Here is a 56,709-nt window from a genome sequence, read left to right on the forward strand (position 1 = left end):
GCTTCATGATCGGCACCGCCGTGGTCGAAGCGGTGGATGACGCCGAGGTCCGTGCGGCGTTGGCCGAGGGACTGCGTACCTACGACGAGGCCTTCGAGAAACGCTTCAAGCTAGCGCAGGCCACTGGCGAACTGGCGGCCGATGCGCAAGCGCCTCTCCTCGCGAGGATCGCGTCGGCGATTTTGCACAGCCTCGCGTTGCGCGCCCGTGCGGGCGATTCGCGTGCGTCGTTGCGGGCGACAGCGGTCGCCGGGGTGGCATTGATATGCGGCAGTGCGGGCGCGTCACCTGGACCGGCAACGGGCAAAGCCACAGCGAAAGGACGTGGACGCTAGCCAGGCGGAAGGTATGTCCATCATGCTCACGCTCTCCTGAGCGTTGTAGCGCCCCTTTGCAGGGCTTGCGAGGCAAGCAACGCGCGCCAGGCGTTGACCTAAAAAGACGGGATATACTGTATGTATATACAGGTTCGACCTGAAGGTCGCTATCGCAACTGTCTTGCCGATAGTAACTGGACAAGACCTGCTGTTCTGCCAGCAGTAGCCTACTCGATCGTGCGTCGCTGGTAACAGCGGGGTGCGACGCATCGAGGACACCAACTGGGGCCGAAAGGCCAGGCCCGAGCCGCGAGGCAAAGGCGACACCTGCGAGCATCACGCGGGAGCCGGAAGGGCTCGGGTGGCATGGTTAACGGAAGTGAATTCTCGCAAGCGTCGTGAATACAGTCCAGCCAAAGATGCTGTCAGGCTGAGGGCAAAAGCTACGCGACCGGGTGCGGACAGTCTGTTATGGACGCACGCAGAACATCGTGTCGCCGGCGTAAAGAGGGAACCGTCGCCATCTTGTTGCAATAGCGGAACAGGGTAAGCCCATCCCGCCGCCCATCTGGGCAGGCCGACCGTGAGGAACGCTGTCGGCGGAGTGGGTAAAGGGGGTTGGAGAAAGCGAATGCCGGGCTGTAATGGTGCGGATACGGGTTGCGACATCACCCGACACGAAAGTGGGCAGACTTCCAACTGGTCTCTCATCACGAGATAACCAGCATGAACTTTGAAGGCGGGAAAGCAAATGAACGGGCAGTCGACGTGTGCACTGGCCGACTATGCACAGTCGTGGCACAGCATTGACTGGGGCACGGTATGCAGCGTGGTCAAAAGAATGCAGGCGCGTATCGTGAAGGCGACGAAGGAAGGCCGCTGGAACAAGGTGAAAGCCTTGCAAAAGCTGCTGACCTGCTCGTTTCATGGCAAAGCTTTAGCCGTGAAACGCGTGACGGAAAATCAGGGCAAACGTACCCCGGGCGTAGACGGTGTGCTGTGGTCTACTCCGGATGCCAAATACAAGGCAATAGGCTCGCTACAGCGACGTGGCTATAAGCCGCTGCCGCTCAAACGGATCTACATTCCGAAAAGTAACGGGAAGCTGCGCCCACTGAGTATCCCGACGATGCAGGATCGGGCGATGCAGGCGCTTTACCTGCTCGCGCTCGATCCTGTGTCGGAAACGATCTCCGACGCGCAGTCCTACGGATTCCGCAAAGAGCGATCTACGCACGATGCAATAGCACAGTGCTTTCTGAATGCCCGATACCACGGCAACCCAAAAGATCGGGGCGCACGAGTATCAGCTCAGTGGATACTCGAAGCGGACATCCGCGGCTGTTTCGACAATATTGACCACACGTGGCTTTTACAGAACGTGCCAATGGACAAGGCTGTGTTGAAGAAATGGCTGAAGGCTGGTTACCTGAAGGACGGCACCTTCGCACCGACCAACGATGGAACCCCGCAGGGCGGCATCATCAGCCCCGTCCTGGCAAACCTGGCTTTAAACGGATTGGACAAGGCGTTATCGTCCGCCTTCAGGAATGCGTCACAGCGGGCTATCAACAAAGTCAACATGGTGCGATACGCCGACGACTTCGTCATCACTGGGGCAAGTCGGGAGGTGCTGGAGGAGAAGATTACTCCAGTCGTCACGGCCTTCCTTGCATCACGAGGGTTGGAGCTTGCGCCGGAGAAGACGAAGATCACCCACTTGACTGAAGGCTACGACTTCCTCGGCCAGCACGTCCGGCGATATGGCAGCAAACTGCTCATCAAACCGGCGCGCAAGAACGTTCACGCGTTCCTGCAAAAGGTCAGGAGTCTGATTCGCCAACTGATGGGCGCTCCGCAAAGGCAACTCATCGATACTCTCAACCCGGTCATCACTGGTTGGGCGATGTACCACCAGCACATCGTAGCGAAGAAAACCTTCAGTTATGTGGATAGCCAGATCTGGTACGCGTTATGGCAATGGGCGCGACGACGCCATCCGAAGAAACTGGGACACTGGGTATACCGGCGTTACTTCCACCAGTTCGGGCTGCGGCACTGGGTGTTCGCCGCACGCACGGACGAACTGGATGACACTGGCTCCCCGATCTACCGGGAGCTTCGAAAAGCGTCGGCCACGCCGATCGAGCGGCACCCGAAGGTCCAATCGGACGCCAATCCTTACGACACCGAGTGGTTCACGTACTTCGCGCAGCGCGCTGCGATCCGAAGCCGCAAGTCCCGCTCCCGCAGAACGTTACCTAAAGGCAACGCGCATGCGGTCGTCTGGCCCTAACGCCGGTACACATGCTGGTCAAACGTCGTTGACCGGGTTGGCATGAGCCAGCCTTATTGAGGCTTGAGCCGTATGCGGGGAAACTCGCACGTACGGTTCTTAGGGGAGGACGCGACGGCAACGTCGCGTCCTTACCCGACTATTTTTCGTCTGAGCAATGCGTCTTCCTCCCTTCGAACCTCCCACGCTTGCCGAACTGCGCGCCTGGTGGCGCACGCGCGACGAGCAGGCCATCCAGCGGCTCATTCTCGAGATCCAGCGGCAGCGGCTCACACTGCTGGAGCTGCGCGACCTGATCGACAGCGGCGTCCAGCAAGCGCGCGCCACCGACCGCACGCTGGTCGAACGCGGCGAACCCTTAATGACGTTACGCATACGGATCGCGCAGGAAGTGCTGCGTGTCGGCGACATCGACGATACGCGGCAGATGAGCCGGGCCGAACAGGAACGGCTCGCCGTGCGCACCGAGGGCCAGATGGAATACGCGCGCGAAGGCCGCCTGAGACGGCAGCGCCGGAATATCTAGCGCGAACGTGGCAACGTATTTCCGCGCGCCCGAACCCAAAAAAGCATGCGGCCGCCTCCGGACTCGTCAGCGCGTTTGCGTGGCGACGCGCAGGCCAAGCGAAATGAACAGCACGCCGATGAACTTGTTTTGCCAGCGGCTAAGCCAGGTCAGGCGCTTGACGAGTTTGCCCAGCGGACGAATGGTCAGCACGATGAGCGTCGTATAAAGCGCGCTCATGCCGACGAAGATGAGTCCCAGTGTCGTGAACTGCAGGAATGTGGAGCCGTGCTCAGGACTAACGAACTGCGGCAGGAACGCGAGGAAAAACAGCGCGGTCTTGGGATTCAACACTTCGACAGGGATCGCCTGAAAGAAGGCTTTAGAAGCGGATACCGGCGCCACCGCCGGCAAATGCGCGCTCGCCTGCTTCTCGCGCAAGGCGCGAACACCGAGATAGACGAGATAGGCGGCGCCGACGAATTTCACGGCATTGAAAGCTAGCGCCGATGTCATCAGCAGGGCGGACAGCCCGACCGCTGCACCCAAGGTGTGGATGAAATCGCCCACCGCGATACCGAGACCGGTGAGTATGCCCGCCTTGCGCCCACCGTGCACCGTACGCGTCAAAACCAGCAGCACGGCCGGACCGGGAATCAGAAAGAGCCCTAATACAACGGCAACGAACGTTCCTAGCGTGGAAAAATCAAGCATGTTGTCTCCTGGGGGGTGCGCCCGGTGCAGCCGGGCGGCGCGCGTTCAGCGGACGATTGTAGACGAATGCCGATTACCTATTGGCGATCCGTTACCATTGCGGGCACAGGGCCGCGTGAGACCCACGCATGAGATCCGCATGTGGCCATGCATGAGGCCCGCATCTTTTCATCCACTGAAGTCTTTGCCTTGCCCACTTACACCTTGCCCGCGCCGCTCTCCGCCGAACTGGAGATTCGTAAGAGCCGTTTCATCGCGCATGCGATTCCCGTCGCCGACCGCGACGCCGCGATGGTCGAGCTGCGGCGTCTGCGCGACGAGTATCCGGGCGCGACGCACGTGTGCTGGGCGCTACTGGCAGGCGGCCAGTCAGGCATGTCCGACGACGGCGAGCCGTCCGGAACCGCGGGCCGGCCCATTCTCGAAGTGCTGCGGCATCATGATCTGGACGGCGTGCTGGCGGCCGTCGTGCGGTATTACGGCGGCGTGAAGCTGGGCGCCGGCGGCCTGGTGCGCGCGTATACCGACGCGATTGCTGCGGCCCTATTGGACGCACCGCGGGTGGAAAGGATTGCCCAGGTTACGCTGATCGTCGAAGTGAGCTACGCCGATGAAGCGAAGGTGCGCAGATGGATCGAGGCCGAAGGTTACGGACTCGTGGAGAGCGTCTACGGCATGCTGGTAAGGATGACTGTCCGGCTGCCCGTCAACGCGGTGGACGATGCCCGGTTAGCCCTCGTGGATATGACTCAGGGGAAAGCCGGATTTTTTTGATCGTTATGATGAGCGTGGCTGTTTCGATCGTTCGAGCATTCCGGCCCCTTACTCAGTTAAGAGGAGGCACAGGATCGGCTCGCTGTTACCATGCTGCTCTGTACCGGGATGATCCAACCTGAAAGGCAACTCCTCTGACCTCGACTGCCGCTTTTTCCAGCACAGCGTCCGAGTCGCCGCAACAGAGCCAGTCTCTGCGGCAATCGCTCGGTCCCCCGCGTCCGGCCCTGAGATCCGCTGTGCTCAAGGGTTGCGGCGTCGTCGCACTACCGTTGATGCTGTCCGCCTGCTCCTGGTCGTGGTTCGGCCTGAATAGCCCACCGCGCGCAGCCACGCATTCAACCGGCTGGCTCAGCGTTGCCCCCGCCCGCGATTTCGCCTATATACCGGCTCGCAACGGCCAGGTGTCGCCGAACCGGATCGAAAATACGGCGATGACCGGCATCGTGTTAAAAAACGATATCAACGAAACCGTGCGCAACAGCATTGCCAGCAGCTTGCAGGTCGCTGGCTTTCATCTCACCGAGGGCAGGAAGGTTCTGAGCGGCAGCATCGAGAAGTTCACGGTAGACGATGAGCGCTCTCCAGCATTCTGGACACTGAAAATGCGTTACGTCGTGACCGACGCCACGACCCAGAAAGTTGTGTTCTCAACCATCAAGACGGTCCGCCAGAAGTCGCCTAAATTCACTAGCAACATCATCGCCATCGAAGACACCGTCAAGCTAAGCGTAGATGCGTTGATCAGCGACCCAGGCTTCGTCAAATCGGTGAATTGAGCGGGCGGACTGAATCGGTGCGTTCGCCGATTCGCTACAATTGGCACATCTCGGGGAAACGCGAAATCAGGACATCACCGGTGCTTGCCGCTTCGCCATTTCACGCGCCCGATTCGTTGCACTCACGTCCCCTTCTCCGTGCGAGCTGTCATGTCCATCACCGCCTGGCTGTTCTTCCTGCCCGCCTGCTTCGCGATCAACCTCGCGCCCGGCCCGAACAATCTTCTATCGATCAACGTCGCCGCGCGTCACGGCTTTATGACGGCGTTCGTCGGCGGCACCGGCCGCCTTGTCGCGTTCGCGTTGATGCTGGTGCTGGCCGCGACCGGACTCGCCGTCGTGCTGCACGCATCCGAGTGGTTCTTTCTGGCGATCAAACTGGCCGGCGCCGCCTATCTGATCTGGCTTGCGATCCAGTTGTGGCGCAGCGACGCTCCGGCCATCGATACGACCCGGCAGGACGACGCCTCGCTGTGGCGGATCGCGCGGCAGGAATGCCTCGTGGCGGCGGGCAATCCCAAGGCGATTCTGGTTTTCACCGCATTTTTGCCGCAGTTCGTCGATATCGCCAAACCAATGCTGCCGCAGTTCGCGGTGCTCGGCGCGAGCTTTCTGGTACTCGAATGGGTGGCGATCGCGCTTTATTCGTGGGCAGGCATGCATCTTGGCAAGTGGCTGGTTCGCACCAGGGTTCGCCGCTGGTTCAACCGCTGCTGCGGGGCGTTCCTGGCGGTGATCGGCGCGAGCTTTCTGCTGGTTCGGCGGACGTAGTCGTCGTTGCCGGAAATGCAATATTAAGCTTACCGAACCATCTCGCTGCTGACGCTCGGCCGAACAGGCTTGTCACTGACCATTTTGACCCGAGGCACGGTAACCGGGCGCGTCTGCACATATATAAACGATTGCTAATGAATTAGCGCAGAAACTTTAACTAGCAGTAATCGTCCTGCGCCCGTATGCTCAAAGAGTGACCCGCTACCGCGGCAAGGCTAATATGCGGCATCGGGCAAGCTACTTCTCATCGTCACAGGGGCGGCATCATGAAGATCTGTATCTTCGGAGCAGGAGCGATCGGCGGTTTAATGGGCGTGCAACTGGCGCGCGCCGGCGCGGACGTGAGTTTCATCGCGCGCGGCGCGCATCTCGCGGCGATGCGCGAACACGGCGCGCGGCTGATCATGGACGGTGAAACGTTCAGCGCGCCGGTACGCTGCACGTCCAACCCAGCCGAACTCGGTGTGCAGGATGTCGTGATCGTCACGCTCAAGGCGCACTCATTGCCCGGCGTGGTCGACGCCATGCAGCCGCTCCTCGGCAAGCACACGGCGATCGTCACCGGCGTCAATGGCATTCCCTATTGGTACTTTTACCAGCACGGCGGAAAATTCGCCGGCACGCGCCTCGCCAGCATCGATCCGGACGGCAGCCAATGGAACAAGCTCGGCCCCGAACGCGCGATCGGCTGTGTGCTGTATCCCGCCGCGGAGATTGTCGAACCGGGCGTCATCAAGCACGTGTACGGCAAGAAATTCCCGATCGGCGAGCCGAGCGGCGAACGCACGCCGCGCATTCAGCAATTGCACGAGATCATGCAGGCGGCCGGTTTCGATGCGCCGATCCGCGACAATATCCGCGACGAAATCTGGCTCAAGCTGTGGGGCAACCTGTGCTTCAATCCGATCAGCGCATTGACTCACGCCACGCTCGATGTCCTCACCAGCGACCCTGGCACACGTGCGGTATCGCGCACGATGATGCTCGAAGCCAAGCGCATTGCGGATCAGTTCGGCGTGCATTTTCGTGTCGATGTGGAAAAACGCATCGACGGCGCGGGCGCGGTCGGCGCACATAAGACCTCGACGCTGGTCGATCTTGAGAACCGACGTCCGATGGAGATCGATCCGCTACTGACGGTGGTGCAGGAAATGGGCCGCCTCGTTGCCGAGCCCACGCCGACTATCGACGTCGTGCTCGCGCTGATCAAACTGCGTGAACGGATGGCCTTGCAGGGCGATTGAACGCTCATTCACGCTGCGAGCAACACGTCATAAGCTTTCACAAAAGGATCGAACGCCACGCGCGTTCGATCCTTTCTTTTACACCGCTACTGGTCGATCGCCAGCCACACCGCCTTCGGTTCGGTGAAGTTTTCAATCGCCACGTCACCGTGCTCGCGGCCAAAACCGGAATCGCCGGAACCGCCCCAAGGCAAACGCACGTCGGTATAGCCGTAGGTATTGATCCATACGGTGCCGGCTTTCAGGTCACGCGCAACCCGATGCACGCGGCCAATATCCGCGCTCCATACCCCGGCCGCGAGGCTATACAACGTGCCATTGGCGATACGGATCGCATCGGCTTCGTCGTTGAAGCGAATCACGGTGGCTACCGGCCCGAAGATCTCCTCCTGCGAAATGCGCATTTCATGCTCGACGTTGGCGAATACCGTCGGCTCGACGAAAAAGCCACGCTCGCCCACGCGCGCGCCGCCGGTCACGAGCGACGCGCCTTCAGAACGCCCTGTCTCGACATAGCCGAGCACGGTCTTCATCTGTGCCGCGGAGATGAGCGGCCCCATCGACGTTTCGCTCGCCGCCGGATCGCCAACCTTGATCGCCTTCGCACGCGCCGCGAGACGCTCGACCACTTCGTCGTAAACGTCGCGATGAGCAAGAATGCGCGAGCCCGCCGAACACACCTGGCCGGTGTTGAAGAAAATCCCCGACGCCGCGGCGCGCACGGCATTGTCGAGATTTGCATCCGGGAAGATCAGGTTTGCCGACTTGCCGCCGAGCTCAAGCGTGACGCGCTTGAAGTTGCTGGCCGCGCCCTGCAGAATGCCGCGTCCCACGGCAGGCGAGCCTGTGAACGTCACTTTGTCGATGCCCGGATGCGCCACCAGCGCATCGCCGACCACTCGCCCCTTTCCGGTGACGATATTCAGTACTCCCGGTGGAATTCCCGCTTCGAGCGCGAGTTCGCCGATGCGCAACGCGGTTAGCGGCGTAATCTCCGCAGGCTTGACGATCAGTGTGCAACCGCAGGCCAGCGCAGGTGCGATTTTCCACATACCTATCATCAACGGGAAATTCCACGGCACGATCGCGGCGACCACGCCGACCGGTTCGCACAACGTGTACGTCAACGCATCGGGACGCACCGGCACCACTTGCCCGTTGATCTTGTCGCACCAGCCTGCGTAGTATTCGAGCGTATCGATCGCTGCCGGAATATCCTGGCGCATCACCGCCGAGATCGGCTTGCCAGCGTCAACGCTTTCGAGCGCCGCGAGCTCTTCCAGATTCGCGCGCATCAGACCGGCGAGACGCGCCAGGATGCGGCCCCGCTCGGCTGCCCGTATCGCGTTCCACACTTTCAATGCGGCACGCGCCGCGCGGACCGCGGTATCGACATCGGCAGCGCTGCCTTGTGCAACCAGCGCAATCGGCTCTTCGGTCGCAGGGTTGATGTCGACGGAATACTCGCCGGTGCCGGGCGGCAAACGCTTGCCGTCGATCAGCAGATCATGGCGTCTGAGGTCGGTTTCAGTTTCCATCATGAAGCTCCTTGTGCAATGCTGGATGAACCGACTGGCGGCGGATCAGCCGAGGCCAGTGGCTGGAGACGAGGCTTAGGGTTCGTGCAGGATCGCGCCACCCGGTGCCGCTGCCTGAGATGTGAACCCGTGCGAAGGGAACGATGCCGTACCGCCCGCAGAAGGCGCAGGCGCGCCGCCGAGCGAGGCGAGCTGCGCCCATGCCGCCGCGGCGTTGGGTCTGAGGGAGCGATTGCGGCGATGCACGAGCAGCGTCGTCAGATTCATTTCGGGAACCAGCGGTCGGCTCACGAGTGACGTGCCCAGTGTAAGCCAATGTGCGTCGACAGGTAAAACGCCGACGCCGAGCCCCAATTCGACCATGCGCAACACCGCCGCAACATGGCCGAGTTCCTGCACCGGCCGCCGTTTCAGGCCATGTGCGTTGAAGGCGAGTTCGAGCGCGGCGCGCATGCCGGTGTCGGCATTCAACGTGACGAGCGCCCATTCGTGCAACGCACGCCATTCAACGCCGGCTTGCCGCGCCAGCGGATGCGCGGGCGTCATCACGACATGCAGTGGCGTCGTGAAAACCACTTGCGCGTGCAACTGGTCTCCGCCAAGGGGCTCGGCCACCGAGACCACGCCGAAGTCCACCTCCCCCTGCTCGACACTCGCGAGCACTCCGCTTTGCGGTTGATCCTTGACGGACACGATCAGCTCGGGAAATGCCGACGCACAACGCGCAAGCCCGTGCGCCACCCAGCTCGACGAGAGCACTGGATTGCTTGCCAGCACAACTACACCGGTGTGTCCGTCATAAGCGGCGCGTTCTTCACGCAGCGTCAGCTCGATTTCATCGAGCAGGCGGCCGATTCTTCGCTCCAGACTCGCGCCCGCATTCGTCAGCTCTACCTGGCGCGTCGTGCGGTCGAACAGTTTCAATTCGACCGCATCTTCGAGTTCGCGCACACAGCGGCTCACTGCCGACTGCGTCAGATCGAACTCACGTGCCGCGCGCGTAAAGCTCCTTTCACGCGCGACGGCGACAAACACCTTAAGCTGCTGCAACGAAACATTCATAACGTTACTGCCGGGCGTGGACCTGTCACCCTATTCCCCTGTCTGCTCAGGCCAGTGACTACTCAGCCTCGAGGCCTTGCTGCCGGCAACCGCCAGCGCGCCCTGGGGCTCGTTGTGCAATTCGATCCAGCGTGAACGCATGGGCGCAAGAATGAACTTCGCCGAGATACCCGCGGCGATCGTGACGACGGCGGAGACGACAAAGACAAGATTCCAGCCGCCTGTGGCCGACAGCACCGACGCAATCGGCACGATCAGTGAGGCCGTGCCCTTCGCGGTATAAAGCGTACCCGCATTGGCCGCCGCATATTTACTGCCAAAGGTGTCGGCGCAAATCGCGGGGAAGATCGAGAAGATCTCACCCCAGAACAGGAAGATCAACGCGGCGAACGTCATGAACGCATACGGGTTGCTGCCGTACTGCATGAGGCCGAGCAAGGCGAGACCTTCGCCGATGAAGATCACGAACATCGTGTTTTCGCGGCCGAGTTTGTCGGAGATGAAACCGCACAGCGGACGAGTAAAACCGTTGCAGATGTTGTCGATGGAAAGCGTGGCGGTGAGCAGCGGCAAGGTCATGCCGAAGATCGTCATGGGGATGCGTGCGAGCCCCCAGTCTTTCGCGATCGGGCCAATTTGCGCGGTCGCCATCAAGCCGCCCGCGGCCACCGCGACGAACGACACATACATCACCCAGAACACCGGCGTCTTGATCATCTGGCCTGGCGTGCAATCGACCTTGGTCACCGCGAACTTCTTCTTGGGTGCCGCTTGCTGACGCAGGTTCGGCTTCTTCAACAGCAACGCGAGCAAAAGTATGGATACGCCTTGCAGAATGCCGAAGAAAAAGAAGGTGTGCTCGTAGCCCGAGCGCGTGATCATGTTGGCAATCGGAATGACGGTCACGGCCGCGCCGGCACCAAAACCCGCTGCGGTCAGACCGGCCGCAAGACCGCGGCGATCAGGAAACCACTTCAACGCATTACCCACACAGGTGCCGTACACGCCGCCCGCGCCGATCCCGGCAATGACCGCTGACACATACAACATCGGCAAGGTCGTTGCATATGAATTCATGACCCACGCGAGACCGGCGCATATCGCGCCGCCGGCGACCACCGGACGCGGGCCGAACTTGTCGACCAGCCAGCCCTCCACCGGCACGAGCCACGTTTCAGTGAGTATGAAAATCGCGAAGGCGAGTTGAATGGATGCTTCGCCCCAGTGATGCCGCGCATTCATCGGCGTGACGAACAACGTCCATGCGTATTGCAGATTGGCCACCAATGCCATGCACATCATGCCGATGACGAGCTGCCACCAACGATTCGCCCAGAATACGCGAGCCGTGGTCTGCTGATTGATATCGTCCATGCGCCTTGTCTCCGCTATTTATTCAGTACGGGCGGCTGTCGCGCCGTACTGCGTGCGTCTCATCTTATCGTTATGACCCGAACAGCCTTGCCATCCGGGAATATTTAATACTTGCGCCTTTCTTCAATTCGAATTATTTAAAAGCCATTTTACCTGAGTGACTGCTTTTACAAGTCAGTTCTTTATTCCGATCAATTAGGCAATGGCAGTGCATCAACTTTCGCTGCTACCCCCGCCACGCCTCAACCCAAGCGTTAACCCGAGTGTTGCGCCGACAATTCCGCTTCTTATACAGACTCATGCTAGGGTCATTGCTGAATTACTAATAATTAAAGTTTGTTATTATGTTGATTCACGTTTGTTTATACATCGGTCATGACGATGCGCAATGCGACTCTGCGGCAACTAAAGGTCTTTGAAACGGTAGCGCGCCACCTGAGCTTCTCGCGTGCCGCGGAAGAACTGCATCTGACGCAGCCCGCCGTCTCCACCCAGGTCCGGCAACTCGAGGAACACGCCGGGCTGCCGCTGTTCGAGCAGCTCGGCAAAAAAATCTATCTGACGCCGGCCGGCACCGAGATGCTGCACTACAGCCGCGCGATCATTCAGCAGTTCCACGAAGTCGACGAGGCGATGGGTCAGCTCAAGGGTGTCTCCGGCGGCAAGCTGAACGTAGCGGTGATCAGCGCTGGCGACTACTTCTTTCCGCGCGTGCTGGCTGAGTTCACGCGGCGCTACTCGGGCGTCGTGCTCAATCTCTCCGTCCACAATCGCGAGGAGCTGTTGCATCAGCTCGCCACCAATCAGACCGATCTCGCGGTGATGGTGCGCCCGCCGCACGAAACCGACGCCACCAACGAGCCGTTTGCGCCGCACCCTTATGTCATCGTGGCAGCGCCCGCGCATCCGCTCGCGCACAAACGCAACATCAAGATGAGCCAGTTGGCGAGCGAGGCCTTCATCGTGCGCGAGCGCGGCTCGGACACGTGGAATTCGATGGAAGAAGGCTTCGCCGGCCGTCTCTCCAATCTCAAGATCGCAATGGAGATCAAGAGCACCGAGACGATCAAGCAGGCCGTCATCGCCGGCATGGGCATTGCCTTCCTGTCCGCGCATACGATCAGTCTCGAGTTGCAGCTTGGCCATCTGGTCGTGCTCGACGTCGAGAGCTTTCCCGTCATGCTCAACTGGTACGTCGTGCATCGGAAGAACAAGCGCCTGCCGCCGGTTGCCGTCGCCTTCAAACGTTTCCTGATGGAGGAAGGCGCGAGTCTCATCGAGAAAATCACGCGCGTGAAGGAATTGAGCGTCTATAAGCAGTAGGCTATGCAAAGCCAATAAAACTTTAATTATTGCAAATTGATCCGCATCCCTATGCTGCAAGTGAGCTCTCGCTTGAGTTCTTCCACTTGTCAGCCCAGGAGGCCGATCATGAACCACGCTTCGGTTGAGTCTCATGCCAGCACGCATACAACCAGCGTGAGCCTGGATAGTCCCGATGACGCTCATCTGAGTGCGTTCAACGCGGCCTTCAGCGATCTTGGCCTGCGGTTCCGCTGGGACCAGGCCACACTCGACGTGTTGAAGGAATTCACCAGTGAAGCCGCGCGCATCACCGCCTACATCGAACGGTTTCACGCCCATCTTCACAGGGCGTACGACGCCGAGTTTCTTGCCCAGATGATCCTGAGCAAGAAGGCCCGGTATTACCGCGAATTCGCGGCGACCGGCGATTGAGCGTGTCGGCGGGACGACCCCGCCATGCGTTCCGTTTGCGGCTCGACGCGTTGGTGTATTCATCCTTGACGGTACATCGCACGGTGACTGGTGCGTTGACGGACAAACCCGCGCTTTTGCGCGCTTACGTTTCCAGTGTTATGCCAGCCGCGGCGATGCCGGTATGCTGCCGCGCGCACTCTTTTCGGCGTTATCTCGCGCAGTGCCCAAGCTTGCTCTTCGCCACCGTGCCATTCGACGCGCGCCAATAAACCATGCCGCTCGACCGTTAATCCCTGGCAATGTCCGGCGAACGCATGAATGCGTGAACCGCGATCTTTCGAGTACTCGCGGCTGATCATCAGATGCGTGCCCAGTGCGGCGGCCAGCACACTCATTGCAAGCAGCGCCGCAAGTCCGAACGGCTGCGCCTGTTCAGTGACGAAGCCATAGCCGAGCCATCCACACAGCAGCAGCGCTGACACGCTGACAATGCCATGGCCCGGATGCGCCGCCGCGCTGAGGTCCAACGTACCGCGCATCTTGCAGAATGCGATTGCGGACGTGGCGAAGACCAGCGCGCCGATGAAGACCGCGGCATAAAGCTCGATACGTTCGAGATTCGCCTGCGACGCCGCCAACAAATAGCGCGCAAATCCGCCCAACATGACAGCAAGCCCTGCGGCGCTGCTGAGCAACGCAACGAGCCTCGGCCGTCGTGTCATAGCGCGATCTCGCGCACAGCAGCCAGCGTATTGCTCAATGTGCCGACTCCTTCGATCGAGATCGTCACTGTCGCGCCGTCCTTGATCGAGCCGACCCCCACCGACGTGCCGCACGCGATCACATCGCCCGGCTCGAGCGTCAGGTCCTGCGAAATCAGACGCACTTGCTCGGCCGGCGAAAACACCATGTCGTCGAGCGGATAGTTCTGCCGCTCCACACCGTCGACCATCGTGACGAGTCGCGCTGAGCGCCAGTCGAAACCGGACACGATCGAGGGGCCGATACAGCAGAACGTATCGAAACCTTTTGCCCGGCACCACTGCGGGAAGTGCGGATTCTCGTTCAGCAGTTCGGCGGCGGTCACGTCGTTGATGAGCGTATAGCCGAAGATCGCTTCAGCAGCCTCTTCAGCACTCGCATCGCGGCAGCGCCGCCCGATCACAATGCCGAGTTCGCCTTCGTAGACGATCTTGCCCGCGTAACTGGGCGGCCGCCGGATCGATTCACCGGAGCCGATCACCGATCCCGCCGGCTTCAGCAGAAATAGCGGATGTGACGGCACGGGCTTGTCGAGCTTCGCGGCGAGCGCGTGATAGTTATTCCACAGCGCGACGACCTTGCCGGGCGCACAAGGCGCGAGCGGCGTGAGTGCACGTGTCGACAACACAGCGCCGGTCGGCACCGGTTGATCGAGACTTTCGTACTCGTGCAGATAGCCGCCTTCCACCCGGCCGAACACGACGCCACCGCCGTTCGACATGAAACGCATCCACGTATCCATACGTCGCTCCTTGAGCGAACCGGCGCGATGCTCTTCGCTCTTCCAGATCGCGTGCTGCGAGGAAGATCGCGCCGTTATCATCTATGCATCGGATCAGCCCCGCGCCAGGCGCGTGCTGAGACGTCTACGCGCTCAAATCGCGCCGGCAGTGCGCAAGGCGCTGATCTGCTCGGGCGAATAGCCGAGTTCCGCCATGACCTCGTCGGTGTGCTCACCCAGCAGCGGCGAGCGTTTGACTTCGGTCGGGCTGTCCGACAGTTTGATAGGATTACCAACCGTCAGATACTTGCCGCGGGTCGGATGATCCACTTCCACAATCGTGCCGGTTTTGCGCAGCGACGGCTCTTCGGCGATTTCCTTCATCGACAGAATCGGCCCGCAAGGGATGTCGTATTTGTTGAGGATCTCCATGGCCTCGAACTTGGACTTGGTCATGGTCCAGCGCTCGATCTCGGCGAAGATGTCCTTCAGATGCGGCAAGCGCGCGGCAGGCGTCGCGTAGTCCGGATGGGTGGCCCACTCTTCCTTGCCGATCACGTTGCAGATCTTCGCCCACACCGGCGCCTGCGTGATGAAGTAGATATAGGCGTTCGGATCAGTCTCCCAGCCCTTGCACTTCAGAATCCAGCCTGGCTGGCCGCCGCCCGAAGCATTGCCCGCGCGCGGCACCGCTTCACCGAACGTCCCGTTCGGATATTGCGGATACTCTTTCATCGTGCCGGTGCGTTCGAGTCGCTGCTGGTCACGCAACTTCACGCGGCACAGGTTGAGCACGCCGTCCTGCATCGCGGCGAGCACCTTCTGGCCACGGCCGGTTTGCGTGCGCTGATAAAGCGCCGTGACAATCCCAAGCGCCAGATGCAAGCCCGTGCCGCTGTCGCCGATCTGCGCGCCGCTCACCACCGGCGGACCATCGTCGAAACCGGTGGTCGAAGCCGCGCCGCCCGCGCATTGCGCGACGTTCTCGTAGACCTTGCAGTCCTCGTAGGGACCAGGGCCGAAACCCTTCACCGAAGCGACGATCATGCGCGGATTCAATTCCTGAATCCGCTCCCATGTGAAACCCATCCGGTCCAGCGCACCCGGCGCGAAATTCTCCACCAGTACGTCGCACTGCTCGATCAGCGTCTCAAGAACCAGCTTGCCTTCCGGATTCTTCGTATCGATCGTGATCGAGCGCTTGTTGTGATTGAGCATCGTGAAGTACAAACTGTCCACGTCGGGGATGTCGCGCAGTTGCTCGCGCGTGATGTCGCCGGCACCGGCCCGCTCCACCTTGATCACGTCCGCACCAAACCACGCGAGCAATTGCGTGCAGGTCGGGCCCGATTGCACATGCGTGAAATCGAGAATGCGCACGCCGTCGAGTGCTTTGCTCATTGCCAAGTCTCCTGATCAATCGTTTGTGTGCAACGTTATCGACCGACGCGCCCGCTTCGATAACGCCCGCTCGCGCGGATGGGTGGTTCCTGAACTCGTTTGATATATCACATACCATATTTCATAGATCGTCAAGCGAGGCTTAACCCTGCCACCGCCGGCACATTGGATTTAACCCATAAAAAAAGCCTGCAGCGACGACGTCACTGCAGGCTTTTCCAATCCGTAGCGCCAACCCGGCGCTTAAGTCGCCGTCAATCCAGAAAATCGCAATTCGCTTCGACAAACGCCGCCAGGTCGAGCGAATGCTGGCGTGTAAGCCGCTCGGCAAGCTCGGTATCGCGCTGCTCCAACGCCTCGATGATGCGCAGGTGGTCAACGATCGAGCGCGACGCGCGGTCGCTCTGCGAAATGGTCATGCGGCGAATTGCCCGCACGTGGATAAAGATGTTCTTGATCGTGTCGAGAATGATCTGCGATTTCGACAACTCGACGATCGCCTGATGAAACGCGATGTTGGCGTCCGAATACTCGGCGATATGCTCGGCCGGCGTGGCGTCGCGGAAATGGTCGAACATGTGGCGCAGGCGGGCGATTTCCGCGTCCGTGGCATGTAGCGTGGCAAGACGCGCCGCCATGCTTTCGAGCGCGGCCCACATCTGGATCATTTCGACGATCTCGCGCTTGCTCTTACGCACGATATAGATGCCGCGCCGCGGCACCATGCGCAAAAAACCTTCCTGTTCGAGCAGCGTCATTGCCTCGCGCACCGGCGTGCGGCTCACGCCCAGCGATTCGCTCAGCACGCGTTCGTCGAGGCGAATATCCTCGCGAGTCTGGTAGATATCCGCGTCGGCAATGGCCTGGCGGAGCATTGCATACGCCTGGTCGCGCAAGCTCGCGCTCGCGCCGATGGGCTGCAAGGACAACGTCAAAGGTGTGGCCACTGCTTCAGTTTGAAGTTCTGACGACATTCATCGCCTCTTGTTGAACGCGCGCACGGTATGGCGCCGCCGCAGCCATGCCGCCGGCTTCGCCTAAGCCAATGAACCGGCCATGTTGCGCAGCAAGCTGCGCAACCGACTGCGGAATCCAGTGGGTCAACAGAACGGTGGCGGCAGCGCCTAAACCCACGACAGCAACGGCAAACAGCGAGAGAGGAACAAATTCCATTTGGAGCTCCGAATGATTGAGTTAGGGAAGACCCCAATCATATGCTGCAACGCCGCAGAAATCAATATTCCGTATGTAGTATATCAGTCGATGTTGTTTTAGGGTTGTCTACAGAAGGTAGCATGCATTCTCTGTTGTCCGCGTGCCTTCGCATTCCTCATCTTCCAGACACCGAGCCGGCCCCCTTCTTACATTTGACTCCGGTAATTCATTCCTGATCGGCACGCTGGATTGCCGCAATGCAGAAAATTACGATCATATTTCACCAGGCTAATACCTTATGTATTTACATCTCATATTGCCAAGGCCACGTTCGCGCCATATCGTTCGTCGCAGCGAGTTTTATATCGAACTCGCACACGATATATGAAATCATAATGCATATATTGACGGCGCGCGGAGCGACGTTCTTTACGCTGCGGCATTAAAGCAATGTACGTAAAGCGCCGATAACAAAAGCATTCGTCACGGAGACCGACCATGAGTAGCATCACCGAGCCGAACGGGAATTCCGGCTCTGCCCCATTCTTTTCCAAACAGGCCACCGTTGCGCAGCAGGGTTTTTCGCGCTGGATGGTCCCGCCCGCGGCCCTCGCCGTGCACCTCTGTATCGGCCAGGCGTACGCCTTCTCCGTGTTCAACGGTCCGCTGACCAAAGTCATCGGCATTACGCAATCCGCCGCTGACGACTGGTCGTTGACCTCACTCGGTTGGATCTTTTCGCTGGCGATCGTGTTCCTCGGTTTGTCGGCGGCGTTTGCCGGCAAGTGGCTCGAACATGTCGGCCCGCGCCGCACGATGTTCACCGCGGCATGCTGCTTCGGCGGCGGCTTCCTGGTCTCCGCGCTCGGCGTGTACCTGCATCAGATCGCGCTGCTCTATCTCGGCTACGGCGTCATCGGCGGGATCGGACTCGGCCTGGGCTATGTGTCGCCGGTGTCGACCTTGATCCGCTGGTTCCCGGACCGCCGCGGCATGGCCACCGGCATGGCGATCATGGGCTTCGGCGGCGGCGCGATGATTGCCGCGCCTTTGTCGGTGGCGCTGATGAACCACTTCCGCAGCGCGACCAGCATCGGCGTGGCCGAGACCTTCATCGTGCTCGGCATTGCCTACTTCATCTCGATGTCGATCGGCGCACTCGCGATCCGCGTGCCGCCGGCAGACTGGAAGCCGGCCGGCTGGACGCCGCCCGCGACCAACCAGAAGAAGATGATTTCGCGCAACCACGTGCATATCGATCAGGCGTTGAAGACACCACAGTTCTATCTGATCTGGCTGGTGCTGTTCCTGAACGTGACGGCCGGCATCGGCATTCTCGGCCAGGCTTCGGTGATGATTCAGGAGAGCTTCAAGGACACCGTCACAGCTGCCGCGGCGGCGGGTTTCGTCGGTCTGCTGTCGCTGTTCAACATGGGCGGCCGTTTCGTGTGGGCCTCGGCTTCGGACTGGGTCGGCCGCAAGAACACCTACTTCATCTTCTTCGCGCTCGGCGCCGTGCTGTACTACCTCGTACCCGGCTTCGCCGCATCCGGCCAGATTGCCCTGTTCGTGCTCGCGTACTGCGTGATCCTGTCGATGTACGGCGGCGGCTTCGCGACGGTGCCCGCGTATCTCGCGGACATGTTCGGCACTGCGTTCGTCGGCGGTATTCACGGCCGCTTGCTGACGGCCTGGGCCGCAGCGGGTGTCGCGGGTCCCGTGCTGGTGAACTACATCCGTGCATATCAAGTGGCGCACGGCGTTGCCAAGGCAGATGCCTACACGATGACGATCCACATCATGGTGGTGCTGCTGGTGATCGGCTTTGTCTGCAACCTGCTCGTCAAGCGCGTGGACGACAAGCACCACATGAACGACGCACAACTCGCCAAAGGCGCCTAAGGAGACCCGTATGTCGACGATTCAAGCCGTTCATCCGACCAACAAAGTCAAACTCGTCGTCTTCTGGCTGTATGTGACGCTGCCGCTGGCATGGGGCGTGGTCAATACGCTCTCGCAAGCGATGAAGCTGTTCGAGTAAGCGTTGCACCGCACCACCCCGCACGATCGAACGTGCGGGGTGCGAGAAAAGCTTGACGACGCGCGCGCAAACCGCGCGCGTTCTCTCACCCTTCTTGCCCGGCTACCACTGGTACGCCGCACCGGCGCCGACTGTCGTCGTGGCAGAACTGATGCCCGCACCGAGCTTCACCTTGAGGCTCTGCGTGACCCGGGCCGACAAGCCCACCGCCACCGCCTGATAGCCCTTATAGCCGGCGGTTCCGACACCGATCGCGAGGTTCTTGCCCGCATCGACCTCCGGAACCATGGTCAACGCGATAGCCGACGCCGTGCCCGAATACGCGTTGCGCGCCACCTCGTTCATGCCGCCCTGGAACTGCTGCATGTTGACGGCGTCGCTGGGCGCCTGTCCCGCCGCGACGTTGGTGATGCGGCGTTCGTTGCCCGCCGAACCGACCGAAACCGTGTTCGACAGATCGGCAACCGAGCCCTCGCCGATCGCGACCGAGTTCGGCGCACTCGCTTTGGCGCCGCCGCCGATCGCCACCGAACTGTTGCCGATTGCCTGCGCCGCGTTGCCTGTGCTGTTGACGGCGACGAAGGCGTTGCCGGTGACTGCGTTGTTCTGGACCACCTGATTGATATTGACAAGCTGCTGACCGAGGCTGCCGAGCTGCTGGTTGGTGCTCCAGAGTTGCGCGCCGGTGACGGCATCGGTGCTGGTGGCCGATACGTCACCGTCCTGCAGGTTGGTGAGCGTGACCCTCGACGCGTTGGCTGCCGTGCCGCCGAGTGTGACCTTGTCGTGCGCGGAACTGTCGTACTGAACCGCGTTCGCCACCGAACCGCTGATGTTGTTGATCGTGGTTTGCAGTCCGGCAATATCACTGCTGTTCTGCGTCACGCGGCCGTCCAGATTGGTGATCGCACTGCCGACGTTGTTCACGACCGTGCCACCCACGCTGTACGACGGCGCCGTCACCGAGCCGTCCGGATTGACCGTCGAGCCGCCGCCGAGCGCCACCGCCGTGCTCGCTGCGTGCGCATAGAGTTGCGAACCGTTGATCGCATCGGTGCTGGCGGCGTTGACCGCGCCGGACGCCACGCCGGTGACCACCCGATTGCCCGCCGTGCCGGCCATGTTGATGAGGGCGCCGTCCGTCGTCGCGCCGACGTTGATGATGCGGGACACGGAATCTTGCGTGACGAGGCCGATGCCGCCGGTCTCCATGTTTTGCTGCAAGGTGGTGAGCCCGCTGTCGAGCGAACCGAGCGCATCGCCAACTGTAGTTTGCGTACCGCCTTGCATGTGATACGTGGGACCGCTGAGCGAACCGTCGGCATTGATCTGCGCGCCGCCGCCGAGCGCGGCCACCACGGGCTTGAGCTGGCCGACATTGACCGCGGACGTATCCGTGGTGCCCGCCGCGATACCCGTCAGCTCGCGTGCGCCGCCCGTGCCGGTGAAATCGACGCTGGCACCGTCGGTATCCCTGGCCACCGTGAGAGTGCGCGACGCCTGATCCTGCTGGACAAGCCCGATCTCGCCGTTCGTGATCTGATTGGTGATGTTGCTCACGTCGCCTTCGATCGTCGTGGTGCGCGCGTCGAGGTTGGTGATATTAGTGGTGTTGTCGGTAACGCGCTGATCGAGGTTGGTGATGCTGCCGGTGTTGGCGGCAATGTCGCTGGTGTTCTGCGCCACGGTCTCGTTGGTCGCAAACAGTTGTGAACCGTTCACGGCGTCCAGACTGTTGGCGGAGAGTGCTCCGGCGCCCACGTTGGTGACTCGAACCGGAGTGCCGGTGTTGCCCAAGGTCACTGTGTCATGCGAGGTCGAGTCGTACTGAACCGAGTCGGCTGTCGCGGCCTCGCCAGTGACGGCCAGAGCGGACAACGCCGCGCCGACGTCGTTATAGGTCCCACTTCCGATTGCGTATGTTGGCTTCGTGACCGTACCGTCCGCGGCAACGCCCGCCCCGCCACCCATCGCAGCCATCGTGCCTTTCAGCTGGGAGATATTAACGACATCATTGTTCTGGGTGCCGGCTGCGACATTGACGATCTGGCGCTGCGAGGTGCCATTGCCCACGGAGACAACATTGGGGCGGTCGGCCGTGGAATCGGCGCCCAACGCCACGGAGCCAGCGGCGCTGGCGCTCGCGCCGGAGCCGAATGCAATCGCCTTTGCAGCGGCCGTTGCAATAAACGCATTACTCCCTGCGGCGATGGAATCTTCCGCATTCGTCTGAACGTTCGTGCCGATCGCTAACGCATTGGCATTCTGTACCTTCGCGAGATAACCGATCGCGACGCCATTGTCAGCGAAGGAATTCGTCGTGGCGCCGGCGCCCACAACCGTTGAATTCAGCGCAAGCGCCCCTGCCCCTGAGCCCACCGCGGTGGCACTACTCAACGCCGCGCCCGAACTCGCACCCACCGCCAGTGAGCCGTCACCTAACGCAGTCGCTCCGACACCGACCGCCATGGCGTTCTCTCCATATAGCGCTGTCGTTGTCAACGCCGGCGTAATCACGGGACTGACGGCGATGTACTGCGTGACCGATACGTCGTCTGCTGAAGCCACAGCGGCCGCGCTCAGCAATCTGGAAGTATTCACCGTGGACACACGTGACTGAGAGACTGCCGCCAACAGGTCAGCGGCCGTCCCGGCAGGCGCGTTCATAACTGCATTGAGGGGCTTGTCCGAGGCGCTGCTGCTCAGCGGAAGCACGGGGCCCAATGCTCCAACCGCCGCAGCACAATCTGCGCTGCTCGCCTCACACTCCGCCGCACTCACCGGCAACGCAAACGCCAATCCACCCAACAACCCGGCCCCAGCTGCCACCAGCGCCCCACATGCCGACGCGCTCTTCGCGCCACGGCGCTTCGCCACCTCCGATGCGGCGACGTACGTGCGGGTCGTTTTATTCCAAACGGTCTTGTAAGTCTTATTCAACATTCCTCCCAATCTTTTTATCGAATCGATCTGCCAAGATTTTTCTTACGACATCCTAAATATCTAGCTCAAACGCTGAGAAACTTAAGAATGCAGCGCGCTTTCGACCAAGCGACAAACGCGATGCCGCTAGTTTGCCGCCAACCGACGAGATGGCTGCCATACATATGTACTCACACGCCGACAAACTTAAGGATGCATCGCGCCTTCACCTGGTCGACAAACGCGACGTCCATAGTTTGCCGTTCACTCGCATGATGGTGAAATACGAAAACTCCTAAAAGCGATTTTTTAGCTTGAATAAGTACAAACGACATACCCCGTTTAGGACGCAAAGTGCCAAACGTCTTAAATCAACCGGGATATTTTTAGGTAGTGTTAAGAAGCACTCTTAATGTTTCTTAAACCAGGACGACGGGCATTGAGCTAGCGACGTGACACCGCATCGAACGAGGATCGAACGGAAAGATCAGCGGGCGGTCGGATGCCGCTCGCCGGGATAGACATGACTAACTGTCGAGGCGCACCGGAAACGTAATCTCGAAGATCGTCCCCTCGCCTTCCTGCGAGTCGAAACGGATCTCTCCGCCCAGGATCCGGCACAGTTCCTTGACGATGGCCAGACCGAGACCGGCGCCGGGAATGTCGTCCGCGGTGGCGCGCTCGAATTCCTTGAACACACGCTCACGATCCGACGCGCGAATCCCCACGCCCGTATCCGACACCCGCAAACACCAACGGTCGTGCTGCGCGGCGGACATGGCCAGTTCAACCTGGCCCGCCTTGGTATATTTCGCGGCGTTAGTCAACAGGTTGAGCGCGACCTGCTTGAGCTTCAGCCGATTGGAGACCACGGTGTCCAGCTCGCCGTCGAAGGCGGCCTCGAGGCGCAAGCCCTTCGCTTCGATCGCCGGTCCGCACGAGGCCACCAGTTCATCGAATAGTTCGCGCAACGCAAAGCGCTCAGTCGTCACCGGGTTGGTATCCCCGAGCACCACCGAGTATTCGACCAGTTCGTCGACCAGCGATTTCATGTCGGCCGCCTGGCGGTTCGCCAGTGCGAGCGCGGTGTCGATCTTCGCCGGCGCGCGGCTGATCAGTTGCAGCGCCATCGAAAACACATTGAGGAAGTTGCGCAGATCGTGCACGACGCTGCGCGTGATCTGCATACGCGATTCGTACAGATCGCCGACCAGCCGTTGCTTGAGCGTCAACTCGTGATTGACGCGCTCGATGTGCCCGGTGTAATCGCCGATCTTCCTGTCACGCTCGCTGACGACCTCGCGGATCGACGTCAGCGTGACGAAGCTCACGGCTTCATCGATGAAATGCCGGGCCCGCTCCTCATGACGCCGCGTGAACGACGGCCGCGCCTCGCTGAACTCGACGATCGCGCCGGTCAGCATCTGCCGGAACAGATCGAGCTCGCGCACCAGTTCGTCGATCTGGTAACCCTGCTTCCAGCGAAGCTTTCCGTGCAGGCGTGCGTCGCGCTTGATCGCGGGTTCCAGTTCGTCGAGATCCTGGCTTTCCAGCACGCTGCAGATTTCGTCGAGGATGTTCGGTATGTGATCGGCGAGTTGTTCGTAGGTCAGCCGGTCGGATTCGGTCAACTCGACGTCATTGAACACCGCCTTCATCCAGCGCTCGGTCAAATCGACCTGTTGCTGGCGCAAATGCGCGGCGAAAGCAGCCAACGGAAGTACGCGCGAATCCGTCATGTAGGGAACCTGGCGTCGCCTGGCGGCGAAGTAAAAGTTTCGTGCCCTACCGAACGCGACCGGATCGGACCGCGAATCGCGTTCAGGAGGCAGATCGTGGGGACTTGGGCAAGCCGCCACGGCGCCTCCAGTATGCTCGATTTGAGCAACAAAAATTAACCAGGGTTTGAGCCGCTTCAGATCTTCTCGAACAGCACCTCTTGTGCGCCTTCCCACAGCACCTTGGTGCCGAGTTCGCGCAGCTTTTCGCGGCCTTCGACGATGGTCAGAAAGTGATTGCCGGCAAGCTGGCCCAGCTTGCTTGCGAAGCAGCACGAACCGTAGGCGAGGATGATCTCCGTTTCGCTGTAACCGCCCGGATAGAACAGGATGTCGCCAACCGACGGGTGGCTCGTATGATTTTCGAACCCGACCGCGGCGCCGTCGTTTTCCAGTTTGAAGTCGCCAAGCGGCACCCAGCAGCCCTCGCCGCTCCACCGTACGTGGATGATCTTTTGACGGTACGGCAACAGCTTCAGAAAGGCGGCCACCGTTTGCGGCGCGTCGGGATGCGTTTCGGCGGTAAAGACGTGGCCGCAGGAGGTGATTCGAAGTCGGGTCATCGCTAGATATCCGGTGTGGCGGGTTGAGTGAATGGTCGGTCGGGCGCCGGCTGGGGCCAAGCCGGAAGCGAAACATTCTGTCGGCCGGTGCAAGGCTTCGACAGATACACTTGCCGCGCATCTGGTCAGGCCAGTTTGCACAGGTCGCAGTGGGGAGCGCGCGTCGCACAGGCTGCCGCCTGCCCCGGCGATCTGCCGTCAACTACCGCATCCCAGCAGGCGCAATGCTTGCCCGCGCATCCATACTGCATCACATATTGAACACGACGGTCTGAAAAACCGTCGGCACAGCATCAGGCCTGCACATGCCAGGTCCATCACCAACCGCGCCACGAAAGTTCGTAGTTTGCAAGCCGCGCAATGCACAGCAAACTGCGAAACGTGCGTGATCCCCGTTTCGGCGATTCATTGAGCGTTGCGCTCGATAACCCACCGCGGCCGACGTTGATATTCCTGTGCCGCGCGGCCGCCAGGCATCCCCGCGCTGCACTGCATCGATGTCGGCGAATGCTTGCGCGGGCGGCTCCACGTGCCCGCGTGTAGCTGGCTGCTGGCATGCCGCTTGGGCCTCGCAAGCCGGTGGTCTGTGCGTCGGTAAGGCCGTACGGTGGCAGCCCATATGCCGGTAGCCCTCAGACCGGCAAACCGCCCACCCGATCCAGCCGGGCAACCCGGCTCTCAGCCGCGCAGCCGGTACGCAAGCGGCGTGACGCCGTAGTCCCGCTTGAACTGCACGGAGAAATGACTGGCATTCTCGAACCCAACTGCAATCGCGATTTGCATCACGGGCTGATCGGTGGCCCGCAGCAGCCTCGCGGCTTCTTCGAGCCGCAAGCGCGTGACGAACTGATGAGGCGTTTCACCAGTCTCACGGCGGAACACCCGAGCAAAATGAAAACTGCTTAACCCGGCCAGCGCGGCCAGTTCGCCGATGGCGAGATCGGCGGCAAGATTGGCGCGAATGTAATCGGTTACACAGCGGATGCGGCGTGGCACCAGGCGCTCGGGCTGTGGCGGCAGGCCAGCCTCGGCGTGACGGGCGCGCGAGTAATGTTGCAACAGATGAGCGGCGAGCCCGTGAACCAGCGCGTCGACATAGAGCCGCGAGTCTGCAGGATCGCCCGCGGCGCGATGCAAGGCGCCGAGCATCGCGGCGATCAATGGATCGTGAAACTGCATCGCATCGCCAAGCGACAGCTCGCGTGAGCCGCCCAGCTCCATCTGGTCGGCGACGCTGTCGAGCAGGCTGCGCTCCAGGTGCAAATGGACGGTCGACAGCGGCTCATCGCTGATCGAACGCCAGCGCCACGAGATCGGCACGGGCGGCACGAACCAGAGGTCGCCCACGCGCAGGTCGGCGCTCTCCCAGCGCCCATTCAGGTTGCGCTCGAGGTGTTCGGCGCCGCTGCCGAGCGTCATCAGCGTGACGTCCTGCAGGCCGGGCGCCTCCAGCAGTTCCTGCTCGGCCGGTTCGAGGTACGAGCGCAGCACCAGGTGCCGCCACGGGCGATCCACGCTCGAGACCAGCTTCTGGCCCGCCATATAGCGGTCGTAGGCGAGCGTCGTTGTCAGCTTTGGAATTCTTGCCATCACGTCGCTTCCTGGGAGGTCCCGCATGCACATGAGCAATCCCTGCCGCACCGCGTCGCCGGTTAGCAGGTCTGAGGTCAAGGTCAGAGCAAGATCTCAAAAATGATAGCAAGGAACCGGCTACCGTAATTTTTGGAAATAGCTAATCATTCAGGTTGTCGTCTTTCACGCGTTTCGAACGCCGGAGCTACCGTTTCATGGAACACGAATGCGATACGCTGCCGCATTGGCTGACCGGCTCGCCGCAAGGCGAAGCCAGCCACGTGTCGGCGGCTTACAACTCCGCGGTTACCGCACCACCGGCCTACCCGGCCGGCACGCGGCAAACCGGGAAATCAGCCCACGCGGCTGAAGCATCCAGGGCATCCACCCGCACCGCATCAGGGATCGTGCCCGCAGGTTTCCTCACGCTCTTTACCGAGGAGGAGATCGGCACGCCCTCGCCCGCCGCGCGCCGCGCCACGCCGGTGATCAGTCCACTGGTGCGATTTGGCAGCGCGCAGGACCGCATCGAATTCGTGCGGCAGCGCATCAAGCAACTCGGCTTCGACTCATTCAGCTATACAGCCACGCGCACCACGGCGCATCACAAGACGATGTTCGTGCTGACCAGCTACGAGTCGCAGACATGGCTCACACGCTATTTCCGCGAGCGTTATTTCGAGCTTGATCCGCGCGTCGCGCTGGCCTCGCCGACCGGCATGCCGTTCCTCTGGAACACCGCCGACATGCGCGCCGACCTGCCACGCGCGCAGATGCGCAGCGAGCGGCTCGGCGGCCTGATCGACATGCTGGAGGCCACCGGCCGCAAGAGCGGAATTCTCACGCAGATGCCGCTGCCCGAGCCGGAATTGAGTGCGAGCCTGTGCTTCAACTCGGAGATCGGCAACCCGCGCTGGATGACGGAATCGATCGTGGCCGAAACGCTGATGTTCGCGCACACGATCCACGAATTCATCTGGACGCACGCGAAAAGCGTAATCGGGATCGCGCCCGCCCAGCAGCAGCGCGTCACGTTGAGCGAGTTGCAGCATGCGGTGTTGAAGGCGGTCGTGCAGGGGCAGCGTGACAAGGAAATCGCCTACTTCCTCGGGCTGTCACCGCATAACGTCGACTATCACTTGCGGCGCCTGCGCCAATTGTTCAACGTGCGCAATCGCGTGCAGTTGATCAATGTGGCGCAGGGGTATGTGACCTAGGAACGGCACGAAAGCGAGCTGCGGCCGGCGCACGCGTCGAGCCGGCCGCAGACGCGCCGGGCATCGTATTCAGCTCAAGTATCGCGCCTTGAATGATCGCGCCGTGCCAGACGATAGCCGAGGCGGCGAACGCCACGGAGTTTGCGCAAAACCGTTAGCTCTTGAGCCGATACCCGGTCTTGAAGATCCACGCGACGATCACCAGAAACACCGCCAGAAACAGCGCGGTCATCCCGAGGCTGACAGCGACATCCACATCGGCGAGGCCATAGAAGCTCCAGCGAAATCCGCTGACCAGATAGACGATCGGATTGAACAGCGTCACGACCTTCCAGAACGGCGGCAGCATATTGACCGCATAGAAACTTCCGCCGAGGAACGTGAGCGGCGTGATGATCAGGAGCGGCACGAGCTGCAATTTCTCGAAGCTATCCGCCCAGATGCCGATAATGAAACCGAGCAGACTGAACGTGACGGCGGTCAGCACCAGAAACAGAATCATCCAGAACGGATGCTGCACCTGCAGCGGCACGAACAGGCCAGCGGTAGCCAGAATGATCAGCCCGAGCAGAATCGATTTGGTGGCCGCCGCGCCCACATAGCTCACGACGATCTCGAGATACGACACCGGTGCCGAGAGCAACTCATAGATCGTGCCGGTAAAGCGCGGAAAGTAAATCCCGAACGATGCATTCGAAATGCTTTGCGACAGCAGTGACAGCATGATCAAACCCGGCACGATGAACGCGCCGTAACTGATGCCGTCCACTTCCTTGATCCGCGAGCCGATAGCCGCGCCGAACACGACGAAGTAAAGCGATGTCGAAATCACCGGCGCGATGATGCTCTGCATCAGCGTGCGCCAGGTGCGCGCCATCTCGAACTTGTAGATCGCGCGAATTGCGTAGATATTCATTGGTTACCCCGCAGCAGACTGACGAAGATGTCTTCGAGCGAACTTTGCGTCGTATGCAGATCCTTGAAGCGGATGCCGGCGTCGTCGAGCGCCTTGAGCAACGCGATGATGTCGGTGCGTCCGCCGTCGCCCTCGTACGTATAGATCAACTCGTTGCCACCCTTGGCGACATCCAGCCCATAAGCACCCAGCGCCGGCGGCACCTGGGCGAGCGGACTCTCCAGTTGCAGCGTCAACTGCTTCTTGCCGAGTTTGCGCATCAACTCCGTCTTCTCTTCCACCAGCATGATCTCGCCCGCATTGATCACACCGATGCGATCAGCCATCTCCTCGGCTTCGTCGATGTAGTGCGTGGTGAGGATGATCGTCACGCCGCTCGCGGCGAGCGAGCGCACCAGCTTCCACATGTCGCGGCGCAATTCGACGTCCACACCGGCCGTGGGTTCGTCGAGAAACAGCACGCGCGGTTCGTGCGAGAGCGCCTTCGCAATCAGCACGCGACGCTTCATGCCGCCCGACAGCGTAATGATCTTGCTATCGCGCTTCTCCCACAACGACAGATCCCGCAGCACCTTTTCAATGTAAGCAGGGTTCTTCGGCTTGCCGAACAGCCCGCGGCTGAACGAGACGGTTGCCCAGACGGTTTCGAACGAGTCGGTGGTGAGTTCCTGCGGCACGAGGCCGATCAGCGCGCGCGCGCCACGATAGTCGACCGCGATGTCGCGGCCGTCCACCATCACGCTGCCCTCGCTCGCCTTGACGATGCCGCAGATGATGCTGATAAGGGTAGTTTTGCCGGCGCCGTTCGGGCCTAACAAAGCGAAGATTTCTCCGCGGTTGATCGCCAGATTGATGTTTTTGAGTGCATGAAAACCCGTGGCATAGGTTTTCGACAGATTCGTGACCGAGACGATTGGCTGCATGGATTCGACGATGGCAGACACCGTTATTTGATTGGAAGGAAGCGGTGCGAATGCGCGACCGCACCCGCAATGTAATGGAAAGTGCGAAAGCGTGCAGCATGCCATCCAATTACGGCGAACGGAGGCGCCTGCCAGGGTCCTGGCTGAATCCCGCGCGCGGCGCAGAAAAAAAGAAAGCCGGCTATTTCGCCGCAATGCAAAATAGTTCGGCTTCCGTATCGATGCAGTGAAGGCCGGCGCCCTGGCGCTACCATGTCCATGCCGGGCGGCGTGCGACTATCGCTTAACTATGCCCACTCGGGAAACGGCTGACAATCAAGCGCTGAATTTCATCGGACGACACCGGCTTCACCAGATGATGATCGAAGCCCGCTTCATGCGAACGCTGACGGTCGGCCGCCTGTCCATAACCGGTGACCGCGATCAGCAGCGCATTTGCCGTAGCCGCGCGCTTGCGCATTTCCTGCGCGAGTTGAAACCCGTCCATGCCGGGCAAGCCGAGATCGAGCAAAACGATCTCTGGTTCGAATTGCGCGGCGATCTCGAGCGCATGTTCGGCTTCATGCGCGATGCGCACGTCATAGCCGTCCGATTCGAGCAGGAGCGACATGGCTGTCGCGGCATCGACGCTATCGTCCACCAGCAGCAGGCGCAGCGCCGGACCCGCGCCTTGCGGCACGGTCACAGGCGCGCTGACGAGCGGATGATCGGTCTGCGCCAGGCGCGTCAGCGGCAGGCACACGATGAATTCGCTGCCCTTCCCCGGGCCCGCCGAAAATGCCTCGATTGTGCCGCCATGCAACTCGACCAGCGTGCGCGCCAATGGCAAGCCGATGCCGAGGCCGCCCTCGGAGCGTTCGAGCGAACTCTCGGACTGCACGAACAGGTCGAAGATATGCGGAATGGTGTCGGCAGCAATGCCGACGCCGTTATCGCGCACGGTGATCTGCACGTTGTCGCTCAACTCGCGAACGTCGATCAGAATCTCGCCGTCTTGCGGCGTGTACTTGGCCGCGTTCGAGAGGATATTGCCGAGCACCTGCGCGATCCGCACGCCGTCGCCGACGATAAAAAGCGGCTCGTCAGGCATCTCGGTCCTGAGCGTGTGGCCCTTCCTCGTGAGCGTGGGCGCGGCTGTTTCAATCGCCGCCTCGATGGCGGCGGCAAGGCCGACAATCTCCTGGCGCAGCGTGATCTTGCCTTGCGTGATCCGCGCCACGTCGAGCAGATCGTCGACGAGGCGGCTCAAATGCTTGACCTGGCGGCCGATCACCGCGCGCATCGCATCGAAGTTCTGCGGCGAAGGCGAGCGGCTCGGATCGAGCAATTCGATGGCATTGCGGATCGGCGCCAACGGATTGCGCAGTTCGTGGGCGAGCATCGCAAGGAACTCGTCCTTGCGGCGATCGGCGTCGCGCAGCACCATTTCATTGGCTTTGCGCTCCGAGATATCGTTGACGATACCGGCCAAACGGTAGATACGGTCGCGCCCATCGCGCACCGGGAAGCCGCGCTCGGCGACCCAGCGGGTTGCGCCATCGGGCCGCACGATGCGGTACTCGATCTCATACGGAACGCCCGTTGCCAGCGCGCGATACGCGCTGCCGACCGCGGCTTCGTCTTGCGGATGGATCCGGCCCGCCCAGTGGCCCGCGCCAGGATGCGGCTCAAACTCCTCGTCGCCCCATAGCCGCCGATACGCGGGGCTCACATACAGCAACTGGTCGGTTGAAGGGTCGAGCATCCAGAATACGTCGTCGATATTTTCGGCCATCTGGCGAAAGCGCTCTTCGCTTTCACGCAGGGCGCCTTCCGCGCGACGCACCCGCAACAGGGCCCGCACATGCGCGATCAGCTCGGCCGGTTCGATCGGCTCGATCAGGTAGCTATCGGCGCCGCCGTCGAGACCGCGAATCTTGTCGATGCTCTGCACGGCCGCCGCTGAGGTCTGCAACACGAGAATGCCGGCCGTCTCAGGCGCCGACTTGATCTGACGACACACTTCGAAGCCGTTGATGTCCGGCAGCTTGACGTCGAGCAGCACGAGGTCGGGCAACGAGAGCCGCGCGCGTTCGATCGCCTCGGTGCCGTTGGCGGCTTCGATCACGACGAAGCCCGCACGCGACAGAATACGACTCTTGGCATACCGTGCGCCGTCGTTGTCGTCGACGTTCAATATCAGCGTGTTGGTCGCGTCGCTCATGGGAGATCGTTTTCCGTCGGCACAGAAGCCTGGATGGTCGCGGTAAAGGTCGAGCCTTTGCCCAGTTCGCTTTGGAGCACGACCGAACCACCCAGCAACTTGCATAGCTTGCTGCACAGCGGCAGACCGAGCCCCGTACCTTTCACATAGGTCTGCAGGCGGTTTTCCACCTGCTCGAATTCTTCGAATACGCTTTGCTGGTGCTCGGGCGCAATGCCGATGCCGGTATCGCTCACCGAGAAAGTCAGGCGCTGTTGAGCGGCGTCATATTGGGCCCGCACCCGCACCTCACCCCGTTCGGTGAACTTTAGCGCATTGGTTATGAAATTGCGGAGAATCTGCGAGACCTTGCCTTCGTCGGCGAATACCGGCGGGATGTCGTCGCACGGATCGAACAGCAATTCGACACCGCTCGCCGGCACTAGCGGACGCAACATGCCGCGCAAGGCCGAAAACAGATTGGCGACTTCGAATTCGGCGGGCCGCAGTTCGATCTTGCCCGCCTCGATCTTCGCGATATCGAGCAGGTCGTCGACGGTTTCGGACAGCTCCTCGGCTGCTTTGCGGATGAAGCGCACCTGCTTGGCCTGCTCGTCGGTCAGCTCGCCATCGGCGCGGTCCATCAGCAGCTTGGACAGCGCACGAATCGAATACAGCGGCGAGCGGAATTCATGGCTCATATTCGACAGGAAGCGCGACTTCGCTTCGTCGGCACGGCGCAGGTGGTCGGCGCGCTCGTCCAGTTCGGCGTAGAGCGCGACCACGCCGCGATTGGTGTCTTCAAGCTCGCGCGTGAGCCGGACCAGCTCTTCCTGACGTTCCCGCAGATCATTGAGCGCGTTGACCAGCTCGCGGTTTTGCCGCTGGACTTCGTCGAACGAACCTTGCGCGCCCGTGGCGGCCGCCCCTTCGGCAAGCGCGGCGGCGGTAGCAACCGCGGCGGCGGTAGGACGCGACGCCTGCTCCGGCAAGTGCTTGATCAAGGTAACGACGGCGTCGCCCGCGGCGTCTTCGAACCGGCACGCATCCATCAGACGCTGAGCAGCGAGTACGCCCATGACGCCGGCCGGTTCTTCGGCATCGGCGGTACGAGCGGTCCCGGCGGTCCGCCCACGGAGCTGATCGAGCGTGGTTGCGGGCGCAACGAAACGAATCAGCAAGGCTTGCGGGCGGCTCGTTTCGTCGAGCAGAAATTCGGCACGCCCGTGCCGCGTGGCGCTCAGCACAGTGCGCGCGACTTCAAGCACCGAGGTGGCAATGCGTGTTTGATCGTGCGCGGTGAAGGCAAGCGCTTCGCCAAGTTCGCGCGCGCGCCGGCGCGCGGCAACCATGGCGAACTCGCTGTCGATCGGCATCGCATGGAGCGTCTCGGCCATCACGGAAGCTCCGCGTGATGGGCACGCGCGACGAACACCGTGACGTCGTCGCGGCCACGCGTGAAGTCGCGATACAGCGTAGCGGCGACCAGGGTCGGGTGGCGCAGCGTGAGACCCGGATAGCGGCTCAGATCCCAGCGCGTGGCGAGACCGTCGGAGTGCAGGATCAGCAAACCGTCTTGCGGCCAGTCGACCTGAAACTCCTGCAACTTGCGCAATTGATGGCCGACGATGCCGGCGTGCGACACCAGATGACGATGACCGTACGGCGTCCAGACGCTCGCGGCGATGTTGCCCACGCCGCAAAAGCGCGCGACGCCAGGCGTGCCGTTCGCGACGGCCTGCGCCGGGATGCGCGCGACGCCGAGCGCGGCGCCGCGGGTGGGTCGCAGCGCTTCATGCGAGGCCGCGACGATTTCCACGACGCTCGAAGGTCCGAGCCGGGCAAACGTAGCAGTCGCGGCAACGGCCGCGGTATTCGCCAGTGCGCCGTGGCCGAGTCCGTCGGCGACCATCACCGTGAACTCGCCCTCCATGTAGCCGCACGTCCATGCGTCGCCGCATAGCGTCTCGCCCTGCAACGGCAGATTGATCGCACCGTATTCGATCGGCCCGCAAGGCTCCGCGGCCGCCGCGCCGGGCTCGGCCCAGACTACGATGCGCAGCACCGTGCCCTGACCCGGGGCGCTCCAGATGTCGAGCTCGTCGGCGAGGCGTTGAATCGCGCCCATGCCGTTGCCGGGACTGCCGGCGGTCGTATAGCCGTCGACGAAACAGGCGTGCAGATCGTAAATACCCGGACCGCTGTCGAGCGCGAGCAGTTCGATGCCGTAACGCGACGGCAGCGCCTCGCTGATCGGCCGCACCAGCAATTCGCCACGCTGCGCGTGCTTGAGCTGATTGGTCGCGCATTCGGTCACGATGATCGCCAGCCTGCCGATCACCGTTTCGCTGCAGCCGGTGCTATGCGCCAACTCACTGATACCGCGGCGCGCGTACGAAACCTGGCTCGGATCGCCGATTTCGAAGCGCTGTTGGGTGGCGCTCAACCCGTTTAGAACGGCTTCCATTTGGTTACCGAAATATGAGTACCCTCACCTGGCGCGGAGCGGATTTCGAATTCGTCGCACAGTCGTTTCGCGCCGCCGAGCCCGAGGCCCAGACCATTGCCGCTGGTATAGCCGTCGGTCAGCGCTTTTTGAATGTCGGCGATGCCCGGTCCGTTGTCGACGAACTCGAGGCGCAAGCCGGTACGTCCATTACGCTGAACGATATAAAAGTGTACGTCGCCGCCCCCGCCGTACGTGAGCGTGTTGCGTGCGAGTTCACTCGCCGCGGTGACGAATTTCGTCTGATCGATTAACGACATGCCTAGCGCCACGGCCTTTTCGCGCACGAAACGGCGTAAGCGCACGATCTGCTCGTCGGAGCGGATCGGCATGATCTCCTCGGGCGGCTGACCGTCAGGACCAGCCAGGCCACTCGGGACGGACGCATCGTCGTTGCCCGTCATGGAGGAGAGAGGCACGCTATCGCGCGGCCGGCCGGGAATGGCGCTCAAAGCGGTTCCGTACCGGTCAGCAACGCCATGCCCTTCTCGACGTTCAGCGCGGTGCGTACGCCAGGCAACGCCAGACCGAGTTCGACCAGCGTAATCGCGACGGACGGCTGCATGCCGACCACCACGGTTTGCGCGTCGAGCACGCGCGCCATCGCTGCCGTGTCGCCGATCATGCGGCCAATGAACGAATCCACCACGTCGAGCGATGAAATATCGATCAGCACGCCCTTGGCGCGGTCTTTGACGATGCGGCTGGTCAGATCGTCCTGCAAGGTCATCGCCAGACGGTCGTGCATGTCTATCTGGATGGTGACAAGCAGCAGCTTGCCCATCCGCAAAATTGGAATGCGTTCCATCGCCGGGTCCGGTTGGTGGTCGCGTGAACCGGCGTCAGTCGCCGGCGAACGGGTTGCCGCGCAATGCGGCTGGCGAACCGGACAGGCCCGCGGCTTCGGCATGACGAGCGCCGTTCGAGAGAGACCTGCCGGTGCGTTGCAGCGCAATGACGAACGCATCGGCAAGCGTGGCCTTGGTGATCACGTTCGACAGATTCACGCCCAGATGAACGATGGTCTGCGCGATTTGCGGCCGAATCCCGCTGATGATGCAATCGGCGCCCATCAGCCGCGCGGCTGCCACCGTCTTGAGCAGATGTTGTGCGACGAGGGTATCGACAGTCGGCACGCCCGTGATGTCGATGATCGCGATCGCGGCGCCGGTCTCGACGATCTTCTGCAGCAGGCTTTCCATCACTACCTGAGTGCGTGCCGAGTCTAGCGTGCCGATCAGCGGCAGCGCGAGAATGCCTTCCCACAGTTGCACGACCGGCGTGGATAATTCCAGCAGCTCCTGCTGCTGACGCACGATGACCTGCTCACGGCTCGTCTGGAAAACTTCCGTGGTGTAGAGGCCGAGCGCGTCGAACAGGCTGCTGATGGTCCAGGTCAGTTCCGCCAGCGTGGCGGAATCGTTCGCCAACTCGCTGCGCAAGCGTGCAAAGAGCGGTTCCTTCAGCGAGAACACGAACATGGCGGTTTCGACCGGCGTAAAACCCTGCCGCGCGCGTTGCGTCGATACTTCCGCGAGCAGGCCACGCACGTCGTCCCACGCCGGTGTTTTGAAGTCGACGCGGTCGGACGCACCAAGCGCGGCGCACGTCAACGCGACGAACTGCACGAACTGGTTGCGCAATTGCGCTTCGGTGACACCACCGCGGCGCGCGGCGATCGCGTATTGCTGAGCAACCCACTCGCCCAATAACTCGCTTTGCCGTTCATTGAATAGTTGCGCGAGACGCGTTCCGCCGAGTGTTTCCATACAAGTTTCCCCAGTCGTTTACCAGCAGGCGGCGCGGGCGCCGGGCCGTGTACTTTTACTCGTGTTCGAACATGCTGCCGATTTAGCGCATTGGACTTTAGCATGGGGCGGAACGCCTTCACAATGCTACCGCCCCGATTCGTATGCAAGCACTATCGGTCGCCTCGCCGAGGCGCTGGATGAGCGCTTTGGATCGGCTGCTTTTACATGAAACGGTGATCGCACGGCAGAGAGTCAGGTAACAATTTCTTGTCGTATGGCACCCGAGTGTTCCCTGTCGGCATCCTCAGTGATCCGAGACGGTTGCTTCAATAGTGCCAAATTTTTTGGCAGATCCTGATTTGCGTTCCTGTCCCCTTGACGCGGGATCGGTCTTCATTACTTCGGATAACTATTGTTTCACCATGTCTTGACGTGCGATGGCGGGAACGCCTCCTGCTCGACTTCCACCGTGACTGCTGCGATGTCCAGCGCTCGATCGGAACCAGGAAAGGCGGTGCGTCCTGGAACACGTCGCTGCCGTTCATATCGATGCGCCGGCGAGCGCGAGGCACACCGCTTGCGGCAGTTCATTCATGTGAGCGACATACGCTTGCGTGACGTCAATTGACTCTATGGAGGTGGACCATGAAACACATTACCAGGACGATTTTTGCTTCGGCTCTCGTGATGGCCCTGTCGGGCGGAGTTTATGCACAAGCAGGCGGCGGTGCGGGCGGTGGCGGCGCAGGCGGTGGTGCGGGTGGTGGTATGGGTGGTAGTGCGGGCGGCGGTAATGGCGTCGGCGCCGGCGGCGGCAATGCCGGCGGCGCAGGCGGTGCCGCGACACCGGGTGTCGGCCCGGGCACGATGAAAAGCCCGAGCGATTCGGGCTACGGCGCGCCGGGCTCGACCAGCACCGGCGGGGGCGTGGGCACCGGTACGGGTGCGTCGCCCAACAGCCCCTCGATGAACCGTTCGAACGGCGGCATGAAGAGCGGCACGAGCAATAGCATGAGCAACGGTACGCGTAGCGGCACGGGCAATGGCATGAACAACGGCACGATGCAAAACGGTCAGTAGGAGCCCTGCAACTGCATTGAGGTAAGTCGCCTCAGCCGGGGCGGCGGCGTTCGGATAATGCGCCGCCGCCCTTTCTTCTGGAAAATTTTGACGAAAGCGCGCAGGCGGCGGCATCACGGTTCGGCGCACGCGAAACTGTCGGCAAGATTCACATTGCCCTTACCGATGTAGCGTGGAAACAGCGGGTAGCGGCACAACGGACGCGAGCGTCCGTTGGTCGCCGCCGCGATGTCCGTGGCAATCAACGTTTCGGGCGATGCGCCACGCGTCACCCAGTTGTCGAGCACACCCAACAGATCCACCGATGGGATGAATACCCCGCCGCCGTGCTGAAAACCCGGCACCATATAGAGCCGCATGAACCCATTGACCTGGTCGGCGCCGAAGCGATCGATCAGCGCTTCGTAGTAGGCGATCGTCTGGTTCGGGCTGATGACTTCGTCGGCGAGGCCTTGCAGCGTGATGAGCTTGCCGCCGTGCGCGATGTAACGCGAGAGGTCGGGATTCATCGAACCAATCGTCTGTGAAAGCGTGATGAGCTGCGCGCGATATTTGCCGGGATGCTGCGGGTCGAACTTGAGCGAGTCGAACGCCGCGTCTCGCGTCACGAAATAGCGGAGGTAGCCGTCGCCCTGCGCGAACAGGTAGCCGTTGGCGAAAAAGGTCGGCACCGGCAAGCGCTCGGCTTGATGCGCGAGTCCGAGCAGGCCGTTCAGACGCGTACCCTGAAAGACGTTGTAGCCGCGATAGCCGGTCACGTCCCACGCCAGCTTGTAGGGCAACGACAACCCGTCACGCATCGCCAGCAAGGTGGAGAGTTGCGCGTCAGTAAGGCACTCGTCGTGCGAGGGCGCGCGGCCGGCGCAGCGCAACGAAGCGATGAGGTCCGCTTCCTGCTCCCGGCAGCCGGCCACGTTGCTGACAATGCCGTCCGGCGCGCCGTCGAGCCGGTCGCAGACCGCCAGCGTGCGTTGATACACGTGTTCGAGCAACAACGGTGGAATGAAGCCCCGGGGCGTGGCGTATTCCGCCTGACCGAGCTTGACGCCCATCAGCCGCACGCCGGAAAAATTCAGCGCGGGCGAATTGGCGATCACGCCGTCGTAGTCGTCGGAATAGCGCTGCATCACCGTGTAGCCTTCGCGCCCGCCCGTCGAGCCGCCGGCAAAATACATCCGTTGCGGCGGCCGGCCATAAGCGCGCGCAATGAGGGCGAGCGCGGCGTCGTGCGTTTTCTTCAGATGCGCGTAGCCGAAATTCGTCACCGCTTCATCGACGAGACCGAACACCGCCAGCGATGAATCGCCCACGTGACCCGAGTCGTCGCCGAAAGTCGCATAGCCTTGCGCGAGCGGCGCGCGATCCGGAGAGAACGGCATCACGCCCGTGCCGCTCACCACCACGCCGTTATAGCCGCCGCCGCCGATCTGCAACGCACGGCCGTTCCAGCGGCGCGGCAGATTCAGGTCGAAGCGGATGTCGGGCGTGCTGGCCTTGAGCGCCTTGATGCGGCCAGTGATGCGGCAAAATTCGCCGCCTTGCTGATTACCCGGTGCCGTGGCGGCCACCATCGCCGCGCTTTCGATCTGCGCACCGGCAGTGGGCAACGCGATCAGTTCAGGCGGCAGCACCGCCCCCGCGAATTCCGCGCAACGTATGGCGAGCGGCGCTTCCTTAGGCGCGGCAAACGCCTCTGAGGTGCTCATCAGCCATAGCGCGGCGCCGACAGCCGTGACGAGCGTGCGTGAACCCAAATTGAAACCCGCACGACGCACCTGCGCCCTCATCCGTAACCCGCGCCATTGGCAGCCGTGCGCGATTGCTGCCCTCTCCAGTCGTTCCAGCCGCGCGCGATCATCAGCAGCGCGCCGATCGCGACCAGGTCGCCGCCGAGTCCGATCAACGTGCCGCGAAAACCGTGGAAAGTATGCGGCGTCGCCGTGTCGACGATCAACGACACCAGCGTGCCGCCGACGAAACACGCGAGCCCGGTACGGCCCACTGTCACCACGGCCGGCAAGCGCTCCGCGAGCCACGCGATGCTGCCCATGCGCACGAACTGCGCGGCGAGCCAGGCGATGACGATGAAGTTGATCACGCGGTCCACGGAAAGGTTCTGTTTAAGCGTGCCGGGCAGCGGCTGCGTGAGCACGAAAAGTTTAACGATGGCGAACGCCAGCACCGCGACCACCGCGGCGCGCGTCAACCAGCGCGCCGTGCGGGTGGCGTAAAAGCGCTCGCTGATGGGTTGCACCCGGCACAGCATGCCGAGCACGAACATCAGTTGCCATGCAAACGGATTAAAAGCCCAGCTGGCCACGTCGTCAATGCTGAATAACGCGGCCAGCGGCCGGGCGAGCGCCCAGATCGTCACGCTCAAACCCAGCGCCGCGAGCGACGAGCGGCGCGCCAGCGGCACCATGAACGGTACGCATAGCGCAAAGATCACGTACATGGGCAGCACGCTGGAGAGATACGGCTGGCGCCGCAGCACGGCAATATCGAACGCCTCGCGCAACGGCTGAATCGCGAACGGCGGCCAGCCGGTGAGGTCCACCATCGGCTGGTTCAGGTGCAATAGCGCGAGCGCGGCGCCGGACAGCAGCGTTAGTACGGCAGTGAGCAGATAGGCGCGATAGATCTCCCAGCAGCGTCTGACGAAACGCATCTTCGCCGCACCCTCGCCGCGGCCCGCGAGCACCGCCGTGTACGCCGCCGCCGACGCATAGCCGCCGAGAAACACGAACACTTCAGCCGAGTCGCACAAGGCATACGCGTGCAACATCAGATGCGACAGCGCGCTGCCGGGAATGTGGTCCAACACGATGACGATCAATACGACGCCGCGGAAAAAATCCACTTCGATCGAGCGTCCGCGGCGGGTGTCCATTCAGGTTCTCGCAATTTGGCGCATGCATGCAATGCGCCGTGACAAGCGGTCGTGTATCACTGTTTCCGGTAGGAACTCCATGAGAATAGAACGTTCCCACCGATGCTGTGCAGCTCGTCCACACGCGCTGACAAGCGCCCTATAGATGCATGCGCAGTGGCAGCAATCTGAAATTCAGCTGTCGGCGCACGGTAATACTGAGTCGTCACGTGTACCCCTTCGCGGCAAAATTTGCGGCTTTTAATGCATCAAGCGCGGGCACATCGGTAAGGGTCACGGAAAAAAATCGTCAATTCCGGCACGCGATTTTTTTCGCTTTTTTTCATCGTAGGATGAATTCATGCACGCCCGTCGGACATCCCGCGTTTTCGCGCGATGCCACCCTTCGACGGCGGCCACTCATGTGGACCGGACACGCTGCCGGGCTGATCTTCGATCGGCCCGGCTTGCCGAGCGTCCTGGCGACGCTTTCCATTTACGCGGCTGACTTTGCCGTCGCCACCGCGCTCCGGTCCTTCCACTATCGCCCTGAACGGCGGCACCTTGCGCGCCGCCTTCGCACTGGAAGACAAGCACATGAACAACAGAATTGCCGGCTTCGAAGGATTGCGCGCGATCGCAGTCCTGATGGTCTTTTTTCAACACCGTCTATTCGGCGACATCGGCGAGATCGGCCACCTCGGCGTATGGATCTTCTTCGCGCTGAGCGGCTTTCTGATCATCGGCATTCTGTCCGCGCAACGCGGGCGCATCGAAACAAACAGCAGCCGGTTCGGCGCTGAGCTGAAGCGCTTCCTGTTTCGGCGTACGTTGCGCATCTTTCCGATCTACTACCTGATGCTGGTGGTGATGTGCGTGCTGATGGCGTTCGGCATGGCGAGTCCCGAACTGGCGAGCGGCATGCCGTTCCATTTCGCTTATCTGTCGGACTTCTGGATCGGCTCCGTGCTGCATTACTGGCCGGGGCGTTATTCGCATCTCTGGAGTCTCGCGATCGAAGAGCAGTTCTATCTCGTGGTTGCGCCGTTATTGCTGGTGGTTGCGGCGCGGCGGCATCGCGCGGTCTGCCTGACGATCGTCGCCGTCGGCCTGGCTTCACTGCTGGCCATGCGCGCGGCACAGTGGCAGGACATCACGATCTATACGCATCCGCTGACCAACTTCTGGTTGCTGGCATTGGGCGGGCTTGGTGGCTTGATGATCGCTGGGACAGAGAGCCGTTTGCGCGTCGCGCTTGGGCACGGCATGACGCTATTCGTTTTGAGCGTCTGCGTGGCGGGGTTTTGCGCCACCGAGCCGGTGTGGGGTCAGTTGAGCAACCCGCTTGCCTTCACGGCGATCAGCGCCTTGTATGGCGCATCTATCGCGGCGCTGGTGTGTTCGATTGCGTGTTGCCGGAACACGGCGGTGATCGGCCTGCTTGAAACCGGCTGGCTGGTGAACTTTGGCCGCATCAGTTACGGCTTTTATCTCTATCACAATCTGATTCCGGACCTGACCCGCAACCACCACGCCACGGCATTCTTCGGCGGGACCGTGCCGATGTGGGCACATGCCGCCGGGATTGTCGCGTCGTTCCTGATTTCTCTGACGATGGCCGTGCTGTCCTGGCGGCTGATCGAAGCACCGATCCTTCGCCTGAAGACGCGCCGTACGCCGGTGGCGGCGGACACCGCGAGTCCAGTGGCGGCGCAAACGCCAGCCGTGTTCGCCGCTAGCAACCGGCGTGCGTTGAGAGATGAAGGCGCCGCTTCCGATGCCGCTTAAGGGACCCGGCTCTTACGTTCTACTTTCATGCAGATCGAGTAAGGGCACGGTATCATGCGGCCTCACTTAGCCGGCTGCTTCCACCCTTGCGCGACACGCGCGCACTGAGCAGGCCGAACGATAAAAACAAGCCACTGCCCGCGCGAACTCCGGTCCATCCGGTCAGCGCCCCTGGCTCGCGGACTTCAACCATGTTTCATTTCAGTTTCGCCAACGGGGTGCTTGGCGCGAGCCTGCAGGCGCTCAGCGTTTCCGCGCTGCTTGGCATCATTGCGGCACTGTTGCTGGGCGGGATGGTCAAGGGCGTGGTCAGTATCGGCGTGCCGCTGGTTGCCATGCCGATTCTCAGCCAGTTCATGCCGATCAAGGAGGCAGTGCTACTGCTGTCGATGCCGATCATTCTCGGCAATATTCCACAGGCATTGGAAGGCGGCGACATGCTGCCGACGCTCAAGCGCATTGCCGCGCCGCTGATCGGCACCGTGCTCGGCAACATCGTCGGTGTGAGCGTGTTGATTTCGCTGGCGCCTCATCGCGCGCAGGCGGCCGCGGGCCTATTGCTGATGGTCGCGGCGCTGCTTCTGCTGCTTTCGCCGCGACTGACGCTGGCGCCGGCGTGGGCGAAACCGGCAGGCTTCGTGTTGGGATTCGGCGCGGCGATGATGGAGAGCATCGCTTCGGTGCCGGGGCCGTTGCTGGCAATGTATCTGATCGCCACGGGTGCCACGGGGAAAGCCTTTACGAAGCAGATCGCGATTATTCTGGTGGTTTCGATTATCACGCTGGTTGCCACCTTTAGCGGCGGCGCGCATGCCAGCTGGACCGATCTGGTTATTTCGGCCTGCGCGAGTGTGCCGGTGATCGTGGGAATACTCGTTGTGCGGCCGCTGAGAGACCGGTTGCCGCCGGGCGCGTTTCGAGTGCTGGTGCTGGTGTTCGTTCTGGCAGCCGCTGCCCAGATGGTCTGGAAGTCCGGAGTTTTATAAGGTTCGGCACCGCGCGCGGGTGAATTCGGGCCGTGGAACGCGCATTGCTGATCATGGCTGACAGCAATCAACCGGAAGCCATGGAGGAAAATATGCCCAGTTCCCCGAACGAGCACGAAAACAAGCCGGATGAAGATCCTGGCAGCCCGCCCACCGAGGTCTCCAAGCCCATTGGCGACGCCGTTCCCACGCCGGTTGAACCGGGTCTCGATCAGCCGTTGCCGCACAAGGGTGAAACTCCGCTGCCCCCGCAGAAGGCGGACGACGAACCTTTGGGCGAGACGGAGACGCCACCCGGTGTTCCACCGCCCGGCCCGTCGGACTTCGCATAGCGTCGGCGATTTCGGGGCGAGGCTCTTGGGGCGATCCCTCCGAGGATCATTCCTTCGGAGCGCCCCTTTATGGCAATTCCCCATGGCGATCCCTTGGACCGCCGTGCAGCGTGTTGGCGCTTTTCGGGCGCTCCCACAACGCAAATCAATGCCAATCGGATCAGGCCGCTGCCGGCTCGTGGACGATCTTCAGCGCGCTCTTGTGCTCCTTGATCAATCGGTAAACGGTTTCGCCCGGCACCGTTTCCCGTTCGAGCAGTTCATCGGCGATCGCGCGCAGCACGGGCTCATACGTATGCAGCAGCCCATAGCACAATTCGTTCAACTCCTTGAGCAGCACGTTCGCGTGCTCGATGGCGCTCTTCATTTGCAAGCCCGCATACTGCGACGGCAGCGCCGCGAGGCTGAACAGATCGCCGTCGCGGTTAAAGCCGAACTTGGACACCATGTCGAGGCTGATGCGCGATGCTTCCTGCAAATCCGACGCAGCGCCGCTCGATGCTTCGGAGAACGCGAGAATCTCGGCGTTACGTCCGCCGAGCAAGACCTGAATTTCGTTGCGAATCTCGGTTTCACGGTACAGGTGCTTGTCCTGCGCCTTCGTGATGAGCGCGACACCCAGGGCGCCGCCACGCGGCAGAATCGTGACCTCTTCCAGCACGCCGGTGCCGAGCAGCGCGGCCACGAGACCGTGCCCCGCTTCGTGGACCGCGATGCGCGTGCGTTCGTCCTCGCTCAGTGCCCGTTCGGCACCGCTCACGTCGCCGATGCGCGCGATCTTGATCGCCTCCATGAAATGCTTCGCGGCGATTTCCGTCTCGCCGCCTTTGCGCGCGACCAGCCCCGCCTGATTCACGACCATCGCGACCGTTGCCGGCGAAAGACCCGTGGTCAGGCGAGCGAGTTGGTCATAGTCGATGTCGGCGGCCTTCGACTTCAGCTTCTCGGCATAGAACCGGAAAATTTTCGCGCGGTCTTCGCGGTCGGGCAACCGGACCTGCACCGTGCGATCGAAACGGCCCGGCCGGCGCAACGCCTCGTCCAGATTGTCCGGATGGTTGGTGGCCGCGACGATGATGACGCCTTCATTGGACGCGAAACCATCCATTTCAGCCAGCAGCTGGTTGATGATGCGATTGCTCTCGGCTTCGACGGGGCCACCGCCGGTATCCGTGCGTTTGGCGAGGCCGTCGGCCTCGTCGATGAAGATGACCGTGGGGGCATTCTTGCGCGCGAGTTCGAACAGATGTTTGACCTTCTGGATGCCGACGCCGTAGTACTTCGCACTGAAATAGCTACCCGTGATCGAAATGAAGTTCGCGCCGCATTCGCCGGCGAGCGCCTGGGCGAGCCGCGTCTTGCCGACGCCTGGGCCGCCGACCATCAGGATGCCGCAGGGTGCGCGCACGCCCATCGAGGAGAATTGCTTCGGATTGGACAGATAGCCGCGGATGTCCGCCAGTGCCGCCTTCGCTTCACCCGCGCCGATCACGTCGTCGAAACACAGCGTGGGTGCCTTGTTGAGCAGCGACGCGCCACCTCTCATCTCGCGCCGCATGAACCACACCATGCCGCCGATCAACAACAGCGGCAACAGCAGGCTGATCGCGTCGCGCACCTCGCCGAACAGCGGAACCCAGCGCGACGCGCCAGTGCGGATGTCCGCATCGGGCAGCCATACGAGCTGATAGGACGCGGCCTCTCCCGCTTTGGGCTCACCGAGCAGCAGCGCATGCGAGAACGTCGCGTTATGGTCGGTGACGAAGTATTTCGTGCCGTCGCGCTTCGACACCAGAATCGCGTTGGGGCTCACGCCGATCGCGGCCACGTTGGCGTCGTGAATGTCACGCAACATTTGCGACGCGTCTTTTTCGTCGCGCGTCCACGCGGAGGGATCGTGGCGCATCTGACTCGCGATACCGGTAAGCGCCGGCGTTGCCCGCGCACCGCGTTGCTGGTACTGCCACATGCCCAATGCGAGCAATACCGCGATGAGTGCGGCGCCGACGCCAAGAGCAATCTTGCGTGCACGTCTTTTCCCAAGCGAGTTCTTTCCCGGCTTCATGAGTCACTTCCAAAAACGGGCCAAAGGGGGGCCCTGGGTACTGGTCAAAATCAGGTGGCAGAGGTCGATGGGAGGGAAGCGGCTGACGCGACACCATGCAGGCACGGAAAGGAGGACGCATGAACCATGCGTCCCTTTTAGCAGCTCTGACACCAGCCAGTATGCCGGTCGGCCGCTCTTTCCAGATTGCAGAAAAAGCCCATTTCTACCGTCTATCCGGCGGTTTGCAGCGTCGGATTTGAGGGAGCGATTCATGTCTTTAATAACAATGGACCGCTGCTCCAGGGCTCAGTTTATCAGCCCTATATTCAATGCGTATTCTGCATACCTACATTTCACCGAGCCCTATTAAAAAGCGGTCAAAATTGCAGCAAATCGCGGAATATGGGCGACGTTCGTTCAGGCAGGCTGGTGGCCACCAACTGATAACTGACATGTGGTGTGACGGAGGGGGATCGCCGAGCGAGCGCCCGGCGAGGGCGGCACTTGCGTGGCGATCCTCGGCCGGTCGCTCGGCCAAGTCTGGAGGCGCCTGCAGCAACACCCCAAACGTCCGATGGGCAAGGCGCCCAACGGTTTCGCAGCTGACCGGCGGGCCTCTGTGGGCCCGTCCGCATTTCGCCGCACTCTCTCAGGTTCTTCTTTTTTTATTGCCGATACCTGACGGCACCGGTCTTCTCTCCCGCACCTACCCCCGACTTTCGCACCGCTTCCCTTCGACGGATTCAGACTCGGGCGCCTGCACGCCGCTTCAGCTTCGTCTGCGCCGTCGAGGAAAGCGGCCTGTCTCTAACCATCGGACGATATCGCAGTTTTTTTGTTAGGCTTTACCATCCGTCTCAGTTTTTGACGTCAGCGGCTTAATATCTGGTGAACTTCGCTAGCCCACCGGAACACCCCCTCGTCCGTAGTAATGGATCCATGAACCAGCGCACATTGCCGCAACGCCTGGCTGCTGCCGCCGCAGCCGAATCGCGCGCCGCCGTTTCCACGAGCCGCTTCAGCACGCACGCGCTCGCAGCCGGCGAACAATTTCTGGCCTGGCGCCAGCGCGTGGGCCATGTGGTCGACGCACCGCCTACCAAGGATCAGATTGTCCACGGATTTCGCGGCGAGATCGATCGATATGCGGTCGGCGGCATGGTATTTACGGACTGCAGCACGGAATCAATGCGGCTGGAACGGTCGGTCGCGCGTGTCTCCACGGACTCGCGGCGCGATTACGTCTTTCAACTGTTCGTGGAAGGTGAAATCGGCCACGTGAGCGGCATGCGTAAGAAACGCAGCGCGCCGGCCTCGGTGCGGGGCATCGTCGCGTTCGACCTGAACCAGCCGTTTCGGGCCGAACGGCCCGAATGCCGGCTTCTGAGTCTGTTCGTACCGTCCGCGATCGTGGACGAGGAGCTGCGCGACGGCGCGGCGATTCACGGCCGCATTGTCCAGCAGGGTTCGCCGCTGAGCGGCCTCGTGCTGGACCACCTGACGGCAGTCGCCCGGGAAATTCCCACGCTCGACCCCGTCGCCGCGGCGCAAGCATTGCATGCCGGCGCCCAATTGCTGGTCGCCGCCTTTCAGAAGGAAGCGCGCCTGACGGGCGCGAGCCGGTCGGCGCTCCAGTCCGCCGTGATGGGCCAGGTGCGGCGCTACGTCGAAGCCAATCTGCACGAGGCCGACCTCACGCCGACCAGCGTGGTTCAGGCATTACAACTGAAACGCGCTACCGTCTATCGCTGGTTCGAGCACGACGGCGGGCTCGGCGCGTATATCCGCAATCGCCGGTTACGGGAGGCGGCGGACGAACTGGTTCGTTTCCCGCATCTTCAGGTGGCGGAGATCGCCTACGGACTCGGTTTCCGCAGCGCGTCCGATTTCACCCGCGCGTTTCGCCGCGCCTTCGACATGAGCCCACAGGATATGCGGGCGCGCGCGTTGAACCTGCGGCGGTACGGGGTAGCGCCACCTAGCGCCAAGTAGCGGTTGGTAAGTCTGGTAACGCTGGCTGAGCAGCGTTCAGACCGGCGGCGAAGCGCGGGCAACGCACGCACCCCTCGCTTCCGGCTCGGGAAATGCCCTCAGCGCGGCCAGCGTGAGCAGGGTCGCGGCCATCAGATACCAGGCCGGCATCATCGGATCACCTGTGCGGTTGATCAGCCACGTCACGAGGAACGGCGAAAATCCGCCGAACAGGACGACGCCGGAACTGTAGATCACCGCAACTCCGGCCGCGCGCCGATGTGCCGGAAACGCTTCCATCATCAGCACGGAACTCGGCCCGGCATTGTTGACCGCCAGCGCCACATAGGCCGTGATGATGACGAGCGCGACGACGTCGCCCGCGCCATGCGTCAGCGCCCAGAATGCCGGCCACGCGGCCGCCAGCGACGCCACGAGTGCCGCGTACTGCAGCGTCTTGCGGCTCGCGAAACGGTCGGCCGCGCGCGCCACGAGCGGCGTCACCACGAGGATCACGAGGCCCGACAGGCAGGCCGTCAGCAGGCTGATCGCGGCCGGCCGATGCAGTGTACGAACCAGATAGGCCGGCATGTAAAAGACCGTGAGGTAGATGCCCACCGAAGGCGCCGCCGTCATCAAAAGCCCGCAGACGATGGCATGCGGGTGCGCCGCGAACATGCGCCTCGGGCTGAGCCGCGCGCCCTGCACCGGCGCGGTCGCCGGCATCCGGCGCCGCAAATACCAGCCGACGGGACCGATCAGCCCACCCAGCGCGAATGGAATGCGCCACCCCCAGTCATGCATGGCGGCGGACGACAGCAGCGCCGTGGCGCTCGCCGCGACCAGCGCGGCGGCGAAGGCGGCGGCGCCTTGACTCGCGCCGCGCCAGCTCACCATGAAACAACGATGCCGGTACGGGACCGTCTCCATCAGTGAAGCCGACGCCGGCCCGATTTCACCTCCTGCCGCAAGCCCTTGCATCAGACGCGCGAGCACCATCAACACCGGCGCGGCAGGACCGATCGACGCATAGCCCGGCAAACACGCAATCAGCCATGTGCCAAGCGTCATGAGGGCGAGCGATACCGTGAGGCCCGCTTTGCGGCCACGGCTGTCGGCGATGTGGCCGATCATCAGCGCGCCGAGCGGGCGCATCACAAAGCCCGCGCCGAAGGTGGCGAGCGAGAGCAGCAGCGACGACGCGGGATTGCTCGACGGAAAGAACAGATTACCGATGATGACCGCGGAAAAGCTATAGACGGTGAAGTCGTACGCTACAAAGCCGTTACCGATAACAATCGCCGTGACGATACGCGTGAGTTCGGCGCGGGACGGCTGGGCCGCTTTGTGGGCAGCAGTTTGCATGGATTGCGATCGACGGATTCTCGCCGACGGATTCAGAAGGATGACAGGAGAGGCATTGTATTTCCTTCTTCAACGGCACGGGCATGCGCAACCTGGAACCACACGCGCATTGCGCTGCTACACTTGCGCCACGCCAACCCTGCCGAAGCATTCGCGCCGCCCGGCACCACGCCGATCGCGACGCCCCCTAAGCGTCGCGGCACATTCTTCGGCCGACACACTCCGTACTCCATGCTTCGATTCGACAACCTCAGCAAGCGCTATAGCGAACGCATCATCTTTCAGGGACTGCATTACAACACCGCTGCAGGATGCGTGGCGCTCAACGATGAATCCGGCAGCGGCAAGTCGACCTTGCTCGGCATTCTCGCCGGCACCATCGAGACCGACGCCGGCGAGGTGTGGCTTGGCGGGCATTCGCTGCGCACCGCGCAGCAGGCAGCGCAATCGGTGCTCACCTATGTGCCCGAAGACTGCATGACGTATCCGGACCAGACCGGTCGTGAGTATCTGCAGCGTGTAGCGGCGCTCAGAAAGACCACGGTCGACAGCCACGCGCTCGAGCTTGTCAGGCGCTTTGGACTCGAACCGCATCTCGACAAGCGCTTCGAGCAGATGTCGTTTGGCACGCGCAAGAAAATCTTCCTGACCGGGACCGTACTCGGCGAGACGAAAGTCGTGATCGCGGACGAACCGGTCGGCGGACTCGACGCCTCGGCGCGCGGCGTCCTGGTCGATCTGTTCAAAACGCTGGCCCAAACCCGCACGGTGTTTTTCTCGAGCTACGACTCCGCCTTTACGCAAGCATGCGAGGCGAAAACCATCAGTTTCGCGGACCTGGGCACGCGCGGCTAAGCAGTTGCCGCGCGCTGGCGGAACGTTGTGGCTGACCAGCGTAAGCAATTGCGCGAAGTTCGCCGCGCCGGGGCTAATTATCGGGACGACACTCAAAAGGAACAGTCAAGCAATGCCAGGCGGGACGCAAAAAAATTCTGAGCAATGTCAGATCAGCGGCATTTGACGAGTGGAAGCGGCCTGAGCAAACGCTCAGGCGCATGAAGTGGTATACGGGGGACGGTTGCGCAGCTTCATGGTGCGGTGTCCCGGCCTGATGGCCGACGCCGCGTGGCGCTGTGCTTCGTTATCAATAATCAAACAGCGGCGTAAAGCCGCCTCACTACGCCTGTATCGCAGCGTGATTCAACTCGATATGCAAAATCACGAGCCACCGTTTCGGGCAATCCTCGGCAATCTGCAAATCCTGCTTTTTGTCGCCAGCCGTCTTCACGAAACCCTTCGCACGCGCGAAGCCGAACGCGCGCCGGGCATCGGCCTGCAGCCACAACGTGAGCAGTCCGCAGGTCACGCAACTGAAAAGCCAGATCGTTTCATGAGGCAAGCTTGCATCGAGTTGCTGCGCGACGTAGGTAAAAATAGTCGTGAGAACCTGATTGGTGACGAAGGCGATGGCGACAACCTTGCACATCCCTCTGAGCATCATGGCGGGTCTTGACGGGGTCATGGGGTGGCAGAGCCCGGAGCGGGGGATACGCAAGCCTCGACGGTCAGGTCGCCCTTGATTTGTTTGAACGCCATACATTCTCCAGCCAATCGCGGATTTTTCGCGGCGGAACGCCAGACTCAAACTATACGGACGACACCATAAAGGCCGCGAAACAATCGTCGTCGGCAATATAAAAATCCTGTGAAATTCACCGCACGCCGACCAGCCGGTAACCCACGCCGGACTCGGTGACAATGTGTTCAGGATGGGCCGGATCGCGTTCGAGCTTATGGCGCAGATGTCCCATGTAGATTCGCAAGTAATGGTGGTTGCCGGTTTGCAAGGGGCCCCATACCTCGCCGAGCAGTTGTTCATGCGTCAATACCCGACCGGGATGGCGCATCAGCGCGGAGAGAAGGCGATACTCAATGGGACTGAGATGGACGGTCCGGCTGCCGCGCACCACTCTCCGCTCACCGAGATCGACCGTGACGAGGCCGAACTGAACCTGTGGCAGACCGACCCTGCCGCAGCCGGCCTGCCTGCGCAAACGCGCGCGGATCCGCGCGCTGAGTTCGGGTAAGCCGAATGGCTTGGTAAGGTAATCGTCGGCGCCGGCATCGAGTGCGGCGACCTTGTCTTCCTCGCGGCTTCGCGCCGACAGCACGATTACCGGCATAGTCGACCAGCCGCGCAATTCACGGATCACCTCGATGCCGTCCACGTCCGGCAAACTCAGATCGATGATGACGAGGTCCGCCAACCGCGTCGCCGCGTGTGCCAGGCCTTGTGCGCCGGTCTGCCCTTCGAAGACACTCATGCCGGCCGCTTCGAGGCTCGTGCGAATGACGCGGCGAATGGCTTTGTCAGTGTCGATCACAACAACTGTAACGGTGGGATCGCTCATGAATGTGCCACGTCGACCGCTCGCCGTTGAGGTGGCGGCCAACATCCAGGCGGGGTCTCCATTAATTATTGGACGAGCGCGCACGAGGTGCGCGCCGGTAAAGCAGTGGCGACAAGAGCCGGGCTCAATGCATCGGCTTCAGCGCGGAGCCGACGCCCTTGCCGTTCTTCTCGAGCAGGCTGCCGTTTGCTTGCGCCGCGAACGCGGCATAACCGGTTGCGTTCACAACGATCGGATAGATCACCCCGGTGATCTCGGTCGTCAGGTTGCACAGGACCATCAGCGGACGAAGCAGCGTTTTCATGATGTTTACTTTATTGGGTCAGCCGCAGCCGAACAGGTTCAGCACAATGTCGATCAGCTTGATGAACGGGAACGGCAGCAGAATGCCGCCTGGCCCGTAGATCAGCAGATTGCGGCGCAGTAGCGAGGCCGCGCCTTCCACAGCGGACTCCTGTACCGTGAAATGTAGAAGACGCCACGTAAACGCAGCGTCAATACTTCGCGCCGTTTCGTAAAGACGATGTGCGAGGTGTGGGGACTGCCGGGCTAGCGCAGCGGTTGGTGCAGCTGGGGGACTTTCAGGCGCTGCGTGCCGCCATTTGAGAGCGACCGGCGTTTTTGCCGTCTATGCCGTCTACGCGGCTTGAGCCGCCTCAGCCGTCTGAGCCGCTTTATCGAGCGCGGCCTGTTCGAGCCAGAGCCGGCTATCGGGGAACCAGAATGCGTCCGGGCGCGGAGGCGAGACGAGCCGCACTGGAAGGGCGGGATTGAATATCTTCGACCATGCGGACAGATAGGACGGCGTCTTCACCAGAAACCCGCAATTGGCCAGAAGCAAACTGGAAACCAGCGCTTCGCGGCCGATCTCGAGTCCCGGATAGCCGCTAAAGTGAATAGGCGTGTTGCCGCATGCAAGTAGTTTTGCCGGTGCTACTTTGACCGGCTTGCTGAATGGCCAGGCGATAAAAAAATCGATAAACGCCTGTTCGTCGCTCGAGATGAAAATATTGGTGAGCTGCGGGTTTTCCGCGAGCGTCGATTCCACGTGCCGGCAAAAGCTTCCCCATGAAACCGGCACGGCTTCCAGTGTTTTATCGGTACCTCTGAAATGCGCGCCAAGGGTCGATGTGCCGAGCCCGAGCTTCTGGCAGATCGAGTCAACTTCTTCGTAGATATGTGTAGCCGGCCGATAGTGCGCGAAGAAGAGTTCGCTTGCACTTCTGAGTCGAAGCCGCGCTTCATAGCGCTGACGAAAGCCCAGCTGAACCAGGTCGCGGACCGTCGACGTTCTCACCTTGTGAGTGACCGCGCTTCTCGAGGTAGTGTGCACGGGTTCGAAGAACGCGGAGAACCAGTCCAGTTTTCCATCGGCGTCGCCATACAGCCCACCGCGGGCACTAATGCTCGGCGTGAGGCATTTCTCGTCGCAATACATCAGAATAAACAGGACCATCTGCATCACGGAGAAAAACCCGGAGTTCTCCTGGATCTCGATGGAAAAGATGCCCCTGTTCAAACGCTGCGTAGCATGAAGTGAAATCCGGCGCGGCGTGGCCACGGAATGCTTGAACCCTTCGCTGCGTCGGATTTGTTTCGCCCGATCGACTACCTTTCTCAACATGCCCTACTCCTAATTAATTAGGTATTCTTTGAAATGGCACGCACCTGTTCGTTACGAAGGTATGGAACACTCAGCATAACATTTAAACAAGTCCGGCCAAGTAAGTTTGGATTGTCTTCGTGAGCTAGCGCACAAAGGTTCGGTAAGGTTTTCCCTGGATAGGCAAAGCAGCGGCGACTCGCTCCAGCACGTCATTCCAATTGTCTCGCTGTGATTGCGTGAAAATTCTCACGCTGGGATACCAGGGGCTGTCATCCCGATCACGCAGCCAGCGCCAGCATCCCGCGAAGCGATTGAGCAACCACACAGGCTTGCCCATCGCCGCCGCCAGATGCGCGACCGAGGTATCAACCGAGATCACCAGATCGAGGTTTTCGATCAGCGCGGCGGTGTCCGCAAAGTCCGCGATCTCGTCCGTCCAGTCGATCAAGCGCGACGCGTTTGCCGCGTCGGCACGCTTGGCCGGGTCGTCCGTCTTTTGCAAACTGATCCAGCGCACGTACGGCAACGCGAGTAGCGGTGCAATTTGCGCGCACATCAAGCTGCGCGCCTTGTCGTCCGTGAAACCTGAATGGCCGCCCGCCCACACCACGCCGACACGCGGCAGTTCAGGATTCGGCAACGCGGCCAGCCTCGCGCCCCACTGGCCGGCACGCCTTGAATCGGCATACAAATAGGTGGCTGCGGGAATGTTGTCGAGACGGGTGCCGAATGCCATCGGCAGCGACATCAGCGAACATTGCCAATCCCAGTCGCCGGTTTCGGGGAAGGCGTCGTCGAGCATGACAAGGCCCGGCCAACGCGCGCACAACGATTCTTCGTACAGACGCCGCAACGGCGGCGGACAGATGTAGCCTACCCGCGAAAAGCGTGCGAGTGCCAGCGGCAGGTAACGCACGAATTGCAGGCTGTCGCCGTGGCCTTGTTCGGGAAGGACCAGAAGACGCGCTTCGCTTGCGAGCGCCCCCTGTGCGGCGCTTGCACTGTTTGGACCGTTCGCGCAGTTCGCAACATGCGGATGGCCGCCTTTCCATTCGGGCAGCGGCAGTTGCGTGCGTTCCGATGCGGGACGTCCATCGGCATCGAGAAAATTGACCCAGCGGTCCTCGAAATAAGGCCAGGCTTCTTCGTAGCGACCCACAGCCAACAAGACATGAGCGAGGTTGGCGCGCGCTCCGGGATAAGGCGGCGCGAGCGCGATGGCCTGCCTGAGATGCCGCTCTGCTTCGTCTAACGAACCCATCTCCTTGACGACGCTCCCGAGGTTGGCAAGCGCTGCCGCGTGATCCGGCTTGAGTTCGAGCAGCCGGCGATAGATGGTAGCGGCATCTTGATGACGCCCTTGCACTTGCAACGCCAGCGCGAGAACGTAATGAAGCGCTAGCGAATCCGGTTCGCGCGCGAGACCACGCTGGGCGGTTTGTGCCGCACTCGCGTACGCACCGGACTTGATCTGGATGACGCACAGGGTGTGGTAGAACGCCGGATGCGGTTGTACTTCGATCGCGCACTCCACCCAACGCTGTGCCGCTTCGAGCTGGTTCGAATCCAGCGCCAATAGCGCATGAGAGTACAAGGCTCCCGCATGTCCCGGATCGTGCGCAAGGATTCGATCGAGACACGCCTGCGCTGTTTCGACGTGGCCTGTACGACGAGCCTCCTCGGCTTCGTGGTACCAGGCCGTGATGACGTTCGATGAAGAGGGGAATGGGTTTGACATGGTTGGCGAGCGAATAGGCGGTGAGCGGTTTGCCAGGAGACCGTAAGCGACGATGCCGGATCGATGCGCCGTGATCTGTGTACGGGAGATAGACGCGCCTCGGGTCGTAAGGTGTAGCGCGGGCGCGATCGGGCGTCGATTATCGGTGGCGCACAAGCGCAGGTCTCTAGGACCGTTCTGAAACGGCCGGTCATGCGGTCCGTGGCTTCGGGACAATCACATGAAACGTTACAGATGGTTGCGAGATGCTTGCGAGCGCGGTTGTCGACGCACGCGCAAGATCGCCCGAGTCGCATTGACGCAGCGGCGCTATTACATCAGCAGCCTGCCCACCAACGCGTGCAGGGTTGCTTATGCAGTGCGTTCGCACAGGTGCATCGAGAACAATCCGCACTGGGTGCTCGACGTGTCGTTTGACGAGGATCAATACCGGGCGAAGGTCGAGCATGCGGCGCAGAACTTTGCAATGCAACGTCGCGTCACCATGAATCTGTGCAAGCGCGATACAAGAACCAAAGTGGGACTGAAGATGCGCCGCCTCAAGGCGGGTGCCAACAATCAATATCGTGCCGGCCTGTCTGGCTTGTGAGCTTCATGCAGTTGCCCTGACGCGCACTGGGATTACACTGCTTCATTATTACAATATAGCAATCCTAATTGCACCATGCCGATACCCCGTGTACTGTATGTTCTGAGCATTGCACCAATCTCAAACGCTTCGCCCAACTTAAATCTCGCCTGTCGAGGGATCTTTTCAACTCGGAGATTCAGGGCAACAGCCAATGTGCGAATTGCGGAACGAGACTGACTGTCCCGAATAAAAAACCTCCGGACAGACAACGGAGCATTAGCTCTTATCGCGACTGTCGAACTACAGAGGACTGCAATTGAAAACCGAACATTTTGATTTCGCTCTTGATCCAGCAACCATGCCCACGGATCCTGTTCAGTTGCGCGGCCGGCGCCGCGACGATGGAAGGATGATCGTGCTGGATCGTTCCACGGCAACAATCGAACATAAAATGTTCCCGGCCATATACGACTACCTCCGCCCAGGCGATCTGCTGGTGTTGAATGATAGTTACATGCTGTCGAATACGCTGTCGTTCCAGAACGGCAATGAGCCCACGCAGATGATCGTATACGGCCACGAGCCCGGCGGAACGAATATTGTCGAAATCAGACCTGGACAAGGATCGAAAACAGGTCTCGCCCTGAGATCAACAGATGATGCGCGGCTCACTTGTACCTTGTTGGAGCCGCAGCCCGACGGACTCTGGAGGGCGAGGTTCGAGCCAGCCGAGCGGCTGACTCTGGCGCTTGATCGGTACGGGTCGCGCTCCGACGAAACATCCGACGAAGCCGTCCCCCTTCATCCAACATATTGGCGAAATTCCCCGGAGGCTTACCGGTCCGTCTACGCGCGAAGGCCTGGTTCGCTCGAGATTCCGTCAGCCGGCCTTCACTTCTCTACCGACCTTCTGAGCCGGATTGCCGACAAGGGTGTTGAAACCGCGTACGTCACACTGCATGTTGGGGCTACCGAGATCCTCGCCGTCCGCTACATCAGGGAAGACGAGGTTGAAAATCACAAGGTGAGACCAGAATTCTTCGACGTCGGAGCGGAGGCGGCCATACAGATTAATCGGGCACTAGCTGAAAGGCGCCGCGTCATCGCGGTCGGCACAACTGTCATGCGTGCGCTCGAGTCACTTGCGGTTCACAACGAACCCAAGACAGACATTCAGGCTGGGACAGGATGGACAGATCTCTACATTTATCCGGGATTCCAGTTCAAGGTCGTGGACGGCCTACTGACCAACCTTCACCGGCCACGGTCCAGCCACATCGTGTTGACCGCTGCTTTCGCGGGCAAAGACCTCGTTATGCGAAGCTACGACGAAATCCTTAGCATAACTGGATATGAGTTCGACATGTTTGGCGACAGCATGCTGATCCTGTAGGCCTCGGACAGGGAAAGCAAGCGCCGTGGCCAATGCTGATCAAGGATTCGCCACGGCGCGGCAAATCGACTCGCGTTCCTGATTCTGGTGCCTAACGGGAAACGATTGATGACATTCAAGCGCTACGATGTGCGCACCGCCGAAGTCAACTTGTCTGGATGAGTGTAGATCTTCAGAGCGGGGACTCGAGCGACGTGTGCTGTAAACCCGTGGCCCGCTCAGTCTCAAGCAGCTTTCCGCCTCGATATGGCTAATATTGGCGACAGCACGAACATGCACGCGGACGCTTGACCTTCCCCCAGTGGGAAGGTCCACGCTTGAGTCCTGATCTCTCATCGGAGCCAAGAAATGGAATTCGAAATCCCGGATATGTCATGCGGCGGATGCGCCAATGCGATTACTCGTGCGCTGACCAGTCTCGACCCCGCCGCGAAGCTCGACGTCGATGTCCCCGCTAAAATCGTGACCGTCACATCGGCGTTGCCGACGGCACGCATCATCGAGGCCATCGCTGAGGCGGGCTTTCATCCTTCGCTCAAGGGCTAGGCAGATCGCGGCAAGCCATTTAAATCGAATAGGCTTGCCTCCCTGTTCGCGGCATCACGGCAGCACTGCGCGGCATCATGGCCGCCTGATATCACCTTTTCTCCAACGGAAAATCCAACATGAAAAACCTTCACGCATTCCGTGCCCTTTGTCTTTTCGGCGGCGTTGCGTTTGCTGTCGCTGCGGCGCCCGTCTGTGCGCAGCAGAGTGCGTCGATGCCCGGCATGGACATGTCAGCATCGGCGGACGCCGGGTCGAGCGCATCGACACAGGCCTTCAAAGACGCCGACGAGAAAATGATGCAGGACATGGAATCGCCCGCCTACACGGGCGATGCCGACAAGGATTTCGTGGCCCACATGATCCCGCATCATCAAGGCGCGGTCGCAATGGCGCAGGTGGAACTGAAATACGGTAAAGATCCCGAGTTGAAACGGTTGGCCCGCAACATCATCAAGGCGCAACATGAAGAGATCGGGTTCATGCAGCGCTGGCAGGCG

Annotated in this window: 54 protein-coding genes (2 of these 54 cut by a window edge); 24 read left to right on the forward strand and 30 right to left on the reverse strand. The window is 61.4% G+C overall.

Annotated elements, in window-relative coordinates; translation table 11 throughout:
• From P0D84_RS33050 to P0D84_RS33060, 3 genes are all read left to right on the forward strand, one after another.
• A protein-coding gene (locus P0D84_RS33050; protein ID WP_408343650.1) for a TetR/AcrR family transcriptional regulator crosses the window boundary here: on the forward strand, positions 1-335 show its end. The gene continues 346 nt to the left of window position 1, outside the view; only the last 335 of its 681 coding nucleotides appear in the window; its start codon lies beyond the left edge, outside the window; it ends in the stop codon at positions 333-335.
• 733 nt (positions 336-1,068) lie between these two features.
• A complete protein-coding gene (gene ltrA, locus P0D84_RS33055; RefSeq protein ID WP_408343652.1) occupies positions 1,069-2,613 on the forward strand; it encodes a group II intron reverse transcriptase/maturase in 1,545 nt (514 codons plus the stop codon).
• Positions 2,614-2,770: 157 nt separating this feature from the next.
• Positions 2,771-3,139: a hypothetical protein gene (locus P0D84_RS33060; RefSeq protein WP_408343654.1), complete on the forward strand. Its 369-nt coding sequence runs from the start codon at positions 2,771-2,773 to the stop codon at positions 3,137-3,139.
• A 66-nt stretch (positions 3,140-3,205) separates the two neighbouring features.
• On the opposite strand, the gene P0D84_RS33065 is transcribed toward P0D84_RS33060, so the two are convergent.
• Positions 3,206-3,832: a LysE family translocator gene (locus P0D84_RS33065; protein ID WP_408343656.1), complete on the reverse strand. Its 627-nt coding sequence runs from the start codon at positions 3,830-3,832 to the stop codon at positions 3,206-3,208.
• A 147-nt stretch (positions 3,833-3,979) separates the two neighbouring features.
• Here P0D84_RS33065 and P0D84_RS33070 point away from each other — a divergent pair, with 147 nt between their 5' ends.
• From P0D84_RS33070 to P0D84_RS33085, 4 genes are all read left to right on the forward strand, one after another.
• Positions 3,980-4,606: an IMPACT family protein gene (locus tag P0D84_RS33070; protein ID WP_408346211.1), complete on the forward strand. Its 627-nt coding sequence runs from the start codon at positions 3,980-3,982 to the stop codon at positions 4,604-4,606.
• Between the two features lie 275 nt (positions 4,607-4,881).
• A complete protein-coding gene (locus P0D84_RS33075; protein WP_408346214.1) occupies positions 4,882-5,385 on the forward strand; it encodes a hypothetical protein in 504 nt (167 codons plus the stop codon).
• Between the two features lie 150 nt (positions 5,386-5,535).
• Positions 5,536-6,156, forward strand: coding sequence for a LysE family translocator (locus P0D84_RS33080; RefSeq protein ID WP_408343658.1), 621 nt, complete (start codon positions 5,536-5,538; stop codon positions 6,154-6,156).
• A 269-nt stretch (positions 6,157-6,425) separates the two neighbouring features.
• Positions 6,426-7,403, forward strand: coding sequence for a 2-dehydropantoate 2-reductase (locus tag P0D84_RS33085; protein WP_408343660.1), 978 nt, complete (start codon positions 6,426-6,428; stop codon positions 7,401-7,403).
• Between the two features lie 86 nt (positions 7,404-7,489).
• Here the strand turns inward: P0D84_RS33085 and P0D84_RS33090 are convergent, their stop codons facing one another.
• From P0D84_RS33090 to oxlT, 3 genes are all read right to left on the reverse strand, one after another.
• Positions 7,490-8,941 (reverse strand): aldehyde dehydrogenase family protein, encoded by a 1,452-nt coding sequence (locus P0D84_RS33090; protein WP_408346217.1) that lies wholly within the window; start codon positions 8,939-8,941, stop codon positions 7,490-7,492.
• Positions 8,942-9,016: 75 nt separating this feature from the next.
• Positions 9,017-10,003, reverse strand: a complete 987-nt coding sequence (locus tag P0D84_RS33095) for a LysR family transcriptional regulator (RefSeq protein ID WP_408343662.1) — start codon at positions 10,001-10,003, stop codon at positions 9,017-9,019.
• 30 nt (positions 10,004-10,033) lie between these two features.
• Entirely contained in the window at positions 10,034-11,377 is a 1,344-nt protein-coding gene (gene oxlT / locus P0D84_RS33100; protein ID WP_408343664.1) for an oxalate/formate MFS antiporter, read from the reverse strand.
• 375 nt (positions 11,378-11,752) lie between these two features.
• On the opposite strand from oxlT, the gene P0D84_RS33105 reads away from it, so the two are divergent.
• Both P0D84_RS33105 and P0D84_RS33110 read left to right on the forward strand, forming a co-directional pair.
• Complete coding sequence (locus P0D84_RS33105; RefSeq protein ID WP_408343665.1) at positions 11,753-12,700, forward strand: LysR family transcriptional regulator; 948 nt, start codon at positions 11,753-11,755, stop codon at positions 12,698-12,700.
• A gap of 108 nt (positions 12,701-12,808) precedes the next feature.
• A complete protein-coding gene (locus P0D84_RS33110) occupies positions 12,809-13,114 on the forward strand; it encodes an HAD family hydrolase (RefSeq protein ID WP_408343667.1) in 306 nt (101 codons plus the stop codon).
• Between the two features lie 59 nt (positions 13,115-13,173).
• On the opposite strand, the gene P0D84_RS33115 is transcribed toward P0D84_RS33110, so the two are convergent.
• The 5 genes from P0D84_RS33115 to P0D84_RS33135 all read right to left on the reverse strand — a co-directional run bounded on the left by P0D84_RS33115 (position 13,174) and on the right by P0D84_RS33135 (position 17,153).
• A complete protein-coding gene (locus P0D84_RS33115) occupies positions 13,174-13,818 on the reverse strand; it encodes an NAD(P)(+) transhydrogenase (Re/Si-specific) subunit beta (protein ID WP_408343669.1) in 645 nt (214 codons plus the stop codon).
• Positions 13,815-14,600: a fumarylacetoacetate hydrolase family protein gene (locus tag P0D84_RS33120; RefSeq protein WP_408343671.1), complete on the reverse strand. Its 786-nt coding sequence runs from the start codon at positions 14,598-14,600 to the stop codon at positions 13,815-13,817. Before P0D84_RS33120 ends, P0D84_RS33115 begins: the two co-directional genes overlap by 4 nt.
• A gap of 132 nt (positions 14,601-14,732) precedes the next feature.
• On the reverse strand, positions 14,733-15,980 hold the full coding sequence (gene frc, locus P0D84_RS33125; RefSeq protein ID WP_408343673.1) for a formyl-CoA transferase: 1,248 nt from the start codon (positions 15,978-15,980) through the stop codon (positions 14,733-14,735).
• A gap of 254 nt (positions 15,981-16,234) precedes the next feature.
• Complete coding sequence (locus P0D84_RS33130) at positions 16,235-16,954, reverse strand: GntR family transcriptional regulator (RefSeq protein ID WP_408343675.1); 720 nt, start codon at positions 16,952-16,954, stop codon at positions 16,235-16,237.
• Positions 16,932-17,153 (reverse strand): hypothetical protein, encoded by a 222-nt coding sequence (locus P0D84_RS33135; RefSeq protein WP_408343677.1) that lies wholly within the window; start codon positions 17,151-17,153, stop codon positions 16,932-16,934. The genes P0D84_RS33130 and P0D84_RS33135 overlap by 23 nt, the downstream gene beginning before the upstream one ends.
• 480 nt (positions 17,154-17,633) lie before the next feature.
• Between P0D84_RS33135 and P0D84_RS33140 the strand changes: the two genes are divergently transcribed.
• Together P0D84_RS33140 and P0D84_RS33145 are read left to right on the forward strand one after the other, a co-directional pair.
• Positions 17,634-19,037 (forward strand): L-lactate MFS transporter, encoded by a 1,404-nt coding sequence (locus tag P0D84_RS33140; protein WP_408343679.1) that lies wholly within the window; start codon positions 17,634-17,636, stop codon positions 19,035-19,037.
• A gap of 10 nt (positions 19,038-19,047) precedes the next feature.
• The gene (locus P0D84_RS33145; protein ID WP_408343681.1) at positions 19,048-19,176 is read left to right on the forward strand and encodes an MFS transporter small subunit; all 129 of its coding nucleotides are present in this window, start codon (positions 19,048-19,050) and stop codon (positions 19,174-19,176) included.
• Positions 19,177-19,278: 102 nt separating this feature from the next.
• Here the strand turns inward: P0D84_RS33145 and P0D84_RS33150 are convergent, their stop codons facing one another.
• The 4 genes from P0D84_RS33150 to P0D84_RS33165 all read right to left on the reverse strand — a co-directional run bounded on the left by P0D84_RS33150 (position 19,279) and on the right by P0D84_RS33165 (position 26,029).
• A complete protein-coding gene (locus P0D84_RS33150; RefSeq protein ID WP_408343683.1) occupies positions 19,279-22,119 on the reverse strand; it encodes a YadA-like family protein in 2,841 nt (946 codons plus the stop codon).
• 506 nt (positions 22,120-22,625) lie between these two features.
• A complete protein-coding gene (locus P0D84_RS33155) occupies positions 22,626-23,837 on the reverse strand; it encodes a sensor histidine kinase (protein ID WP_408343685.1) in 1,212 nt (403 codons plus the stop codon).
• Between the two features lie 176 nt (positions 23,838-24,013).
• Complete coding sequence (locus P0D84_RS33160; RefSeq protein ID WP_179738326.1) at positions 24,014-24,439, reverse strand: DUF3830 family protein; 426 nt, start codon at positions 24,437-24,439, stop codon at positions 24,014-24,016.
• 678 nt (positions 24,440-25,117) lie between these two features.
• Entirely contained in the window at positions 25,118-26,029 is a 912-nt protein-coding gene (locus tag P0D84_RS33165; protein ID WP_408343687.1) for a helix-turn-helix domain-containing protein, read from the reverse strand.
• 197 nt (positions 26,030-26,226) lie between these two features.
• Here P0D84_RS33165 and P0D84_RS33170 point away from each other — a divergent pair, with 197 nt between their 5' ends.
• Positions 26,227-27,228 (forward strand): helix-turn-helix transcriptional regulator, encoded by a 1,002-nt coding sequence (locus P0D84_RS33170; protein WP_408343689.1) that lies wholly within the window; start codon positions 26,227-26,229, stop codon positions 27,226-27,228.
• 154 nt (positions 27,229-27,382) lie between these two features.
• On the opposite strand, the gene P0D84_RS33175 is transcribed toward P0D84_RS33170, so the two are convergent.
• The gene (locus tag P0D84_RS33175) at positions 27,383-28,144 is read right to left on the reverse strand and encodes an ABC transporter permease (protein ID WP_323045436.1); all 762 of its coding nucleotides are present in this window, start codon (positions 28,142-28,144) and stop codon (positions 27,383-27,385) included.
• Positions 28,141-29,067, reverse strand: a complete 927-nt coding sequence (locus P0D84_RS33180) for an ABC transporter ATP-binding protein (RefSeq protein ID WP_408346220.1) — start codon at positions 29,065-29,067, stop codon at positions 28,141-28,143. The genes P0D84_RS33175 and P0D84_RS33180 overlap by 4 nt, the downstream gene beginning before the upstream one ends.
• A gap of 50 nt (positions 29,068-29,117) precedes the next feature.
• Here P0D84_RS33180 and P0D84_RS33185 point away from each other — a divergent pair, with 50 nt between their 5' ends.
• A complete protein-coding gene (locus P0D84_RS33185) occupies positions 29,118-29,297 on the forward strand; it encodes a hypothetical protein (RefSeq protein WP_408343691.1) in 180 nt (59 codons plus the stop codon).
• 53 nt (positions 29,298-29,350) lie between these two features.
• On the opposite strand, the gene P0D84_RS33190 is transcribed toward P0D84_RS33185, so the two are convergent.
• From P0D84_RS33190 to P0D84_RS33215, 6 genes are all read right to left on the reverse strand, one after another.
• Entirely contained in the window at positions 29,351-31,270 is a 1,920-nt protein-coding gene (locus P0D84_RS33190; protein WP_408343693.1) for a hybrid sensor histidine kinase/response regulator, read from the reverse strand.
• On the reverse strand, positions 31,267-32,646 hold the full coding sequence (locus tag P0D84_RS33195) for a sensor histidine kinase (RefSeq protein WP_408343695.1): 1,380 nt from the start codon (positions 32,644-32,646) through the stop codon (positions 31,267-31,269). Before P0D84_RS33195 ends, P0D84_RS33190 begins: the two co-directional genes overlap by 4 nt.
• Positions 32,646-33,716, reverse strand: coding sequence for an anti-sigma regulatory factor (locus P0D84_RS33200; RefSeq protein ID WP_408343697.1), 1,071 nt, complete (start codon positions 33,714-33,716; stop codon positions 32,646-32,648). The genes P0D84_RS33195 and P0D84_RS33200 overlap by 1 nt, the downstream gene beginning before the upstream one ends.
• Positions 33,701-34,087, reverse strand: a complete 387-nt coding sequence (locus P0D84_RS33205; protein WP_408346223.1) for an anti-sigma regulatory factor — start codon at positions 34,085-34,087, stop codon at positions 33,701-33,703. Before P0D84_RS33205 ends, P0D84_RS33200 begins: the two co-directional genes overlap by 16 nt.
• Before the next feature lie 116 nt (positions 34,088-34,203).
• Entirely contained in the window at positions 34,204-34,563 is a 360-nt protein-coding gene (locus P0D84_RS33210; RefSeq protein ID WP_408343699.1) for an STAS domain-containing protein, read from the reverse strand.
• 34 nt (positions 34,564-34,597) lie between these two features.
• Positions 34,598-35,524, reverse strand: coding sequence for an STAS domain-containing protein (locus tag P0D84_RS33215; RefSeq protein ID WP_408343701.1), 927 nt, complete (start codon positions 35,522-35,524; stop codon positions 34,598-34,600).
• Between the two features lie 627 nt (positions 35,525-36,151).
• Between P0D84_RS33215 and P0D84_RS33220 the strand changes: the two genes are divergently transcribed.
• Positions 36,152-36,586, forward strand: a complete 435-nt coding sequence (locus P0D84_RS33220) for a hypothetical protein (protein ID WP_408343703.1) — start codon at positions 36,152-36,154, stop codon at positions 36,584-36,586.
• Between the two features lie 113 nt (positions 36,587-36,699).
• Here P0D84_RS33220 and P0D84_RS33225 read toward each other — a convergent pair whose 3' ends face one another.
• Positions 36,700-38,292: a tannase/feruloyl esterase family alpha/beta hydrolase gene (locus P0D84_RS33225; protein WP_408346226.1), complete on the reverse strand. Its 1,593-nt coding sequence runs from the start codon at positions 38,290-38,292 to the stop codon at positions 36,700-36,702.
• Between the two features lie 77 nt (positions 38,293-38,369).
• Entirely contained in the window at positions 38,370-39,476 is a 1,107-nt protein-coding gene (locus P0D84_RS33230; protein ID WP_408343705.1) for an OpgC domain-containing protein, read from the reverse strand.
• 576 nt (positions 39,477-40,052) lie between these two features.
• Here P0D84_RS33230 and P0D84_RS33235 point away from each other — a divergent pair.
• The 3 genes from P0D84_RS33235 to P0D84_RS33245 all read left to right on the forward strand — a co-directional run bounded on the left by P0D84_RS33235 (position 40,053) and on the right by P0D84_RS33245 (position 42,561).
• Complete coding sequence (locus P0D84_RS33235) at positions 40,053-41,243, forward strand: acyltransferase family protein (RefSeq protein WP_408343707.1); 1,191 nt, start codon at positions 40,053-40,055, stop codon at positions 41,241-41,243.
• 191 nt (positions 41,244-41,434) lie between these two features.
• Positions 41,435-42,229 (forward strand): TSUP family transporter, encoded by a 795-nt coding sequence (locus P0D84_RS33240; protein ID WP_408343709.1) that lies wholly within the window; start codon positions 41,435-41,437, stop codon positions 42,227-42,229.
• A 53-nt stretch (positions 42,230-42,282) separates the two neighbouring features.
• The gene (locus tag P0D84_RS33245) at positions 42,283-42,561 is read left to right on the forward strand and encodes a hypothetical protein (RefSeq protein ID WP_408346229.1); all 279 of its coding nucleotides are present in this window, start codon (positions 42,283-42,285) and stop codon (positions 42,559-42,561) included.
• A gap of 160 nt (positions 42,562-42,721) precedes the next feature.
• On the opposite strand, the gene P0D84_RS33250 is transcribed toward P0D84_RS33245, so the two are convergent.
• The gene (locus P0D84_RS33250) at positions 42,722-44,626 is read right to left on the reverse strand and encodes an AAA family ATPase (RefSeq protein ID WP_408343711.1); all 1,905 of its coding nucleotides are present in this window, start codon (positions 44,624-44,626) and stop codon (positions 42,722-42,724) included.
• Positions 44,627-45,547: 921 nt separating this feature from the next.
• On the opposite strand from P0D84_RS33250, the gene P0D84_RS33255 reads away from it, so the two are divergent.
• On the forward strand, positions 45,548-46,600 hold the full coding sequence (locus tag P0D84_RS33255) for a helix-turn-helix transcriptional regulator (protein WP_408343713.1): 1,053 nt from the start codon (positions 45,548-45,550) through the stop codon (positions 46,598-46,600).
• Between the two features lie 36 nt (positions 46,601-46,636).
• On the opposite strand, the gene P0D84_RS33260 is transcribed toward P0D84_RS33255, so the two are convergent.
• Entirely contained in the window at positions 46,637-47,944 is a 1,308-nt protein-coding gene (locus P0D84_RS33260) for an MFS transporter (protein WP_408343715.1), read from the reverse strand.
• A 231-nt stretch (positions 47,945-48,175) separates the two neighbouring features.
• On the opposite strand from P0D84_RS33260, the gene P0D84_RS33265 reads away from it, so the two are divergent.
• Both P0D84_RS33265 and P0D84_RS33270 read left to right on the forward strand, forming a co-directional pair.
• On the forward strand, positions 48,176-48,799 hold the full coding sequence (locus P0D84_RS33265; RefSeq protein ID WP_408343717.1) for an ABC transporter ATP-binding protein: 624 nt from the start codon (positions 48,176-48,178) through the stop codon (positions 48,797-48,799).
• A gap of 256 nt (positions 48,800-49,055) precedes the next feature.
• Positions 49,056-49,457 (forward strand): hypothetical protein, encoded by a 402-nt coding sequence (locus tag P0D84_RS33270; RefSeq protein WP_408343719.1) that lies wholly within the window; start codon positions 49,056-49,058, stop codon positions 49,455-49,457.
• A 199-nt stretch (positions 49,458-49,656) separates the two neighbouring features.
• Here the strand turns inward: P0D84_RS33270 and P0D84_RS33275 are convergent, their stop codons facing one another.
• The 5 genes from P0D84_RS33275 to P0D84_RS33295 all read right to left on the reverse strand — a co-directional run bounded on the left by P0D84_RS33275 (position 49,657) and on the right by P0D84_RS33295 (position 53,699).
• A complete protein-coding gene (locus tag P0D84_RS33275; RefSeq protein ID WP_408343721.1) occupies positions 49,657-50,355 on the reverse strand; it encodes a response regulator in 699 nt (232 codons plus the stop codon).
• 124 nt (positions 50,356-50,479) lie between these two features.
• Positions 50,480-50,659: a potassium-transporting ATPase subunit C gene (locus P0D84_RS33280; RefSeq protein WP_408343723.1), complete on the reverse strand. Its 180-nt coding sequence runs from the start codon at positions 50,657-50,659 to the stop codon at positions 50,480-50,482.
• An 18-nt stretch (positions 50,660-50,677) separates the two neighbouring features.
• Positions 50,678-50,800, reverse strand: a complete 123-nt coding sequence (locus tag P0D84_RS33285; RefSeq protein WP_408346380.1) for a hypothetical protein — start codon at positions 50,798-50,800, stop codon at positions 50,678-50,680.
• Between the two features lie 192 nt (positions 50,801-50,992).
• Complete coding sequence (locus tag P0D84_RS33290) at positions 50,993-51,979, reverse strand: O-fucosyltransferase family protein (RefSeq protein WP_408343725.1); 987 nt, start codon at positions 51,977-51,979, stop codon at positions 50,993-50,995.
• A gap of 124 nt (positions 51,980-52,103) precedes the next feature.
• Entirely contained in the window at positions 52,104-53,699 is a 1,596-nt protein-coding gene (locus P0D84_RS33295) for a tetratricopeptide repeat protein (RefSeq protein WP_408343727.1), read from the reverse strand.
• Between the two features lie 220 nt (positions 53,700-53,919).
• Between P0D84_RS33295 and P0D84_RS33300 the strand changes: the two genes are divergently transcribed.
• The 4 genes from P0D84_RS33300 to copM all read left to right on the forward strand — a co-directional run.
• Positions 53,920-54,288 carry an ISAs1 family transposase gene (locus P0D84_RS33300; RefSeq protein ID WP_408343729.1) on the forward strand — a complete coding sequence of 123 codons (369 nt, stop codon included), beginning with the start codon at positions 53,920-53,922 and terminating at the stop codon, positions 54,286-54,288.
• Positions 54,289-54,586: 298 nt separating this feature from the next.
• Positions 54,587-55,663 (forward strand): S-adenosylmethionine:tRNA ribosyltransferase-isomerase, encoded by a 1,077-nt coding sequence (locus tag P0D84_RS33305; protein ID WP_408343731.1) that lies wholly within the window; start codon positions 54,587-54,589, stop codon positions 55,661-55,663.
• Between the two features lie 348 nt (positions 55,664-56,011).
• A complete protein-coding gene (locus P0D84_RS33310; RefSeq protein WP_408343733.1) occupies positions 56,012-56,209 on the forward strand; it encodes a heavy-metal-associated domain-containing protein in 198 nt (65 codons plus the stop codon).
• Positions 56,210-56,328: 119 nt separating this feature from the next.
• Positions 56,329-56,709, forward strand: the 5' portion of a protein-coding gene (copM, locus tag P0D84_RS33315) for a CopM family metallochaperone (RefSeq protein ID WP_408343735.1). It continues 18 nt past the right edge of the window; the window shows 381 of its 399 coding nt (coding positions 1-381); the start codon lies at positions 56,329-56,331; its stop codon lies beyond the right edge, outside the window.

Origin of the sequence: Paraburkholderia sp. RL17-337-BIB-A, from assembly GCF_046025895.1 — a bacterium.
GTDB classification, from domain to species: Bacteria; Pseudomonadota; Gammaproteobacteria; order Burkholderiales; family Burkholderiaceae; genus Paraburkholderia; species Paraburkholderia fungorum_C.

Bases quoted from the DNA above. Each gene is read 5' to 3' on its own strand.
- P0D84_RS33270 (WP_408343719.1), top strand. From the start codon at position 49,056: ATGGCCGACGCCGCGTGGCGCTGTGCTTCGTTATCAATAATCAAACAG.
- P0D84_RS33225 (WP_408346226.1), bottom strand. From the start codon at position 38,292: ATGAGCACCTCAGAGGCGTTTGCCGCGCCTAAGGAAGCGCCGCTCGCC.
- P0D84_RS33205 (WP_408346223.1), bottom strand. From the start codon at position 34,087: ATGCCGATCCGCTCCGACGAGCAGATCGTGCGCTTACGCCGTTTCGTG.
- P0D84_RS33105 (WP_408343665.1), top strand. From the start codon at position 11,753: ATGACGATGCGCAATGCGACTCTGCGGCAACTAAAGGTCTTTGAAACG.
- P0D84_RS33160 (WP_179738326.1), bottom strand. From the start codon at position 24,439: ATGACCCGACTTCGAATCACCTCCTGCGGCCACGTCTTTACCGCCGAA.
- P0D84_RS33295 (WP_408343727.1), bottom strand. From the start codon at position 53,699: ATGTCAAACCCATTCCCCTCTTCATCGAACGTCATCACGGCCTGGTAC.
- P0D84_RS33120 (WP_408343671.1), bottom strand. From the start codon at position 14,600: ATGGATACGTGGATGCGTTTCATGTCGAACGGCGGTGGCGTCGTGTTC.
- P0D84_RS33280 (WP_408343723.1), bottom strand. From the start codon at position 50,659: ATGAAAACGCTGCTTCGTCCGCTGATGGTCCTGTGCAACCTGACGACC.
- P0D84_RS33195 (WP_408343695.1), bottom strand. From the start codon at position 32,646: ATGGCCGAGACGCTCCATGCGATGCCGATCGACAGCGAGTTCGCCATG.
- P0D84_RS33215 (WP_408343701.1), bottom strand. From the start codon at position 35,524: ATGGAAACACTCGGCGGAACGCGTCTCGCGCAACTATTCAATGAACGG.
- P0D84_RS33085 (WP_408343660.1), top strand. From the start codon at position 6,426: ATGAAGATCTGTATCTTCGGAGCAGGAGCGATCGGCGGTTTAATGGGC.
- P0D84_RS33150 (WP_408343683.1), bottom strand. From the start codon at position 22,119: ATGTTGAATAAGACTTACAAGACCGTTTGGAATAAAACGACCCGCACG.
- P0D84_RS33145 (WP_408343681.1), top strand. From the start codon at position 19,048: ATGTCGACGATTCAAGCCGTTCATCCGACCAACAAAGTCAAACTCGTC.
- P0D84_RS33250 (WP_408343711.1), bottom strand. From the start codon at position 44,626: ATGAAGCCGGGAAAGAACTCGCTTGGGAAAAGACGTGCACGCAAGATT.
- P0D84_RS33110 (WP_408343667.1), top strand. From the start codon at position 12,809: ATGAACCACGCTTCGGTTGAGTCTCATGCCAGCACGCATACAACCAGC.
- P0D84_RS33130 (WP_408343675.1), bottom strand. From the start codon at position 16,954: ATGTCGTCAGAACTTCAAACTGAAGCAGTGGCCACACCTTTGACGTTG.
- P0D84_RS33065 (WP_408343656.1), bottom strand. From the start codon at position 3,832: ATGCTTGATTTTTCCACGCTAGGAACGTTCGTTGCCGTTGTATTAGGG.
- P0D84_RS33230 (WP_408343705.1), bottom strand. From the start codon at position 39,476: ATGGACACCCGCCGCGGACGCTCGATCGAAGTGGATTTTTTCCGCGGC.
- P0D84_RS33210 (WP_408343699.1), bottom strand. From the start codon at position 34,563: ATGGAACGCATTCCAATTTTGCGGATGGGCAAGCTGCTGCTTGTCACC.
- P0D84_RS33265 (WP_408343717.1), top strand. From the start codon at position 48,176: ATGCTTCGATTCGACAACCTCAGCAAGCGCTATAGCGAACGCATCATC.
- P0D84_RS33075 (WP_408346214.1), top strand. From the start codon at position 4,882: ATGCTGTCCGCCTGCTCCTGGTCGTGGTTCGGCCTGAATAGCCCACCG.
- P0D84_RS33245 (WP_408346229.1), top strand. From the start codon at position 42,283: ATGGCTGACAGCAATCAACCGGAAGCCATGGAGGAAAATATGCCCAGT.
- P0D84_RS33220 (WP_408343703.1), top strand. From the start codon at position 36,152: ATGAAACACATTACCAGGACGATTTTTGCTTCGGCTCTCGTGATGGCC.
- P0D84_RS33080 (WP_408343658.1), top strand. From the start codon at position 5,536: ATGTCCATCACCGCCTGGCTGTTCTTCCTGCCCGCCTGCTTCGCGATC.
- P0D84_RS33090 (WP_408346217.1), bottom strand. From the start codon at position 8,941: ATGGAAACTGAAACCGACCTCAGACGCCATGATCTGCTGATCGACGGC.
- P0D84_RS33135 (WP_408343677.1), bottom strand. From the start codon at position 17,153: ATGGAATTTGTTCCTCTCTCGCTGTTTGCCGTTGCTGTCGTGGGTTTA.
- P0D84_RS33165 (WP_408343687.1), bottom strand. From the start codon at position 26,029: ATGGCAAGAATTCCAAAGCTGACAACGACGCTCGCCTACGACCGCTAT.
- frc (WP_408343673.1), bottom strand. From the start codon at position 15,980: ATGAGCAAAGCACTCGACGGCGTGCGCATTCTCGATTTCACGCATGTG.
- P0D84_RS33260 (WP_408343715.1), bottom strand. From the start codon at position 47,944: ATGCAAACTGCTGCCCACAAAGCGGCCCAGCCGTCCCGCGCCGAACTC.
- P0D84_RS33060 (WP_408343654.1), top strand. From the start codon at position 2,771: ATGCGTCTTCCTCCCTTCGAACCTCCCACGCTTGCCGAACTGCGCGCC.
- P0D84_RS33200 (WP_408343697.1), bottom strand. From the start codon at position 33,716: ATGGAAGCCGTTCTAAACGGGTTGAGCGCCACCCAACAGCGCTTCGAA.
- P0D84_RS33070 (WP_408346211.1), top strand. From the start codon at position 3,980: ATGCATGAGGCCCGCATCTTTTCATCCACTGAAGTCTTTGCCTTGCCC.
- P0D84_RS33235 (WP_408343707.1), top strand. From the start codon at position 40,053: ATGAACAACAGAATTGCCGGCTTCGAAGGATTGCGCGCGATCGCAGTC.
- P0D84_RS33290 (WP_408343725.1), bottom strand. From the start codon at position 51,979: ATGTTGAGAAAGGTAGTCGATCGGGCGAAACAAATCCGACGCAGCGAA.
- P0D84_RS33275 (WP_408343721.1), bottom strand. From the start codon at position 50,355: ATGAGCGATCCCACCGTTACAGTTGTTGTGATCGACACTGACAAAGCC.
- P0D84_RS33155 (WP_408343685.1), bottom strand. From the start codon at position 23,837: ATGACGGATTCGCGCGTACTTCCGTTGGCTGCTTTCGCCGCGCATTTG.
- P0D84_RS33255 (WP_408343713.1), top strand. From the start codon at position 45,548: ATGAACCAGCGCACATTGCCGCAACGCCTGGCTGCTGCCGCCGCAGCC.
- P0D84_RS33170 (WP_408343689.1), top strand. From the start codon at position 26,227: ATGGAACACGAATGCGATACGCTGCCGCATTGGCTGACCGGCTCGCCG.
- oxlT (WP_408343664.1), bottom strand. From the start codon at position 11,377: ATGGACGATATCAATCAGCAGACCACGGCTCGCGTATTCTGGGCGAAT.
- P0D84_RS33175 (WP_323045436.1), bottom strand. From the start codon at position 28,144: ATGAATATCTACGCAATTCGCGCGATCTACAAGTTCGAGATGGCGCGC.
- P0D84_RS33240 (WP_408343709.1), top strand. From the start codon at position 41,435: ATGTTTCATTTCAGTTTCGCCAACGGGGTGCTTGGCGCGAGCCTGCAG.
- P0D84_RS33115 (WP_408343669.1), bottom strand. From the start codon at position 13,818: ATGACACGACGGCCGAGGCTCGTTGCGTTGCTCAGCAGCGCCGCAGGG.
- P0D84_RS33310 (WP_408343733.1), top strand. From the start codon at position 56,012: ATGGAATTCGAAATCCCGGATATGTCATGCGGCGGATGCGCCAATGCG.
- P0D84_RS33190 (WP_408343693.1), bottom strand. From the start codon at position 31,270: ATGAGCGACGCGACCAACACGCTGATATTGAACGTCGACGACAACGAC.
- P0D84_RS33095 (WP_408343662.1), bottom strand. From the start codon at position 10,003: ATGAATGTTTCGTTGCAGCAGCTTAAGGTGTTTGTCGCCGTCGCGCGT.
- P0D84_RS33300 (WP_408343729.1), top strand. From the start codon at position 53,920: ATGAAACGTTACAGATGGTTGCGAGATGCTTGCGAGCGCGGTTGTCGA.
- P0D84_RS33140 (WP_408343679.1), top strand. From the start codon at position 17,634: ATGAGTAGCATCACCGAGCCGAACGGGAATTCCGGCTCTGCCCCATTC.
- ltrA (WP_408343652.1), top strand. From the start codon at position 1,069: ATGAACGGGCAGTCGACGTGTGCACTGGCCGACTATGCACAGTCGTGG.
- P0D84_RS33185 (WP_408343691.1), top strand. From the start codon at position 29,118: ATGCGCGACCGCACCCGCAATGTAATGGAAAGTGCGAAAGCGTGCAGC.
- P0D84_RS33180 (WP_408346220.1), bottom strand. From the start codon at position 29,067: ATGCAGCCAATCGTCTCGGTCACGAATCTGTCGAAAACCTATGCCACG.